Source organism: Mycobacterium sp. 050272 (assembly GCF_039023525.1).
Taxonomy (GTDB): Bacteria; Actinomycetota; Actinomycetes; order Mycobacteriales; family Mycobacteriaceae; genus Mycobacterium.
On record NZ_JBCHKV010000003.1, the window covers coordinates 399,423 to 457,093 of the forward strand.

The 57,671-nt window shown below is 65.2% G+C and carries 51 protein-coding genes and 5 pseudogenes (2 of these 56 cut by a window edge); 32 read left to right on the forward strand and 24 right to left on the reverse strand.

What is annotated here, in order from left to right:
- The 3 genes from AAHS21_RS09640 to AAHS21_RS09650 form a co-directional block, all read left to right on the forward strand.
- Window positions 1–484: the 3' portion of an enoyl-CoA hydratase gene (locus AAHS21_RS09640; RefSeq protein WP_342927437.1), read on the forward strand. It extends 452 nt beyond the left edge of the window; only the last 484 of its 936 coding nucleotides appear in the window; its start codon lies beyond the left edge, outside the window; the stop codon is at window positions 482–484.
- Between the two features lie 137 nt (window positions 485–621).
- A complete protein-coding gene (locus AAHS21_RS09645) occupies window positions 622–1,467 on the forward strand; it encodes an SDR family oxidoreductase (RefSeq protein ID WP_342927438.1) in 846 nt (281 codons plus the stop codon).
- Window positions 1,468–1,476: 9 nt separating this feature from the next.
- Window positions 1,477–2,268, forward strand: coding sequence for an SDR family oxidoreductase (locus tag AAHS21_RS09650; protein WP_342927439.1), 792 nt, complete (start codon window positions 1,477–1,479; stop codon window positions 2,266–2,268).
- A gap of 18 nt (window positions 2,269–2,286) precedes the next feature.
- Here AAHS21_RS09650 and AAHS21_RS09655 read toward each other — a convergent pair whose 3' ends face one another.
- Entirely contained in the window at window positions 2,287–3,864 is a 1,578-nt protein-coding gene (locus AAHS21_RS09655; protein ID WP_342927440.1) for an LCP family protein, read from the reverse strand.
- A gap of 255 nt (window positions 3,865–4,119) precedes the next feature.
- Here AAHS21_RS09655 and AAHS21_RS09660 point away from each other — a divergent pair, with 255 nt between their 5' ends.
- On the forward strand, window positions 4,120–4,770 hold the full coding sequence (locus tag AAHS21_RS09660; protein ID WP_342927441.1) for a DUF2510 domain-containing protein: 651 nt from the start codon (window positions 4,120–4,122) through the stop codon (window positions 4,768–4,770).
- Window positions 4,771–4,792: 22 nt separating this feature from the next.
- Here AAHS21_RS09660 and AAHS21_RS09665 read toward each other — a convergent pair whose 3' ends face one another.
- Window positions 4,793–5,035, reverse strand: coding sequence for a hypothetical protein (locus AAHS21_RS09665; protein ID WP_342927442.1), 243 nt, complete (start codon window positions 5,033–5,035; stop codon window positions 4,793–4,795).
- 86 nt (window positions 5,036–5,121) lie between these two features.
- Between AAHS21_RS09665 and AAHS21_RS09670 the strand changes: the two genes are divergently transcribed.
- The 5 genes and pseudogenes from AAHS21_RS09670 to AAHS21_RS09690 form a co-directional block, all read left to right on the forward strand.
- Window positions 5,122–6,270, forward strand: coding sequence for a TDT family transporter (locus AAHS21_RS09670; RefSeq protein ID WP_342927443.1), 1,149 nt, complete (start codon window positions 5,122–5,124; stop codon window positions 6,268–6,270).
- A 198-nt stretch (window positions 6,271–6,468) separates the two neighbouring features.
- Window positions 6,469–6,639, forward strand: coding sequence for a hypothetical protein (locus tag AAHS21_RS09675; RefSeq protein ID WP_342927444.1), 171 nt, complete (start codon window positions 6,469–6,471; stop codon window positions 6,637–6,639).
- 24 nt (window positions 6,640–6,663) lie between these two features.
- On the forward strand, window positions 6,664–7,539 hold the full coding sequence (locus AAHS21_RS09680; protein ID WP_342927445.1) for an alpha/beta hydrolase: 876 nt from the start codon (window positions 6,664–6,666) through the stop codon (window positions 7,537–7,539).
- Window positions 7,540–7,634: 95 nt separating this feature from the next.
- Complete coding sequence (locus AAHS21_RS09685) at window positions 7,635–8,279, forward strand: S1 family peptidase (protein ID WP_342927446.1); 645 nt, start codon at window positions 7,635–7,637, stop codon at window positions 8,277–8,279.
- A 182-nt stretch (window positions 8,280–8,461) separates the two neighbouring features.
- Window positions 8,462–8,728: pseudogene (locus AAHS21_RS09690) on the forward strand (lipoprotein LpqH); the annotation flags it as partial.
- 56 nt (window positions 8,729–8,784) lie between these two features.
- Here AAHS21_RS09690 and AAHS21_RS09695 read toward each other — a convergent pair.
- Window positions 8,785–9,015 (reverse strand): annotated as a pseudogene (locus AAHS21_RS09695) (WhiB family transcriptional regulator); the annotation flags it as partial.
- Window positions 9,016–9,161: 146 nt separating this feature from the next.
- Between AAHS21_RS09695 and AAHS21_RS09700 the strand changes: the two are divergent.
- The 6 genes from AAHS21_RS09700 (at window position 9,162) to AAHS21_RS09725 (ending at window position 13,321) form a co-directional block, all read left to right on the forward strand.
- On the forward strand, window positions 9,162–9,950 hold the full coding sequence (locus tag AAHS21_RS09700) for a helix-turn-helix transcriptional regulator (protein WP_342927447.1): 789 nt from the start codon (window positions 9,162–9,164) through the stop codon (window positions 9,948–9,950).
- Window positions 9,947–10,753, forward strand: a complete 807-nt coding sequence (locus tag AAHS21_RS09705; RefSeq protein ID WP_342927448.1) for a C40 family peptidase — start codon at window positions 9,947–9,949, stop codon at window positions 10,751–10,753. Before AAHS21_RS09700 ends, AAHS21_RS09705 begins: the two co-directional genes overlap by 4 nt.
- 15 nt (window positions 10,754–10,768) lie before the next feature.
- Complete coding sequence (locus AAHS21_RS09710) at window positions 10,769–11,131, forward strand: DUF4226 domain-containing protein (protein WP_342927449.1); 363 nt, start codon at window positions 10,769–10,771, stop codon at window positions 11,129–11,131.
- A 127-nt stretch (window positions 11,132–11,258) separates the two neighbouring features.
- Complete coding sequence (locus tag AAHS21_RS09715) at window positions 11,259–12,647, forward strand: DUF4226 domain-containing protein (protein WP_342927450.1); 1,389 nt, start codon at window positions 11,259–11,261, stop codon at window positions 12,645–12,647.
- A gap of 48 nt (window positions 12,648–12,695) precedes the next feature.
- The gene (locus tag AAHS21_RS09720; protein WP_342927451.1) at window positions 12,696–13,013 is read left to right on the forward strand and encodes an ESX-1 secretion-associated protein; all 318 of its coding nucleotides are present in this window, start codon (window positions 12,696–12,698) and stop codon (window positions 13,011–13,013) included.
- Complete coding sequence (locus AAHS21_RS09725) at window positions 13,010–13,321, forward strand: DUF2694 family protein (protein ID WP_085222150.1); 312 nt, start codon at window positions 13,010–13,012, stop codon at window positions 13,319–13,321. The genes AAHS21_RS09720 and AAHS21_RS09725 overlap by 4 nt, the downstream gene beginning before the upstream one ends.
- A 10-nt stretch (window positions 13,322–13,331) precedes the next feature.
- Here AAHS21_RS09725 and AAHS21_RS09730 read toward each other — a convergent pair whose 3' ends face one another.
- The gene (locus AAHS21_RS09730) at window positions 13,332–13,475 is read right to left on the reverse strand and encodes a hypothetical protein (protein WP_342927452.1); all 144 of its coding nucleotides are present in this window, start codon (window positions 13,473–13,475) and stop codon (window positions 13,332–13,334) included.
- 82 nt (window positions 13,476–13,557) lie between these two features.
- Between AAHS21_RS09730 and AAHS21_RS09735 the strand changes: the two are divergent.
- The 8 genes and pseudogenes from AAHS21_RS09735 to AAHS21_RS09770 all read left to right on the forward strand — a co-directional run.
- Window positions 13,558–13,896 (forward strand): annotated as a pseudogene (locus AAHS21_RS09735) (hypothetical protein); the annotation flags it as partial.
- Window positions 13,897–13,902: 6 nt separating this feature from the next.
- On the forward strand, window positions 13,903–15,201 hold the full coding sequence (locus AAHS21_RS09740; RefSeq protein ID WP_342927514.1) for a DUF5631 domain-containing protein: 1,299 nt from the start codon (window positions 13,903–13,905) through the stop codon (window positions 15,199–15,201).
- Between the two features lie 146 nt (window positions 15,202–15,347).
- Complete coding sequence (locus AAHS21_RS09745; RefSeq protein WP_342927453.1) at window positions 15,348–15,626, forward strand: hypothetical protein; 279 nt, start codon at window positions 15,348–15,350, stop codon at window positions 15,624–15,626.
- Between the two features lie 194 nt (window positions 15,627–15,820).
- Complete coding sequence (locus AAHS21_RS09750) at window positions 15,821–16,141, forward strand: DUF2710 family protein (RefSeq protein ID WP_342927454.1); 321 nt, start codon at window positions 15,821–15,823, stop codon at window positions 16,139–16,141.
- 51 nt (window positions 16,142–16,192) lie between these two features.
- A complete protein-coding gene (eccB, locus tag AAHS21_RS09755) occupies window positions 16,193–17,689 on the forward strand; it encodes a type VII secretion protein EccB (protein WP_342927455.1) in 1,497 nt (498 codons plus the stop codon).
- Window positions 17,690–17,695: 6 nt separating this feature from the next.
- Window positions 17,696–21,775: a type VII secretion protein EccCa gene (gene eccCa, locus AAHS21_RS09760; RefSeq protein WP_342927456.1), complete on the forward strand. Its 4,080-nt coding sequence runs from the start codon at window positions 17,696–17,698 to the stop codon at window positions 21,773–21,775.
- 183 nt (window positions 21,776–21,958) lie between these two features.
- Window positions 21,959–22,270 (forward strand): PE family protein, encoded by a 312-nt coding sequence (locus tag AAHS21_RS09765; protein WP_342927457.1) that lies wholly within the window; start codon window positions 21,959–21,961, stop codon window positions 22,268–22,270.
- A gap of 9 nt (window positions 22,271–22,279) precedes the next feature.
- Window positions 22,280–23,491 (forward strand): PPE domain-containing protein, encoded by a 1,212-nt coding sequence (locus AAHS21_RS09770; RefSeq protein WP_342927458.1) that lies wholly within the window; start codon window positions 22,280–22,282, stop codon window positions 23,489–23,491.
- 1,126 nt (window positions 23,492–24,617) lie between these two features.
- Here AAHS21_RS09770 and AAHS21_RS09775 read toward each other — a convergent pair.
- Window positions 24,618–25,451 (reverse strand): annotated as a pseudogene (locus tag AAHS21_RS09775) (serine/threonine-protein kinase); the annotation flags it as partial.
- Window positions 25,452–25,528: 77 nt separating this feature from the next.
- On the opposite strand from AAHS21_RS09775, the pseudogene AAHS21_RS09780 reads away from it, so the two are divergent.
- From AAHS21_RS09780 to AAHS21_RS09790, 3 genes and pseudogenes are all read left to right on the forward strand, one after another.
- A pseudogene (locus AAHS21_RS09780) lies at window positions 25,529–26,353 on the forward strand (serine/threonine-protein kinase); the annotation flags it as partial.
- Between the two features lie 1,207 nt (window positions 26,354–27,560).
- Window positions 27,561–29,318: a serine/threonine-protein kinase PknH/PknJ gene (locus tag AAHS21_RS09785; protein ID WP_342927459.1), complete on the forward strand. Its 1,758-nt coding sequence runs from the start codon at window positions 27,561–27,563 to the stop codon at window positions 29,316–29,318.
- Window positions 29,319–29,577: 259 nt separating this feature from the next.
- Window positions 29,578–30,144: a sensor domain-containing protein gene (locus tag AAHS21_RS09790; protein WP_342927460.1), complete on the forward strand. Its 567-nt coding sequence runs from the start codon at window positions 29,578–29,580 to the stop codon at window positions 30,142–30,144.
- A gap of 18 nt (window positions 30,145–30,162) precedes the next feature.
- Here AAHS21_RS09790 and AAHS21_RS09795 read toward each other — a convergent pair whose 3' ends face one another.
- Both AAHS21_RS09795 and AAHS21_RS09800 read right to left on the reverse strand, forming a co-directional pair.
- Window positions 30,163–30,936, reverse strand: coding sequence for a TIGR03084 family metal-binding protein (locus AAHS21_RS09795; protein WP_342927461.1), 774 nt, complete (start codon window positions 30,934–30,936; stop codon window positions 30,163–30,165).
- A 9-nt stretch (window positions 30,937–30,945) separates the two neighbouring features.
- Window positions 30,946–32,283, reverse strand: coding sequence for an MFS transporter (locus AAHS21_RS09800; protein ID WP_342927462.1), 1,338 nt, complete (start codon window positions 32,281–32,283; stop codon window positions 30,946–30,948).
- Window positions 32,284–32,371: 88 nt separating this feature from the next.
- Between AAHS21_RS09800 and AAHS21_RS09805 the strand changes: the two genes are divergently transcribed.
- A complete protein-coding gene (locus AAHS21_RS09805; protein ID WP_342927515.1) occupies window positions 32,372–32,980 on the forward strand; it encodes a YqgE/AlgH family protein in 609 nt (202 codons plus the stop codon).
- On the opposite strand, the gene AAHS21_RS09810 is transcribed toward AAHS21_RS09805, so the two are convergent.
- The 3 genes from AAHS21_RS09810 to AAHS21_RS09820 all read right to left on the reverse strand — a co-directional run bounded on the left by AAHS21_RS09810 (window position 32,977) and on the right by AAHS21_RS09820 (window position 35,580).
- Window positions 32,977–33,981, reverse strand: a complete 1,005-nt coding sequence (locus AAHS21_RS09810) for a bile acid:sodium symporter family protein (protein ID WP_342927463.1) — start codon at window positions 33,979–33,981, stop codon at window positions 32,977–32,979. The two genes, AAHS21_RS09805 and AAHS21_RS09810, sit on opposite strands and share 4 nt — an antisense overlap.
- Window positions 33,982–34,006: 25 nt before the next feature.
- The gene (locus AAHS21_RS09815) at window positions 34,007–34,348 is read right to left on the reverse strand and encodes a hypothetical protein (RefSeq protein WP_342927464.1); all 342 of its coding nucleotides are present in this window, start codon (window positions 34,346–34,348) and stop codon (window positions 34,007–34,009) included.
- 68 nt (window positions 34,349–34,416) lie between these two features.
- Window positions 34,417–35,580: an LpqN/LpqT family lipoprotein gene (locus AAHS21_RS09820; protein ID WP_342927465.1), complete on the reverse strand. Its 1,164-nt coding sequence runs from the start codon at window positions 35,578–35,580 to the stop codon at window positions 34,417–34,419.
- 187 nt (window positions 35,581–35,767) lie between these two features.
- On the opposite strand from AAHS21_RS09820, the gene leuS reads away from it, so the two are divergent.
- Entirely contained in the window at window positions 35,768–38,683 is a 2,916-nt protein-coding gene (gene leuS / locus AAHS21_RS09825) for a leucine--tRNA ligase (RefSeq protein WP_342927466.1), read from the forward strand.
- Window positions 38,684–38,689: 6 nt separating this feature from the next.
- Here the strand turns inward: leuS and AAHS21_RS09830 are convergent, their stop codons facing one another.
- The 14 genes from AAHS21_RS09830 to AAHS21_RS09895 form a co-directional block, all read right to left on the reverse strand.
- Window positions 38,690–39,361, reverse strand: coding sequence for an SDR family oxidoreductase (locus tag AAHS21_RS09830; protein ID WP_342927467.1), 672 nt, complete (start codon window positions 39,359–39,361; stop codon window positions 38,690–38,692).
- Window positions 39,362–39,409: 48 nt separating this feature from the next.
- Complete coding sequence (locus AAHS21_RS09835) at window positions 39,410–39,916, reverse strand: MarR family transcriptional regulator (protein WP_096290746.1); 507 nt, start codon at window positions 39,914–39,916, stop codon at window positions 39,410–39,412.
- A gap of 64 nt (window positions 39,917–39,980) precedes the next feature.
- The gene (locus AAHS21_RS09840; protein ID WP_342927468.1) at window positions 39,981–40,730 is read right to left on the reverse strand and encodes an amino acid ABC transporter ATP-binding protein; all 750 of its coding nucleotides are present in this window, start codon (window positions 40,728–40,730) and stop codon (window positions 39,981–39,983) included.
- Entirely contained in the window at window positions 40,727–42,535 is a 1,809-nt protein-coding gene (locus tag AAHS21_RS09845) for an ABC transporter substrate-binding protein/permease (protein ID WP_342927469.1), read from the reverse strand. The genes AAHS21_RS09840 and AAHS21_RS09845 overlap by 4 nt, the downstream gene beginning before the upstream one ends.
- Before the next feature lie 50 nt (window positions 42,536–42,585).
- On the reverse strand, window positions 42,586–43,326 hold the full coding sequence (locus AAHS21_RS09850) for a GntR family transcriptional regulator (protein ID WP_342927470.1): 741 nt from the start codon (window positions 43,324–43,326) through the stop codon (window positions 42,586–42,588).
- 113 nt (window positions 43,327–43,439) lie between these two features.
- Complete coding sequence (locus tag AAHS21_RS09855) at window positions 43,440–44,246, reverse strand: LLM class F420-dependent oxidoreductase (RefSeq protein WP_342927471.1); 807 nt, start codon at window positions 44,244–44,246, stop codon at window positions 43,440–43,442.
- A gap of 26 nt (window positions 44,247–44,272) precedes the next feature.
- Window positions 44,273–45,187 carry an alpha/beta hydrolase gene (locus AAHS21_RS09860; RefSeq protein ID WP_342927472.1) on the reverse strand — a complete coding sequence of 305 codons (915 nt, stop codon included), beginning with the start codon at window positions 45,185–45,187 and terminating at the stop codon, window positions 44,273–44,275.
- An 11-nt stretch (window positions 45,188–45,198) separates the two neighbouring features.
- Entirely contained in the window at window positions 45,199–46,416 is a 1,218-nt protein-coding gene (locus tag AAHS21_RS09865; protein WP_342927473.1) for a DUF1214 domain-containing protein, read from the reverse strand.
- Between the two features lie 2 nt (window positions 46,417–46,418).
- Complete coding sequence (locus tag AAHS21_RS09870; protein ID WP_342927516.1) at window positions 46,419–47,219, reverse strand: TIM barrel protein; 801 nt, start codon at window positions 47,217–47,219, stop codon at window positions 46,419–46,421.
- A 4-nt stretch (window positions 47,220–47,223) separates the two neighbouring features.
- Entirely contained in the window at window positions 47,224–48,393 is a 1,170-nt protein-coding gene (locus AAHS21_RS09875; protein WP_342927474.1) for a sulfotransferase, read from the reverse strand.
- On the reverse strand, window positions 48,390–49,517 hold the full coding sequence (locus AAHS21_RS09880; protein WP_342927475.1) for an LLM class flavin-dependent oxidoreductase: 1,128 nt from the start codon (window positions 49,515–49,517) through the stop codon (window positions 48,390–48,392). Before AAHS21_RS09880 ends, AAHS21_RS09875 begins: the two co-directional genes overlap by 4 nt.
- Window positions 49,518–49,818: 301 nt before the next feature.
- Window positions 49,819–50,919 carry an inositol-3-phosphate synthase gene (locus AAHS21_RS09885; RefSeq protein WP_342927476.1) on the reverse strand — a complete coding sequence of 367 codons (1,101 nt, stop codon included), beginning with the start codon at window positions 50,917–50,919 and terminating at the stop codon, window positions 49,819–49,821.
- Window positions 50,920–50,970: 51 nt separating this feature from the next.
- Window positions 50,971–51,513 carry a PadR family transcriptional regulator gene (locus tag AAHS21_RS09890; protein WP_096291465.1) on the reverse strand — a complete coding sequence of 181 codons (543 nt, stop codon included), beginning with the start codon at window positions 51,511–51,513 and terminating at the stop codon, window positions 50,971–50,973.
- A 189-nt stretch (window positions 51,514–51,702) separates the two neighbouring features.
- A complete protein-coding gene (locus AAHS21_RS09895; RefSeq protein WP_342927477.1) occupies window positions 51,703–52,578 on the reverse strand; it encodes a DUF1707 domain-containing protein in 876 nt (291 codons plus the stop codon).
- 100 nt (window positions 52,579–52,678) lie between these two features.
- On the opposite strand from AAHS21_RS09895, the gene AAHS21_RS09900 reads away from it, so the two are divergent.
- The 4 genes in view from AAHS21_RS09900 to AAHS21_RS09915 are tightly spaced (at most 55 nt apart) and all read left to right on the forward strand, a layout consistent with a single transcriptional unit that may run on beyond the window.
- Window positions 52,679–53,104: a DUF5318 domain-containing protein gene (locus AAHS21_RS09900; RefSeq protein ID WP_090608281.1), complete on the forward strand. Its 426-nt coding sequence runs from the start codon at window positions 52,679–52,681 to the stop codon at window positions 53,102–53,104.
- Between the two features lie 55 nt (window positions 53,105–53,159).
- Window positions 53,160–55,658, forward strand: coding sequence for a transglycosylase domain-containing protein (locus AAHS21_RS09905; protein ID WP_342927478.1), 2,499 nt, complete (start codon window positions 53,160–53,162; stop codon window positions 55,656–55,658).
- On the forward strand, window positions 55,655–57,319 hold the full coding sequence (locus AAHS21_RS09910; RefSeq protein WP_342927479.1) for a glycosyltransferase family 87 protein: 1,665 nt from the start codon (window positions 55,655–55,657) through the stop codon (window positions 57,317–57,319). The genes AAHS21_RS09905 and AAHS21_RS09910 overlap by 4 nt, the downstream gene beginning before the upstream one ends.
- A protein-coding gene (locus AAHS21_RS09915) for a DJ-1/PfpI family protein (protein ID WP_342927480.1) crosses the window boundary here: on the forward strand, window positions 57,319–57,671 show its 5' portion. It continues 286 nt past the right edge of the window; only the first 353 of its 639 coding nucleotides appear in the window; the start codon lies at window positions 57,319–57,321; the stop codon falls past the right edge of the window. Before AAHS21_RS09910 ends, AAHS21_RS09915 begins: the two co-directional genes overlap by 1 nt.

A 57,671-nucleotide genomic window follows, 5' to 3' on the forward strand; every position in this document is an offset into this window, starting at 1 on the left:
GATGCTGATTTGGGCGTGCGATCTGATCGTCGCGGCCGACAACGCGAAGTTCAGCGACGTGGTTGCCGTACGGCTCGGCATGCCGGGTGTCGAATATTATGCCCATCCTTGGGAATTCGGACCGCGTAAGGCCAAAGAGCTGCTGCTGACTGGTGATTCGATCGACGCCGATGAAGCGCACCGACTGGGTATGGTCTCCAAGGTCTTCCCGGTCGACGAATTGGCGGACAAGACACTGGAATTCGCGCGGCGTATCGCGGAGCGGCCCACGATGGCGTCGCTGCTGATCAAGGATTCGGTCAACGCCGCCTCCGACGCGATGGGCTATACCGAGGCGCTGCGGCACGCGTTCCACGTCCACCTGCTGGGCCACGCGCACTGGGCCGCGTTCAACGAGAACAGGTGGCCGGTCGGCCAGCCGCCGCACGTCGAGGACTGGCGTAACGCGAAGCCGACGAAGCTCGCTCGCCGCGATCAGCCGTAGTAGCCGCCGCCCCCAGCCGGGGCGACAGTCGGTTGGGCACATCAACGTTGCGCCTAACGAGACCCGGGGTAGCGATATTCGCCACGGGTGCTGCATGCTTCTATAGCTAGAACCTGTTCCAGTTTGAGAGGGCCCTCGTGCAGTTATCTTTCGAAGACCGGACGTATGTAATCACCGGCGGCGGCAGTGGAATCGGTAAAGGCGTGGCCGCCGGGCTGGCCGCGGCCGGCGCTTCCGTCATGATCGTCGGCCGCAATGCCGACCGGTTGGCGGGCGCCGTCGAGGAGGTTCAGGCGCTGGCCGACAGCTCCGGCAAAGGCGGTGCGATCCGCTACGAGCCCGCCGACGTCACCAACGAGGAGGAGGTGACCCGTGCAGTCGACGCGGCGACGGCTTGGCACGGCCGGCTCAACGGCGCGGTGCACTGCGCGGGCGGCTCGCTGACCATCGGGCCGATCACCCACACCGACTCGGAGGCTTGGCGAAACACCGTCGACCTCAACGTCAATGGGACCATGTACGTGCTCAAGCACGTGTGTCGTGAATTGGTGCGTGGCGGCGGCGGCTCGTTCGTCGGAATCTCGTCGATCGCGGCCAGCAACACCCACCGATGGTTCGGACCCTACGGCGTCACCAAGTCGGCGATCGACCACATGATGATGTTGGCCGCCGACGAACTCGGGCCGTCCTGGGTGCGGGTCAACAGCGTCCGCCCGGGCTTGATCCGCACGGATCTCGTTGATGCCAGCGTCATTCAGTCCCCGGAGATCAGCGGCGACTACGCGTTGTGCACACCGCTGCCCCGGGTGGGTGAGGTCTCCGACGTCGCCAACCTGGCGCTGTTCTTGCTCAGCGACGCGGCGAACTGGATCACCGGACAGTGCATCAACGTCGACGGCGGCCACATCCTGCGGCGCGGCCCGGACTACTCCTCGATGATGGTGCAGATGTTCGGCGAGGATGCGCTGCGCGGAGTGGTCTAGGAGAAGCAGATGAACAGACTCGAGGGCAAACGCATCCTGGTGACAGGCGCCGCATCGGGGATCGGCCAGGCCACCGCGTTGCGGTTGCTCAGCGAGGGCGCCGACGTGGTAGCCGCCGACATTTCGGCCGACGGTCTGAGCAATACTCAAGCCGGCGCCGAGCAGGCAGGCACAGCGCGGCGGCTCACCACCGTGCCGATCGACGTCGGCAGCGAGGACTCGGTCATCGACGGCGTCTGCTGGGCGGTCGAGAAGCTCGGCGGGCTGGATTCGCTGGTCAACGCGGCGGGCATCCTGCGGGCCTGGCACACCCACCAGACCACCCTCGACCAGTGGAACCAGATCATCACCGTCAACCTGACCGGCACCTTCCTCGTGGTCCGCGAAGCACTGCCGGCACTACTGGCGAACTCGCGCAGCGCGATCGTGAACTTCAGCTCGACATCGGCGTCGTTCGCGCACCCCTATATGGCGGCCTACGCCGCGAGCAAGGGGGGCATCCAGGCCTTCACCCATGCCTTGGCGCTGGAGTATGCCAAGGACGGTCTGCGTGCCGCGTGCGTCGCGCCGGGCAGCATCAAGTCCGGAATCACCGATGCCACCGGCGGATACATCCCGAAAGACGCTGATTGGTCGCTGTTTCCCCGGCTGATGCCGATCCTGCCGACCACGACGGAATCCAGCGGCGCGGGAATGGCCGGACCCGAGGCGGTGGCCGGCGTGATCGCGATGCTGGTCTCCGACGACGGAGCCTGGATCACGGGCACCGAGATTCGGATGGACGGCGGCACGCACGCCTGAACGTGCCGGGGACCGCCGCTAGTTAACGCACGGCACGCCGCCACCGTCGATCGGCTTGCCCTGATCGGGGGTCGGATAGGTACTGGTGCCGTAACCGTAATTCCAGCTGCTCTTGCTCGACGTCGTGGTGGACGACGACGAGGACGACGAGTACGAATCGTCCATCGATTCGTCCGGCGTCGGCATCGTGAAGCTGGCATCGACGATCACCCGGACGTGTCCGGGTTCGACGCCGGCGTCGGGCTGCTTGGGGGCATCCAGGCTGAGCAGGTTCGCCAGGTTCTGCGCATCGGCCTGGGCGCCGGCGCCGTACTGGATGGATGTCTTGCTCGGATCGAACCAGTTGCGGTCGCGGACCGTGCCCGCGGTGTAGCCGTACTTCTTCAGTGTGCGGGACACCTGGCTGGCGAGACCGCTTGTGCTGCTTGCGTTGACCACGTCGACGACGGTCGACGGATTGGGTTTGGCGGCCGTCGTCGGGGACGAGCTTGTCGGGATGTCGCCGCCGATCGCCGAGGCGACCTCGGCCTTGATCGCCACCGGGTCGACGATGTTCACGTCCTGGCCGCCGATGTTGTCGTATCGGACCACCGGCAGCGTCCGGAACACCACCTGGTTCGCCGCTGCGCTGCCGGCGATTTCGCCGATGCGGCGGAACATGTCCTCGTCCCAGCCCGCCGACAGCACGACGTCTTTGCGGGCCACGGCCATCAGGCTCTTCATTTTGTCCAGGTTGGTGAAGGTGCCGGAATCCTGTAGCTCTCGCATGACCGACAAGATGAAGGCCTGCTGGCGGTGGGTACGGTCCAGGTCGCCGTTGTCCAGGCCATGACGTTGCCGGACGAAGGCCAGCGCCTCGGAGGCATCCAGCCGTTGCGGCCCGGCGGGGAAGTCTGCGCCGGAGTAGGAGTCGTAGACGGCATGGTTGAGGCAGACGTTCACGCCGCCCAAGCTTTGCGCCAGATCGTAGAAGCCGGCCAGGTTGACCTCGGCGAAGTAGTCGATCGGAACCCCGGTCAGGTTACGTACCGCGCGCAATGTCGCTGCCCGGGCGGCTTCGCGACCCTTGGTCTCCAGCTCCTTCTGGCTGCTCACCCCCTGGTTAGCCAGCTTTTGAGCGACGTACTGCTTGGTGAGGCCGTACGCCTCCTTGATCTTGATGTGGTTGTACCCGGGCACGCCGTTGAACGGCACCCAGTCGTCGCGGGGGATCGAGAACGCGACCACCTTGTTGTCGGAGCTGACGTGCACGAGGATCAGCGTGTTGGTGTTGTAGCCGCCATCATCTGAATCGCCCGCGTGCAGCTGCTTGAGGATCGAATTGGGAAGGTCGTTGCCGTCCTGGTCTTTTCGCGAGTCCAGACCGATCAGCAGGATGTTCATGTTGTCGCCGCTGGATCGCGGATCGTCGGGACTCAGCGCTTGTGAAACGGTGATGCCACCCAACGCCCCGTGCGCCACGTAGTAGCCGGCGCCGGTCATCAGCACCGCCGCGGTGGACACCAGCGTCATGAACGCCCGCGTCACCCCTCTGCGCAGAGGTGACGGTTGGCGAACCGCCCGATGGCGGCGATGTGCTCCGCCGGAGCGTGCCATCAGAAACCTTGACCCTTCACCCGGACACCACTGAATACCGCGTCAGCGGTTTGCGGTGATGAGGCGAAAGCATGAGGTCAAGTATGCGGTAGCTTGCTGTGAAGCCCCCAATTTTGATCGCGCCCAGCGGCTCACTGTGGTCCTTCTCACGCTGGCGAAACGCCCAAATCGCCGATGGCGATCTTCGCGCTACCAGCATGTTTTGGCTAAGATGCGCCGAGCTCAGGGGGTCCGTAACCGTCTCAGGAGGAAAATATGGCCGACGAGATCGATGCCGACTCGTCACCGGACGGAGACCCACGCGCGGGCAAGGTCGATGCTGCGGCACCGGAACGCGGCCTGAGACAGAGCTGGCAGAAAATCCCACCAGGTCTTCGGACGGTGCTACCCCTGACTTTGCTGGTGTCCGTCGTGATCGTCGGCTTTTACAACTGGGTGCGGCCTTCGCGGGACGATTGGTCGCATCTGCCGGACCGACTTGTGTGCCAGATGCAGTCGGTGACCAGACCGCCACCCGCGCTCGTCGTGGACTCGGTCGGCGTGAGTCATCCCCGTGCCGACGTTCTGCAACTCGTGGTGCACTTTGCCCAACCACTGCCGGAGGCGCCGAGCTATCAATTGACCTACCGCCTCGCCAACAACGGCACTCCGTTCGCCGTGCTGACCCAGCGACCGGGCAGCGACGACTTAGCGATCAGCAACACCCGATCCGACGGTGCCGACATCCGGACGGATCTTGGCACGCACGCCAGAAGGACGGCACCCGACACCGTCGAAATGACACTGAATCTAACGAAATTCGGTATTCAGAAGGACTTCGTGAGCCCAACGCTCACGGTTTCGTCGCAGCTCGACGCGCGCGGCGGCGAACCGATGGCGTACGCGTTGCAGGTTTGCCACGGATAGCGAAAGCTGTTGCAGCACAAGGCTAGCGAACCTTTTCGAGGTCCTCGCCGGAACGGTAGAACACCCGGATATTGGACCCGGTCACCATTTCTGCCAGGTACACGCCGACCGGTTCTACTTCGTAGTAATAGTGAACGTAGCCATGTTTGTCCAAAGTGGTGGCACAGGTCAGGCCTGGCGCCCCGCACCGTTGCTTGGTGGGCAGCGCGAGTACACCGATGACCAGCATGACGATGATTCCGATCAAGATTGGAGCCTTGTTCACGGTGTGCCTCGTTTGCACGGAATACATCACCCGATGGAGTGTAAGCGCAACATCGCCTCATCCTGGGGAAGTAGGGTCTGTCAGCTATGACGAGTGCAACCTCTGACCACCCGCCGTCGTCGCATGCCCGGGTCGAGGTGCTCGGCAATATCGGTCCCAATTGGTTTGCCTCGGTAATGGGAACGGGGATCGTGGCTATCGGCGGTGCCACGCTGCCGTTTCACGTCGTGGGTTTGCGCGCTTTCGCGGAGGCGGTGTGGGTCATTGCCGCGGTACTGCTGGTGGCGTTGATCGTCGTGGTGGGTGGTCACTGGCTGCGTCACCCCACGGTGGCGCGCGGCCACGCCCGCAATCCGCAGATGGCCCACTTCTACGGGGCCGCGCCCATGGCGCTGATGACCGTCGGCGGGGGAGCGATGGTGGTCGGCAGAGACCTGATCGGCGAACGCGTCGCCGTCGACCTGGACTGGGTGCTGTGGACCGCGGGGACCCTCGGCGGTCTGTTCACCGCGGTCACCATCCCGTTTCTGATGTTCACCCAGCACGATGTCGAACCGGATGCGGCGTTCGGTGGCTGGCTGATGCCCGTGGTCCCGCCGATGGTGACCGCGGCGATGGGGGCGCTGTTGCTGCCGCACATGGCTGCGGGCACCGGACGTCAAACCATGCTCTATTTCTGCTATGCGATGTTCGGGCTGTCGCTGCTGGCCTCGCTGAACATCATTGCGATGATCTGGAGCCGGCTGGTCCTGTACGGCACCTCGGGCACCGCGCGGGTGCCGACGCTGTGGATCGTGTTGGGTCCGCTTGGCCAATCCATCACGGCGGCAGGGCTTCTCGGGGGTGTCGCCGGGTTGGCCGTCGAGCACGACGTCGCCGAGGACCTGAATGCGTTCGCGATTCTGTACGGGGTTCCGGTGTGGGGCTTCGCGGTGTTGTGGATCGCGCTGGCCACCTCGCTCACCGTGCGTACCCTGCGACGCGGAATGCCGTTCGCCCTGACGTGGTGGAGCCTGACCTTCCCGGTCGGCACTTTCGTGACCGGGACGTCGCAGCTTGCGGCTCACACACACCTGCCGGCCTTCAAGGTGGCGGCCGCCATCGGCTACGGCGGCCTGCTCTTCACCTGGTTGTTGGTGGCGATCCGCACCGCCCGGGGCAGCGTGCGCGGCAACCTGCTCAAACTGCCGCCGAGCACCGCGCCGGTCAAGGCTCACAAGGAACAGGTGTCCTGAACGTCGATCCGCGACTGCGGCATCCGCGCGATGCCACGGTCAACAACTACGGGTTATCGCCGAAGGATTTCACCCAAGCGCGCACCGTTTTGATACACCCGCCTGGCGGGTAGGCAACTTATTCCGGCTCGGGCAGTGAACATGTCGGATCCGCCGGTACCGGCAGAAACTCGGCTCATTGAGAAACGGAGGACACCCATGCGCGCTGAAGAAGGCGACGAATCAGTCGACGATTACGCCCGGGAAGGCAAGCAGACGCACGATCGCATCAAGGATGCGCAGCGAACGGGAAGCCCGTTGGGACGGATCGCACAGCGGGTCGCCAAGTTCTTTCGCGGCGAACACGATTCCCCAGCCGGCCACGACTGATCGGGGCCGTCTTACGATCTCCTGATGACGACGGCGCCTGAACAGTTCTCCACCTCAGGGATAGGTGGCGTTCGCATCGTCGCCGATCGCCAGGGCGACCCACTTTCGCGGGCCGTAGTTTTCTTGCACGGTGGAGGGCAGACCCGGCGCTCCTGGGGTCGTGCGGCTGCCGCGGTCGCCAAGCGTGGCTGGCAGGCGGTCACGATCGATTTGCGAGGTCATGGCGAGTCCGACTGGTCCAGCGAAGGCGACTACCGCGTCGTCAGCTTTGCCGCCGACGTCCAAGAGGTGCTGCGGGGGCTGCCGCCCAAACCCGTATTGGTGGGCGCCTCCCTCGGCGGCTTCACCTCGATGCTGCTGGCCGGCGAGATCTCGCCCGGCATCGCCAGTGCCGTCGTACTCGTCGACATCGTTCCCAACATGGAGCAATCCGGGGCGAATCGCATCCACAACTTCATGTCCGACCGGGTGGAATCCGGGTTCGCCTCATTGGAAGAAGTCGCCGATGCGATCGCCGAATACAACCCGCACCGGCCGAGGCCGACGGACCTCGAGGGGCTGACCACCAACCTGCGCCGTCGTGGGGATCGTTGGTATTGGCATTGGGATCCCCAATTCATCAGTGGCACTGCGGCTTTCCCGCCCTTCGAGGTCACTGACGCCGATCGCATGCACGCCGCCGTCGAGGCGATCCTGAGCAGTGGCGTGCCCATGCTGCTGGTTCGCGGCCAGGTCAGCGATCTGGTCAGCCAGGAGCGGGCCGACGAATTTCTCGCGCGCTTTCCTGAGGTCGAGTTCACCGACGTGCACGGTGCCGGGCACATGGTCGCCGGCGATCGCAACGACGTTTTCGCCGGAGCTGTTCTGGATTTCCTGTCCCGCCACGTCGACGTCGGATAACGTCGCGGCTTTGCCCAGCGGTGTCGTCGCCGCTCTCTGACCAGGAACAAGCCGTATCCGGCTGGTAGCATCCTGGCCCGACAAAGGAGAGCGGCGTGGGTACAGCGCGGTTGCGGGGGTTGGGTTTGTTCGCTGCCATGATGATGGCGGCGACGGTGTTCGCGAATACGGCCGCGGCCGAGGAGCCGCCGATGCCGGGTGTGCAGCTCGAGGATGAAAGCAGCAGGTGCACAGCAGGTTTCGCCGCGCAAGGCAATGACGGCAGCTACTACTTGCTGACCAGCGGCCACTGCGACGCGCACGACGGCTCGGTATGGACCTACGGCCCGAGTATCCCGCTCGGGGCGATCACCGTCAGCGAGAAAGAAGGCGACAAGCGCGACGCCGCCATCATCCGCCTCAACCCGGCTGTGGGTGTGCCGACCGGCGGTGTCGGCGGACTGACTATTCGAGATGTGTTGAGCAGCAACCAACTTAAGCTGGGTGCACCGTTTTGCAAGTTGGGTGCGGTCACCGGAGAGACCTGTGGAACCATCACCCAGATCGACGGCGATGTGGTCGAAGCCAGCGTGTACAGCCTGGGTGGCGACAGCGGCAGTCCCGGTTACGTGAAGAACGACGACGGGACCGTGAGTGCGGTGGGTATCTTGATGTCCTCACCGGATGGTGACGACAACACCACATACTTCACCTTGGTGCAGCCGCTTTTGGGCAAGTGGGGAATCCGCATTCTGCCCTGACGAGTACCGGGTTTCGACCTGCTCGGTATTGGGTACTAGCCGGTCCGGCATCTTGCGTACGGACCCGCGACGCCCGGTATGGTCCCTACGTGTTGTCAGAGGCGAACGTGGTTAGCGGCACCAGCAACACGAGGGAGTGGTCGGTGAAACGTGAGATCGTGATCGGCGCGGCCGGCGTGGCCATGGTGGTCGCAAGCTGTGTCGGCTGTTCGAGCAACAAGTCCAGCACCGGCGCATCGAGTTCGGCGGCGGCACCGGCCGGCCCCCAGGTCATCGTGGACGGCCAGAAGCAAAACGTCACTGGGCAGGTCACTTGCACGCCGGCTGGCGACAACATCAACATCGGTATCGGTGATGCTTCCGCCGGCGTGGGTGCGGTCATCAGCAACGCCAACCCGCCCATCGTCCATGCGGTCGGGTTGGGCAATGTCAACGGCATCGCGTTCGGTTATTCCGATGCCGCGCCGAACCAGGCCAGCAATGCCGGGGCAGCCGTGGACGGCAAGTACTGGCCGCCGGGAAGCTTGACGCCCGCCCACACGCCGTACTCCTCGCGGTGTGCGATGGCGTACTGCGCGCACCGACGCTGCTGTGCCAACGGGCAGCGCCGCAGACATTGAATGCGGGCTTCGGTGGCGGATCGCTCGTAGGCACGCGCCTTGGCCGCGCCGTCACCGCTGTCGTCATCGGGGTAGCCGAACCACAGTTCCGGATCGGTTGCGCAGGGGTGGCCCATGTCAGTCTCCTCGGCTAAGGGGTGAAACGTATACGAAAGCGTATACACACCAGACCCATCGGCGCAAGAGAAACGTGATAAAAGCGTATATACATAGAGATAGCGCACCGGCTGTGTAATATCCGGCCTATGGCCGGAGCCAGCGGGTGAGCCGTGAATCGGCAGGTGCGGCCATCCGGGCATTGCGTGAGTCGCGTGACTGGTCCCTAGCGGAGCTGGCGGCCGCGACCGGCGTGAGCATCATGGGATTGAGCTACCTGGAGCGCGGCGCCCGCAAGGCCCATAAAAGCACTGTTCAGAAGGTCGAGAATGGTCTGGGTCTGCCGCCAGGCACCTACTCACGGCTGTTGGTGGCCGCCGATCCCGATGCCGAGTTAGCCCGGTTGATCGCCGCGCAGCCCCCCGACACGATGTCGCCGCCGCGGGCCGGGACGGTGGTTGTCGACCGCCACAGCGACACCGAAGTGCTGGAAGGATATGCCGAAGCCCAGCTCGATGCGCTCAAATCCGTCATCGATCGGCTGCCGGCGACGACATCAAACGAATATGAGACGTATATTCTCTCTGTGATCGCGCAGTGCGTGAAGGCCGAGATGCTCGCCGCCAGCTCCTGGCGGGTGGCGGTGAACGCCGGCGCGGACTCGACCGACCGGCTGATGGAGCATCTTCGAGCGCTCGAGGAAACGCGCAGCGCGCTGCTCAGGCGGATGCCGACCAGTTTGAGCGCGCGGTTCGACCAGGCTTGTGCGCAGTCGTCGCTGCCGGACGCGATCATCGCAGCGCTGCTCGGGGTGAGCAGTGACGAGATGTGGGACATCCGCAACCGCGGGGTGATACCGGCGGGGGTACTCCCCCGCGTCCGTGCTTTCGCCGACGCGGTGCGATCGACAAGCGACGACAGCGTTGATCAGGGCAACGGCGAGGGGGACCGATGACCGGAAGCGATATCGAGGCGTTGAGCCGGGCCCACCAGTTGTTCGCGGGCAGCACCCGACAGCCGGAGCTGGTTGCGCCTTCCCACATGGTGCCGACATCGCTAGTGAAAACTCTTGTGGGACAAGATAATTACCGAGCTCGGGCGAATCGGGGCCACGAAGTGCGGCTCGCGGCGGCGCGCACCGACGCCGCAGCCGCGGGCGTCATCGCCGCCGCCCACCGCGACCGGGCCGAAGCCCGGGAGCTGACCAAGAACATCCTCGACGAGGCCCGCGCAGACGCCGCCGTCACCCCGATGGCGCCGATGGCCCAGCGGGACGCAATTCGTCGTCGAGCCGCACGCCTTCGCGCCCAGCGGGCACACGTGTTGACCGCCCGGCTACGCGCCCGACGGCATTCGGCGGCCTTGCGGGCACTGCGCTACCGAATGCTGCACCACCGCGGACTGCGGCTGCCTTCGCCGAGCAGCCGTGCCGGAATTGCGGTGCGCGCGGCGCTATCTCGACTGGGCCGCCCGTATGTGTGGGGCGCGACCGGACCTGATCAGTTTGACTGTTCGGGACTGGTGCAGTGGGCATACGCGCGGGCGGGAATTCATCTGGACCGCACCACGTATCAGCAGATCAACGACGGAATCCCGGTGCCGCGTTCGCAAGTCAGGCCCGGGGATCTCGTCTTCCCGCACACCGGGCACGTGCAGATGGCGATCGGGAACAATCTCGTCGTCGAGGCTCCCTATTCAGGTGCCTCGGTTCGGATCAGCCGGTTGGGTGAGTACGTCGCGATTCGTCGGCCGATATGAGATTAGGTTGAGCCTATGTCGGAACAAACTGGCCCTTCGCTAACCGCCATTCAGGCGCGGCAGTCGGCGATGGCAACCCGGCACGACTCGGTCGCCGAGGCAGACCGTGCGCTGGTGGACGTGCTTGCCAGCGCGCACGATGCGATGCGGGAGAGCATCAGGCGGCTGGATGCGATCAGCGACGAGATCGAGCGTGCCGTTCCGCAGCAGCGGAGCCTGGGCATTGACACGCCCATGGGGGCGAGGGAGTTTCAGAAGTTCCTGGTCGCCAAGCAACGTGAGATCGCGGCTGTGGTGGCGGACGCGCGCGAGCTTGATCGGGCGAAAACTGCTGTACTGCAACGCCTGCGGGGAGAATACGGCGTACCCACAGGATAGCCCCCGGCCGTTCATACACAGCCGCATCGCGGTGAATTGTCGACAGCTCAGGGCCTCAGTACTGTCACCCGGCATGGAGGGGACGCGACACCGCCCGCGTTGGGCCGCAGCGTCGTCCGGCTAGGCGATGTCGACGTATGACGAACTGCTTGGCACGGTCCGAGTCGTGCGCGACCGCACCGGCGATCCGAACGCGTGGCAGGCGGGGTTGACCCCAACGGAGCTGAGCGCGGTGATTACCCCCACCAAACGACCAGAACAACTCGACACGATTCTGGCCAAGATCCGCCGACAGCATCCGGGCCTGTTCGGGTCCACTGCGGCACCGCCCGCGGCAGCGCCGCAGCGGACTGAGGGAGCCGCCGCCGAAGCCATCGCGGGCGCTGAAGCCGCTCTGGCACACCAGAATTCGGCCAGCTCCCAACTGGATTTGCAAGTGATCTCGGCCATCATGAACGCCCACCTGAAGACGGTCGAAGGAGCTGAAGCGCTGAGTGCCTTGCAACGCGAGACCGAGGCCGCGGTGCAAACCCGATCGGACTTGGACACCCCAGCGGGCGCACGTGACTTTCAGCGTTTCCTGATCGGCAAGCTCAGGGATATCCGCGCGGTGGTGCTGACCGCCAGCCTCGACGACACGTCGAAGTCAGCACTGATGGCGGCGTGGACCTCGCTCTACGACGCCTCGAAGAGCGTGCCGAGCGGTGCAGGTGAAACCCGGCCGGCTTCGGTTGCCTCGCCGGCACGGGCAGCCGATCCTGTCGACGCCGGAGATGATCCGCTACTGGATTCGCTGCTGGCCGATGACCCTGGCCTGTTGACCGGGGAGTCGGGGCCAGGGACGGCCGAGAGTTCGCCGGCGCCTGCGATGCCGTCGGCGACGCCGGGCATTCCCAATCTGGGACTCGGCTCGGCGCCGGGGCCAGGTTCGATGGGTGGTTGGGGGACGCCGGGCGGGATGCCGCTGCCCTGGCGTCAGGAGGGCAGCGAATCCGATCGGGCCGCGGCGGGCCTGGACGAAGACCCCGACGCGGACTCGGCGGATCACCAATCGGACGAGGCTGATGAACGCACAGACGATGAGCACGGTGAGGATGTGTCGACCCCCGAATCACCGGGCGCGGGCCCGACGACGGTGACCCTGCCCGACGGTGACACGGTCACGGCGGCCAGCCCGCGGCTGGCGGCGGCCATCGAGGCTGCGGTGGGCGGTGCGTCGATCCCGGAGGCATTCCATCAGCAGGGCATCACCATTCCCGCACCCGGAACTGCGGTCGCCAATCCAATCGATCCGGTGCAGGTCGTTCCCGGAGATGTCGGAATTTTCACCGATCGCCATGCGCTGGCCCTCGGCCACACCAAGGCCCTCCTCGATGGCCAGATTCAGCACATCGCCACCGTAAGCGGCCCGAGCTTTCTAGGCTGGGAGCATCCGCCGGCCGCGACAGCGACGTCGCCAGCCAGGACCGACGCACCGACACCGACCCGGCCGGCGGCCTCGCCGACCACAGGATAATAGTGAACTCGCCGGACCGGCCGGCGGCGCAGAAACAGGAGAAAGCGGATGGCAGATCGAATCCATGTGGTGCCGGCGCACTTACGTGAAGCGGCTGCGCATCACCAAGAGACCTCCGACTACTTACGCACTGTGCCGTCGTCGCACGCCGCCATCCAGGAGAGCCTGGACTCGCTCGGGCCCATCTTCGGTGAGCTTCGCGACGCCGGACGTGAACTGCTCGAACTGCGACGCCAGTGCTATGAGCAACAGGCCGACGATCACGCCGAGATGGCGCACAATCTGGCTGTGACGGCCCGGACCTGGGATCAGCATGAACAAGATGCGGCCGCTGAGCTCGGCCGCATCGTCGACGGCGGTCGATGACCGACGCCAATCCCGCGTTCGACACCGTTCACCCGAGTGGGCACATTCTGGTCCGCTCGTGCCGCGGCGGGTACATGCACAGCGTTGCGCTGAGCGAAGAGGCGATGGATACCGACGCTGCGACGTTGGCGCAGGGCATCCTGTTGACCGCGGATGTGTCCTGGCTGAAGGCGTTGCTGGAGGTTCGTCACGAGATCGTGGCGGCCGGGCACACCCCGTCCGCGGAGGTCCCGACCCCGAACGATCTCGATGCGGCGATCGAGAAGCTGTTGGCGCACAAGCTGCGCCGCCGCGACGGCGCCGACTGACCGTCCGCGTTCAGATCAGCCAGGTTTTGGCGGCGTCGGGATCGGGAGCGATATCGGTCGGTGGCTCGATGGGGTTGGCGCCAAACAACTCTCGGGCGCGGGCGAGCAGGGTGCGCACCTCATCGAGTTGCTGCTGCAGCGCAGAATCAACCATGGCCATACGCTACCGAGCCCCTCACACCCGCACAATTCACCTTTGGTAAAGAGCGTTGGGCATATGTCGGTAGTCTGACCCGGTGGCGATCTTCGGTCGAAAGACGGCGCGCCAGCGCCTCCGGAGAGCTACCCGGGAATCATTGTCGATGCCGGCCTTCAGCTCTCCTGTCGATTGCACCCCGTGGGTGATCGGTGGGCTTTGGCCTGCCGAACTGTCGACGGCGACGGACGAAACCGCCACTCTCGCAGAGTATCTCGAGAAAGATCTGCAGCGGATCACCGCGAGCGCCAACAAGCAGTTGGGGATGGTCAAGCGGGCGGGACTCACCGATGTGGGCCGGCAGGCGGCAGAAGCCCGCGTTATCGACGAAGCGCGTGCCCGCGCCGTGCGACGCGTCGAATCGACGATTCGCCAGCTGGAGTTGATGAAGGCGCAGACGCGCGCGCGACGTCAAACCGCGCAGGTCGCGCGACGTTTCAGTACGGCCGAACTGGAAAAGACGCAAGTCATCCCGGCGGTGCCGGCGGCCGAACCCGATGTCGGCGTCTCGGCGACCGCCGAAACCGCAGTCATCCCGGTGGTGCCGGTGACGCAGCCCGAAATCAGGCCCCGGACGCTCGATCAGACGCAGGTCATACCGGTCATCCCCGCCGAGCCCGCGGTACCTGTTGAGGAACCGCTGACCGAGGTTTCCGCCGATGACGACGACGACGCTTCGGGTGGCCGGCATCGAGCTCCGTCCCAGGAGCCCACGGTGGATGTCGCGGTTCCGCTGTGGCGGGAAGTCTCGGCGGCGGCAGTCGACGCGGAATCCGAGACCGCGCTACTGGAGAAGTTGGTGCCGCCGGCAGAACCTGCCGTCGCCGAGCATGAATCCGCACCCGAGCCGGAACCGGAGCCTGAGGTCGTCAGCGAACCCGAGCCGGAACTCGAGGCCGTCGCCGAGCCTGAACCCGCGCCGGAGCCTGAGGTCGTCAGCCAGCCGGAACCAGAACCGGAGCCGGAGTTTGTCAGCGAGCCGGAGCCGGCGGCCGAGCCCGAGCCCCAGCCCGCGCCAGCATCTGCGGCTCCCGTCGCCGCCGAATCCGATGCGGAACGATTGCACCGGCTGCTCGCCTTCGTGGTCCGCCAAGAGCCGGGGCTGAACTGGGCAGTCGGCGATCTGGTAGACGGCACCACGCTGCTGGCCACCGACCTCGCGCACGGTTGGATTCCGCCGGGCATCGCGCTGCCGGTGGGCGTGCGGCTGCTCGCACCCGGCCGCCACCGGGGCAAAGCTGCCGCGCTGCTCGGTGAGGCGACCCGGACCGCGACCTACACCCCCGGCGATCGCGTCGGCCGGGCGACGGACTTTCCGCCGACGGAATCTTCGGTGCAGTCGCGCGAACTGCCGCCCGTCGAAGATCTGGGATGGGAGCTGGGTCGAGTCACGCACTGGCGCGACGGACTTCCCCGGTTGGTTCACACCTTGGCGAAAGCCGCCACCTCGGGAACCGGTGTCGTGGAAGAGGAAGCCGATCTGCTGCGGGTACATCTCGACACCGCCCGCTACCAGCTGCTGAGCCAGTACCCGGACGTCGTGCCCGCACTGTTGCTCAACTGTCTGCTGTTGGCTGCCACCGAAAGCAGCGTCGCCGGCGACATGACCTCGGCGAACTATCACCTGGCATGGTTCCAGAAGCTCGATGAACCCCCGGCCAGCCAGTGGAGCGCCGAGTCCTGACCCCCGCGCGTCGCCGCTGTCGCGCGGGTACGTCGTGGCAAGAGGAAGACAGGTAGCCGACTACGCATGCGCTCAACGCCGGTGACTCCATAGATTTCGATTGACGGCCGGACCCACCGGCCGCAAACCCCGCTCAGGTGATCGAAATGCTAGCCATCCCGAAAGCAGCGGCGCCGCATCGTGATACCACTGCACCCACCCAAACGCGGCGCAGCGCTACCCCGGATTCCGTCCTGAACACGGAACGCCAGGTCATGTTCGCCACGGCCGCTGCCGTCGCCGGCCCGCGTCCCTGGTTCACCACACTCTGGCAACGACTGGTCCTGGGCGTCAGTGTCGAGCATGAGCCACGCCGCCACTATCCGCCACGGACGATGAGCTACTTCGAGCAAGCGGCGACAGCCCGAGCGATGGACTGGCTGTGAACGAACTTCTGATGGTCGTTGAAGGCATCGTCCTGATCGTGATCAGCGTTGGAGTACACCACCTCTCCGCCTGGCTGGAGCGCTGGGATTACGAACGCCACTGCGAGGATTGACGGACGCTCCTTCATTCGCGTCCGCCGAGGCACTCGTCAGATTGTGAATTGACGCTGGTTGGAGGGCTCGATGATACTGACATGGTGGCGGGGTCGGGCGGTCGCACGAATCTGAGCGACAAGGATCTCGTCGAAGCGGTTCTGCGTGAGCTGAGCGAGGCAGCCGACAAGTGGGAAGCCCTTGTCGCGCAAGCTGAGACGGTCACGTACAGCGTGGACTTGGGGGATATTCGCGCCGTGACGAACTCCGACGGCAGGTTGGTCGAGTTGTCGCTGCATCCTGGCGTGATGGCCGGTTACGGTCACGCAGAATTGGCGGACAGGTTGAACCTCGCGATCAAGGCGATGCGCGAGGAGGCCGAAGCCGAGAATCGGGCCAGGTACGGCGGCGAACTGCATTGATGTCGGTGTCGATGCAGCGGTCCTGCATCGACCGCCTGAAGGAGAATGACCGTGCCACTTAATCTGTCCAACCGGGATCAGAATTCGGGGCACCTGTTCTACAACCGGCGGCTGCGCGCCGCGATCACCCGGTTCTCGGTCCGGATGAAGCACGACGACCGCAAACAGCAAGCGGCCGTGGCGCTGTCGATCGTGCTCGTTCTGATCGGTGTCGGGTGGATGGCGCTGCTTCATGTCATGAAGCCTTCGGGGCTGGTCGGCCAGGCGTCGATCATCGGCGACCGCGACACCGGTGCGGTCTACGCGAAGATCAACGGCCGGCTCTACCCCGCGCTCAACTTGACCTCGGCCCGGCTGGCGGTCGGCAGTGCCGGCGCCCCGACGTGGGTCAGAGCCAGCGAGATCGCCAAGTACCCGACGGGCCCGATCATCGGCATTCCCGGGGCGCCCGACAGCTTGCCGATCACGTCGAGCGCTGAATCGGCATGGTCGGTCTGTGACGCCGCAGCCGCCCGCGGCAGCGGAACCGCGCCAGTGGTGACCGCCATCGCCGGGCAGCTCTCCCCCATCGGCCGGTCGGAGCCGATGCGCCCGAAGCAGGCCATCCTGGCAACGCACAAGGGTGCAACGTACGTGATCTGGCACGGGCAGCGGTCCCGCATCGATCCGGCGGACCGGTCGGTGACATTTAACCTCGGTCTCGATCCTGGTGTGACATACCCGATCGAAATCTCTAACGCCCTGTTCGACGCGATGCCGTCAACGGAACCCATTGTGCTGCCGGTTATTCCGGGCCGCGGCACGCCGTCGCGATGGCTGCCCGGTTCCATTGTGGGCAGGGTCCTGGAAACCCGCGACGCAAGCGGCACCGTCAATGGCTTCTATGTGCTGCTGCCCGACGGCGTCCAGAAGATCACCAGCTTCGTCGCCGACCTGTTGCGGACCGCGGATTCGGAAGGGTCGACGACACCCACCCTGGTCGCTCCCGACAAGCTGATTCAGATCCCGGTGGTCGACGTGCTCGATGTCGACTACTACCCCTCTGAGAAGCTGGATTTTGTTGATACATCCGCAAATCCGGCGACGTGTGTGGGCTGGGAGAAGCAATCGGGCGACCCGCAGGCCCGGATCACGATCTTCAGTGGCCGCGGAATGCCGGTTTCGATCGGTATGGATTCCCGGGTGGTTAGCCTCGTTCGCGACGATCGAGACCCCAATTCTGCTGAGGCACAACAGACCTTGATGCTACCGGGTGCGGCGAACTTCGTGACGACAACCAGCGGTGTCGCGACGGCCGACAGCCGCGAGAGTTTGTATTGGATTTCACCGCAGGGTGTTCGGTACGGCATCCAATCCGACCACGCCACATTGCAGGCGCTGGGGCTGGATCCAAAGCTGGCGGTGCAAGCGCCGTGGCCGATCGTGCGCACCTTCGCGCCGGGGCCCGCGATCGGTCGTGACGCTGCGCTGGTGGCGCGCGACGCCGTCTCGGGAGGTGGTGCCGTGGCGCCGATTCCCGATCTCAACGAGCAAGCAGGCGGGGGTTAGACAACGATGTCCAAACGAGGTTTCGTCCGCGGCCGCCGTAAGCCCGCGCCGAGTGTTCCACCGGTGCGTATTGCCGTCGCCGCACCCCTGGCATTGCCCGAGCGTGAGCCCCGCAACATCCTGCTGATGATCGCGGTTCCCGCGTTGCTCGTCGGGATCATCGGCACGCTGGTGGTGATGTACGCGTCGGGGATTCGATCCCTGCAGTCGGGCTTCTTCCCGATGATCGGTCTGGTTGGGTTCGGCACGCTGATGTTCAGCGGGCGGTTGGGACGCGGCCGCCGAATCAGTTGGGGTGAACAAGAAAAGCAACGCCGGGCCTACCTGCGTCAGCTCGACGAGGACCGCGACGAAGTGCAACGCGCCGCTCAGGATCAGCGACGCAGCCAGTTGTTCGTACATGGCGATCCGCAGAAGCTCGACACCGTGATCGGTGGGCCGCGGATGTGGGAGCGGCGCCCCGCGGACCCGGACTTCCTCGACGTCCGGCTGGGGATCGGGATTCAGCAAGCCAGCGAATCCGCGGTGTCACTGCAGTGGCCCGACGTTCCGATCGGTGAAGAACTCGAACCCGTAACCGGTGGTGCGCTAAGGGATTTCATTCTCGAGCAGAGCAAGATCCGCGGAATCGGCAAGGTGCTGAGCCTGCGGTCCAAACCCGGCTTCAGCTTCGTCGGCGATGATCCGGGCGAACTGCACAGCCTGGCCCGTTCGATGCTTTGCTCGCTGGCCGTCTATCACAGCCCCAGCGATCTCAAAGTCATGGTGGTCACCCGCCACCCCGAGTTGTGGTCATGGCTGGTGTGGCTGCCGCACAACCAGCACGACGAGATGTTCGACGCCTGCGGACTGCGGCGATTGATCTTCACCTCTCCGACCGAACTGGAAGAGGCGCTCGACGCCGAGCTGCACCGCAAGGGCCGCGGACCGTGGACACCGCCGGTCGGCATGAGTCCGACATCCATGCCATCGCCGATCGAGTCCAGCCCCGGTCTGGCGCTGGGACCGCACTGGGTGATTGTCGACGACAATGTCGGCACCCCCGAGCAATGGGAGGGCGTAACCGGGCAGAAGGGCATGGCCGGTATCACGGTGTTGCGGTTGGCCACCCGGGCCGGTCTCGGCGTCGGATTCAGCGACGACAGTGAGCGTTTCGCGCTGCGGGAAGGCAGGCTGATCCATCGCGGCACGTTTTACGCCGTCGCGGACATGCTCGCCGAAAGCACCGCCAACCGGTACGCGCGGGCACTTGCCCGCTGGTCCCCGATGAGCGCCGGAGACCTGTCGGAAACCGACAGCCAAGGCGGTGAATTGTTGCGCGCGCTGGGCATCAGCGACCCCCGCGAACTCGACGTCGACCGACTCTGGGGCGAGAGCCGCGGTCGCGGCGACCACAAATGGGCGATGATGCCCGTGGGTGTCAAGCAAGGCGGTGAGCTGCAACAGATTATCCTGCGCGCCAAAGACTTTGGCGGTTTCGGGTTTCACTCGGTGGTGATCGGGACATCCGGTTCCGGCAAATCGGAATACTTCCTGTCGCTATGCACCGGGATCGCGTTGACGCACTCCCCCGAGACGTTCATCGTGATTTTCGTCGACATGAAGTTCGAATCCGCGGCCCAGGATTTACAGGGGTTCCCCCACGTCGCGGGTTCGCTGTCCAACCTGGGCAAGGACGACCGTCATCTGGCCGAGCGCATGCGCAAGGCCGTCAACGGTGAGATCGCGCGGCGCTACCGCCTTTTCAACCAAGCCGGTGCCCGCGACGCCAACGAGTACGAGGAAATGCGCCTCGCCGGCCGCGACCTGGAGCCCGTACCGATTCTGCTGGTGATCATCGACGAATACCTCGAATTGTTCATTCATCATCCGGAATGGATCGATCTGGTCATCCACATCGGGCAAGAGGGCCGCGGCTGTAATGTCTTCTTCACCCTCGGCGGCCAGCGGCTGGATCTGTCGTCGCTCAGTAAGGTTAAGAGCAACATCGCTTTTCGGGTGGCCCTGCGTGCGGAGACCGCGGAGGACTCCCGCGACGTGATCGGTAGCGACGCGGCCCTGCATCTGCCGTCCAAGGAGAACGGCTACGCCCTGCTCAAGGTGGGGCCACGCGACCTCGAGCAGTTCCGGTGCTTCTATGTGTCCGCCCCATTCGTGGTACCAAAGCGGGCGGTGAACGTGAATAAGACTGTGGCGATGAGCTTTTCGCAGCCACGTGCGCTCACCTGGGCCTACCAGCCGCTCAGTGAAGCCGACAGCGAAGCGTTGGCCGTCGCGGACGAGCCCGAGGAGCCCGACGAATTCCTGTTCCACTCCGACGGGTTCCGGAAGAAGAAGCTGGTCGATGTGATCCGCGAGTCGCTGATGTCGCACAGCGCGCGTCCGCCTCACCAAATATGGCTGCCGCCTTTGGAAGTCAGTGAGACGATGGACGTGCTGGTGGCGAGCTGGCGGCGCAAGCCGTGGTACGTCGACTACGGCGACAACCCCGGTCTGGTGTTCCCGGTCGGCGTCGTCGACATCCCCGAAGACCACGCGCAGCGGGTGCACGCGATCGACGCCGAGATGGACAACATCATGGTGGTGGCGACCGCCCAGCGCGGCAAATCGACCACGCTGATGTCCCTGATCACCTCCGCCGCATTGATGTATCGGCCTGAGCGGGTGACGTTCTTCTGCATCGGGGCTTCGCTGTACCCCGTGGAGGAGCTGCCGCACGTGGCATCGGTCGTCAGCCAAACAGACAAGGAAGGCGTCTCGAGGACGGTCGCGTCGATCGAGGGCTTGATCCTCGCGCGCGAGGCAGCGTTCAAGCAGTACCAGATCGACATCTCCGAGTTCCGGGAACGGCGATTCGGCACCGAGCGGGAAGGCGGCACTGATCCGGCCGATAAGTTCGGCGACGTCTTCCTTGTCGTCGACAACTTCAGCGACCTGTATGACAAGGACGCCGCGATGGGAGACCGCGTGGTGTCGATCGCACGCCAGGGCCTCTCGTACGGGGTCCACGTCGCGACGACCGCCACGGCGTGGCTGGTAGGGCAAAAGCAGGCGCTGGTCAACGTGTCGAATGCGCGCATACAGCTGCGGCTGAGCAACCCGGATGAAACCCAGATGGGCGAGGGCCTCGAGCGCCGAAAGGCCGCCCGCAACACGCTGGATCGACCCGGGTTCGGCGTCACCCGCGAGGGCCACGAGTTGCTGGTCGGCGTACCGGAGATCGTCTCAGCCACCGGTGAACGGGTGCCGACCCGGCAACTTGGTGCGGTCATTGCCGAGGTGACCGGCGTCGGCAGGCTGGAGAAGCTGGCGCGGTTGCCCGAACAGATTCAGCTCGCCCAGATCATCGCGGCGTTCGCGGAGACCGATGTGGCGGCCGACCCGTTCAATGTTCCCTTCGCCATCGGCGAAAGTGCTTTGCAGCCAACGTATTTACCGACGCGAACGGTGCCCAGCATGCTGGTGCTGGGCCGCCAGTTGTGCGGCAAGACGACGACCCTGGCTGCCTTCGGTCAGGCGGTCATGAGCCGGTTTAGTCCCGAGCAGGCGCAGATCACGATCATCGACCCGAAGACGTCGCTGATCGGCAAAATTCGGGGACCACACGTACGGGCGTACGCCTACACCGCCGACGACATCGACACCGTCATAGAGGAGTTGGCGGCGCTGATGCGCGACCGGCTTCCTCCCTCCGGTCTGAGTCAAGAAGAGTTGCTGAGCCGCAGCACGTGGGAGGGCCCGCACCATTTCCTTTTGATCGACGACGAGCAGGAACTGCGCCCACACGGAGCGATCGGCAAGGCGGGTGCCAGCGCTCCCTTGTGGGGGCTGATCGAGCGCAGCCGCGAGATAGGCCTGCACGTGATTGCGTCGCGCTTGCCCGGAAACTGGGCCGGGGTCTCGGTGACGAATCCATTCCTGCAGAAGATGACGAGTTCGCGAGCGCCGACCCTATTCATGGACAACGACCCGGCGACGGTAAAGGTGTTCGCCAGGGTCAGCGCCCAGCAGCTACCGCCGGGGCGCGGCCTGCTCGTCACCACCGATGGGGTGATCGAAGGTGTCCTGGTAGGAACACCGGAATAGCCCGAATCCACCGGATCGGCCAGGGGTGCCGAAAAGGTGAATCGACAGCTGCAGAAGACCCCCATAGAATCGGTCCATTCCGCGATGTTTCGACGGACACAACTTGCCTGGTGGGGAGCCAGCCAAAAGGGGGTATACCCCTCACGGTTGAAACCGGGCATTCGCAAATACGGAGGGTCACAAATGAGCGGTCTGTTTGACATGGTGCCGGGTGCAGTCGACTTGTCGGCTGCCACCGAAGGAGCACTCAGCCAGGAGATGGCGGCTACCACGTCGGCCGGCTCGGCAGCGCTGGTTGGTGTGCTGCCGATGGCCCCGGACGCCGATTCCATCGAATTCGCCGCCGCCCTGAACGCAGCCGGTGCGGCCTATCTGGCGACCGCGGCCGAGCACGCCGGGCAACGCGCCGCCTTCGCGGGCGCGCAGGGTCTTGCGTCCGCCACTGGCGTCGGCACCGATGTGGCCAACGCGGCCGCGAGTGCCATCTCCCCTTAAGCAGCCAGTATGGCCGACCCCAGGTTCAACGGTCCACCCGAGATCGTCGCTCAGATCTTCGAGGCGGGCAATCCGGCATCGGTCCTCGCCAATAATGCGGTGTGGGTCACCGAGACCACAAACAACGGAGTCGCGGCAGGTCTTTCCAGCGCCAACGCGGTGGCCACCGCGGCGCATTGGCAGGGCGTGGGCGCGATCGCCTCGATGATGACCTCGACCGGTCTCAACGCCGGCTTGCAAACGCTGATGGGCTGGACCGCCGAGAAGATCGGCGTCACGACGGCCGCGGTCGAGGCATTCATGCTCGCACGGTCCACGGTCGTCCCGTCCGTCGTGTCGACGACCAACCGGTTCGAGTGGGTCGTGCTGGCCCATACCAACTGGTTCGGGCAGAACACCATGCCCATGGGTGAGCGGGACGCGGAGTACTACGGGCACCACTGGCCGACCAACTCGGCCATCGGTTGGGCGTACTCCAGCACGCTGGCCACACTCGTCGCGGCGTTGGCCGTTCCACCACCCCTGGCACCGATGGGCGCCTCACCGGCAGCGCCGGCGGCGGCCGCGTCGGCCGTGGCGCAGGCGGCGGCGCAGAGTGGGATGAATGGCGCGATGCAGGCAGGGAGTCAGGCGACGCAGGGTGCGGGCCAGGCGGCGGCGGCGCCCGCCGAGGGCGGGAGCCAGCTCAGTTCAATGATGCAGCAGCCGCTGCAGATGATCTCCGGCCTGACCGGCCAGCTGCAAGAGGTCGTCAAGGCGCCGATGGATGCGTTCCAGGGGATGGCCAGCATGCCGCAAGGGCTGATGCAGTCGCTGACGGGCGCGTTCTCCTCGGCCGGCGCGGGGAATGCCGGAGCAGCCGGGGCCGCCGCCCAGCCGGCCATGCTGGCCGGAGCGACTAGTCCGCTTGGCGGCGCGGCCGGAGGTGGCGGCGTGGGTGGTGGCGGCGGTTTCCCGGGTGCCGGTATGACCAGCTACACCCGCCCCACCAGCAGCTTCGAGCCCGAAACCGGCGGGCGGCCGACCAGCTTGCGCGCCGGAGTGCTGAATGCGTCCGAGCTGCGCCCGCCTACCTCGCCGACCAGCAGCGGCATGGGTGGCTCGCCGATGCCGATGTCTCCGGCCGGGATGCTCGGGCACGGCAAGGAAGGCCAGGCCGACAAGGACGTCACCCGTGCTCGTGTCGTCGTGGGCGGCGGCGAACCGCCCGACGAGACCTGACGACCTGTCGGGCGGTTCGGAAACCCCTGCCAATAAGCAGTCACGCTCAACGGGCTGGCCCTGCTCGCACCCAGACAGGGGGATCCTTGCTGACGTCCCAGATGCTATTGATGAAGGCTTTCACGTCGTCAGGACGGCGGGACATCCAGAACCCGGTGCCGGTCACCAATACTTGCATGGTCAACGGATCGAAACTGTAGTTCATGTCTGTAAAGCGAACGGGCGTCGGCGTTGTCGGCATGGTGGGCAGGGGGCTGCCGTCCGGCTGATGTGGACAATTGGCAATCGACGGATCCGCAAAACACTGCCGTGTGCGGATGTCTGTGGCGGTATTGATGCTTTCACGACCCGCATCACTTAGGACGACCGAGAGCCGGACCGTAGGTGCTGGCGCATCGGCAGACAGCTTGTCAAGCAGTACCGGTATGGGGGGTGAGGTGATGTCTACAAATCGGTTGGACGACGAAATTTGAAGAACGCCAGGAAAAACGACGATCGAATCTGCACCGTTTGTTGGCACACCCCAGACCGAGACAGCCTTCAGCGACTCATTCTGCACGCCGGGTAGGCCTAGCGGCACGGTGACGGTGGTGATGTCGAGCCGCCACGAGTCCGACTTCTTGTGCATCCAGACACTTGCTTGGGAGGGAGTGTCGCCGAACTGGGCCGCGATGATGGCCCGGTCGGCCGTGGCGCTTTCCGAAACGCCGCCAGATGGTCCGCTAGTAACGGTGGGGCTGGTAATCGGTGCAGCCGCAAGCTCACGCCTTAGCACCGCGGCCGTAAGAAATTGAGTGGATGTCGGCTGACGAGCACCGACTTCCAACGCTGTCGTTGCTTGGCCGCTCGCGAGGGCTTTCAAATATTGCTGCGCCACGACGCGGGCATCTTGATGCACAGCCTCTGCATGCTGACCGCTGCTGGGCGAGTTGATCTTTGGTAGTGCTACGGCCGCGATGACTACTGCAGCTACCAATAGTGCGCACGTGGTTACCGCTACGACGCGTCGTCGGCGCCGCCACGAGCCATCCCCTTCTCTTCCCCCAGCGGTCAGCGGATTCCGCACAGCCACCGGCGCCGGCAATGTCAAGTCGTTATTGCTGAGATGGAATCCCGTCTGACGTGAGATCCGCTCACTCAACGCGTTGGCAAAATCCACACATCGGGCGAACCGGTCGCGCGGATTCTTTGCTAGTGCCAAGGCCAGGACCTCGTCTAGGGAGGCGAGCTCGGGTCGGATCGTGCTAATCCGCGGCGGCGGTTTGGTCAAGTGTGAATTAATGGTCGCGACCGGATTATCGTTCGGGTAAAGCGTTGAGCCGGTGAGCAGGTGGTAAGCGGTTGCGGCAAGCGCATATTGGTCTGCCCGCCCGTCGATGGGGTGGCCCATTAGTTGCTCGGGAGCCGAGTAGGCCGCCGTTCCGACGGTCATGTTTGTCTGCGTAAGCCCGCTGATTTCATCGCGATTGCGGGCAATGCCGAAGTCGGTCAGCAAGACTCGTTGCTTGCCACCTTGTGGGCGGGTCAGCAGAATATTGCCCGGCTTGACGTCGCGGTGCAGCAATCCTTTCTGGTGGGCGTAGTCGAGGGCGCTACCAATGCCGGCTACGATCGCGACTACATCGACGACAGGCATCCCGGATGGGAACGCTTCGCTTAGCAGCTGGCGGGTGTCCATCCCGTCGACGTAGCGCATCGCGATCCACAAATGCCCATCGAATTCGCCCCGGTCATACACGCCCACAATGTGTGGATGCCACAGCGAGGAGGCTAGATCGGCCTCACGGACGAACCGCTCCCGATAGTCGGGTTGATCCGTCAACTGCGCGTTGAGGATCTTAAGGGCATCCTGGCGCGGCAACCTGGGGTGCGCGGCCAGATACACTTCGCCCATCGCGCCGGCCCCCAACAACGAAAAGACGGTATAGCCGGCGAACGAACTACCGCTGATCAACGGCATGGGTGAATACTAGCGACCCGCGTTGCCATTTTGGCGGGAACGCCGCAGGTCAAGAGCCGTCCTTGTAATATGCGCCCATGCCGCCGGAGCTGGGGGAGGATTTCGCGGGATTCACTGTCCTGCGGCTCCTCGGCAGCGGCGGTATGGGGGATGTGTATCTGGTCAAGCACCCTAGGTTGCCCCGCCTGGAGGCGCTGAAAGTGTTGCGTGCCGATATCTCTGCCGATGGAGATTTCCGGGAGCGGTTTGTCCGCGAAGCCGATCTGGCCTCCTCGTTGTGGCATCCGAACCTCGTCGCAGTCCACGACCGCGGCGAGTACGACGGTCAATTGTGGATGTCGATGGATTACGTCGATGGTGCAGATTGTGGCCGCCTGCTCGCTGGGCAATACGGATCGGGCATGCCAGCTGGATGGGTGAGCGCGATTGTCACCGCGATCGCCGATGCGCTTGATGACGCCCATCGGCACGGCCTGCTACATCGTGATATCAAGCCGTCCAACATCATGATCACCAACCCGGATGATCGGAGCGTAACCCGCACACTCTTGACCGATTTCGGGGTTGCCCGCAACGTAGATGATGTAACGGGATTGACCGTCACCAGCATGACGGTCGGAACGGTTGCCTATTCAGCACCAGAACAGTTGATGGGTAACACAATCGATGGGCGGGCTGACCAATACGCGCTGGCAGCGACCGCGCACCACCTGTTCACCGGCGTGTCATTGTTCCCCAACCCCAATGCGGTTGCCGTGATTAGTGCACATCTCACCGCGCCGCCGCCCCGAATCGGCTTGCTGCGCCCTGAATTAGCTGCACTTGACGAGGTGCTGCAGCGCGCGTTGGCGAAAGATCCGCGTCGAAGGTTCGCTTCGTGTACCAAATTCGCCGAAGCGCTGCGAGAGACAATTCCCGGCCGCGCCGACGACCTCACGCCGAGAGGGGCTGCTGGGTTCTCTATCGGGTCACTCAGGCGGGCTCCCCGGAGGAACAGTTTGGTCCCCGGAGGGTTGGCACAGGCCGCCAAACACCGCCTCTCAATGGTTGTTTCACTCCTGACAGCTGCGGCTCTCGTCACGTTGGTCGCGACGTTCGCCGCCAACAAAACTGCCAACGAGGCTGGCCACGCGGAGGCGGGATACCCCGACACTCCGCAGATGGTTGCAGAACGTTACCTCCAGGCCTTGGCGGTCGGCGACGCCCGCACCGCATTGTCTCTCAGCGCTGCCCGGCCGGTCGACGAGCGATTGCTCACCGATCAGGCCCTGCATCGCCAGCTTGCTGCCACGCCGATCAACAACATCGCAGTCCAGAACGAGCCGGGTACGGACCCGGGCCACGCCGGTGACGCGCAGCGGCTCGTCATATCCGCCAATTTCGGTCCAATCCCGTCGCGGACGGTGATTGGGCTGCACAAAGTGCAGGGCCATTGGAAGCTGGACACGACCACAGTCTCGATTGCTATCGGCGACCCGGGCTCTGCTAATGAGTCGCTGAAAGCAGTTGCGATAGACGGTGTTCCGACAGAGGGTACAAGCCCTGTCGAGGTTTTTCCTGGACTCCCGCTGATGTCTTCGGCGAACAAGTTCGTCGACATCCGTGGCGAAACTCAGCCGATGCTCTTAGAGGCGCTCACGGACGGAGCAACCCGCCCGGCAGTTCAACCGATCGTGACCGTCAATGATGCGGGTCGGCAAGCAGTCCAAGCCGCCCTTGAGGTCCGCACCCGCTACTGCTACAGCGGCGGTCGTGTCGCGCCTCCAGAGTGCTGCCCTTGTCTCACACATTCGGTGGACGGCCGGCCATACAGGCCTGAGACGATTCAGGTGGTGCGGCGGGAGGATTCCGTGAATATGAATTACGAGCTCGACCCGAGCCGGATGCTGGTCCACGTCACGGGCATCGTGCAGTACACGTTCAGCGCTGAAGCGACCACTGGGCCCCCAGGCCCTGCGGATTTCCCCATGAATCAGACAGTGAATAGCCTCGTCGACATGAGCAAAGACCCGCCTGTGTACGTCGGAAAAGCATGATCGCGCCGCGCGTAATCGACGAGCACACAGTGGATTCAGCCGTTGACCTTTGTGTTCAACGGGCCCGCGCGCCATGGTGACCATTGGTTCGTTGGTTGCCGGTTATCGCATCGAACGCGTACTTGGCGCCGGCGGCATGGGCGTCGTGTATTTGGCCCGCGATCCGGATCTGCCGCGCAGCGACGCGCTCAAGATCCTATCGCCCGAGCTGTCGCGCGACCCTGATTTCCGTGCTCGATTTCAGCGTGAGGCCGACGTTGCCTCGATGTTGGACCACCCCAACATCGTTGCGATCCGCCGACGGGGTGAGTTTGAGGGCCAGTTGTGGATCGCGATGCAGTACATCGATGGCATTGACGCCGATGCCGCGCTTAACGCGGGTGGGATGACCCCGGCACGCGCCATCCACATCGTGCGCGAGGTGGGCAAGGCGCTCGACTACGCCCACGACCACAATGTGGTCCATCGCGATATCAAACCGGCGAATATCTTATTGTCGACCCATACGACCGCTCGGCATGAACGGGTTCTTTTGGCAGACTTTGGTATTGCCCGAGCGCTCGATAGCACTGGCGGATTGACGAGCGCAGGCGTGGTGCTGGCGACGGTGTCCTATGCTGCGCCTGAAGTTCTCTCGGGCCACCCGTTTGACGGGCGAGCGGACCTGTATTCGCTGGGCTGCACCTTGTTTCGCATGCTTACCGGCAGGACTCCTTTCCCGGCCGACAATGGGATGGCAGCGGTGATGATGGCGCATCTCATGCAGCCGCCGCCGAGAGTCACCGATTTGAACCCGCAGCTTCCGCCACAGCTGGACCAGGTGATCGCCAGAGCGATGGCCAAAGACCCGGGTCACCGCTTCCAGTCCGCGGAGGAACTCGCAGAGGCGACCAGCCGCGCCCTAGACGCCGCGACAACACCTCTCTGGGTACCGCGAAGCCCGGTACCCAGAGAGCACGCAAGTCCCTATACAAGCATCAGTTCTGGTGTCAGTGCCAGCCCTTGGCGGCGGGGTGGTCCGCGCGGCGATATCACCCCTGCCCAGCGATCAGCCCAATATCCACCGCCGCGGTCCCCAAGACTGCCCCCACTCCTTCCGAAGTCTCGTTACCGCATCCGGTTAATGGGCGCCGCGACCGCTGTCCTGGTGGCTGTCGCGGTCGCGGTCATCGCGATAACGGTTAGTCGGCCTGCCCATAATGTCTCTGCGACAACCACTTCCAGTGCTGCGTCCTCATCGCAGGTCCCGGCGCCGACCATACCGGCGTCATTGCTGAGCGGACTGTTACTCTCCGCCGACGAGGCCAGGGCCATCACGTCGGGACCAGCCGTGTGGCCTGGCGCTGTGTCCGACAAGCTATTCAATGACTCGGCGAGCATGTCCGACGGGGATTGTGTCAGCGCATGGTTACCTGCTGAGGTCGGTGTTTACACCGGCACCAGCTGGGATGGCGTTGCGGCGCAAAAGCTTCGGCCGGTAGATGTAGACATTTGGCAGCAGGGCATCGTCCAGGCGGTCGTAGGACTCTCAACGACCGCGTTTGCACAGAAATTTTTCGCCGCCCAGAACGATGCTTGGATGACCTGCAGCGGGCGGTCATTCACCGTCACTCCCCCGAATGTATCGCCACAGCACTGGACCTTCGGAAAGGCGGACATTGTCGACGGCACGCTCGGAATCTCGTTGAAAATGGCCGGCGGTGGCAGCTGTCAGCGAGGTTTGGCGGTCCGCCGCAACGTCGTGATAGACGTGCTTATTTGCGGAAACGACGTGGCCAACTTGGCTGGGACCATCGTGAGCAAGATTGCAGACAAGATTGGCCAGCCTTGAAGCGCGCCGACGGATTCGCTTTCGATGATTCGAGCTGATGCGTGCGCGTCCCGGGCACAATAAATATTGAGCACATAGATGGGGGACCGTACCTATGGGACGCTGGACCTTGGCAGGCGCAGCCGCGGTCGCGATAGTTGTTGTGGGCGGCTGCACCGCCACACTCGAAGGACATCCAGTCAGTGGCACACCCTCGATCGGTCCCGCATCATCGCCATCTACCGGATCTAAGGCGCCAGCTCATGTGCAAGATGCAAATGTGGCGCAACTGTTGCTTAGTCTCGACGAAATCCGCGACATAATGGGCGGCCCGAAGATGGTCGTCGAAAAGACTGTCACGCAACCGGCTGGCCTTGAGGGCGGGACCTTCAAGCCACCGGAATGCATAGGTGCTTATTTCAACGGGATGGCCGCGTCCTACGACGGCAGCGGCATGCGGGCATTCATTGAGCAGGAGACGGATGAACCTCAGCCTCTAAAGCCCGAACATGGCGTCGATCAGGGAGTTTTATCGTTCGCCGATTCGCTCGCCGCCCAAGCATTCGTGGCTAAGTCCGCGGATCAATGGCGCAAATGCAACGGACTCCAGTTCACCGCCGTTTTCTCGGATGGGGCAAGGCGTCCAACGTGGAGGTTCGGCGAGACAAGCGACACAGGCGGAATGATCACCTTGCCTCGGCATGTCGAGGGAACCAAATTCTGGGATTGCTCCCGCGTCATGGCGAGTAAAGCCAACATAGTCATCGACAACCAGATTTGTGATTACGACCTTGGCGATAAGCCGGCAACAATAACTAAGGCGATCATGGACAAGATCCCTAGCTAGCGGCGCCTGCCCTCTCGGCTACCGACCGGGCCCGGGCGGGCCGGCGAATGCCTGCGCGATTTCCAGCCACCGCTGTGCGTCGGGCCCGTGTGCGGTGATGTCGAGAGCGCTCAGCGGCCGGCGCTGCGTGACCAGGAAGCAGAAGTCCTCGGCCGCACCGGTGACTCGTTGGGCCGCATCGGCCGGACCCCAGGACCAGACGTCGCCGCCGGGCGCACGCAGCTCGACCAGGAACGGCTCGGCCGGCGGAGCCAGCTCGTTCACCGCGAACGCGTAATCGCGGGTGCGCACCCCCAGATGGGCGATCGAGCGCAGTCGCGCGGTGGGCGCCCGCTTGACGCCGAGCGCATCGGCGACGTCCAGTCCGTGCGCCCAGGTCTCCATCAACCGTGCGGTGGCCATCGACGCCGGGCTCATCGGCGGCCCGAACCACGGCAGCTTCCGGCTCTCGTCGACGGTGAGCAGCGCGTCGTGCAGTCGGCCCCGGGTGGCTCGCCAATCGCTGAGCAGTTGCGCCGGTGGCGTGGCCGCCAGCTCCTCGGCGCCCGCGTCGACAAAGCCGAGGGGGTTTTGCATCGCGCCGGCCAGCACCTCGGCGAACCCCGCCTCGTCGGTGACCGACAGCAGCGCGACCCGGTCGGTCCACAACAGGTGAGCGATCTGGTGTGCGACGCTCCAGCCCGGCGACGGCGTCGGGTCGGCCCAGCGCGCCGCGGCCAGCGGCGCCACCAGCGCGTCGAGATCGTCGCTTTCGGCACGCAGATCGGCCACCATCGGCCCAGCATCAGCCATCTTGACCTCCTAGCGACTGGTCGCCGGCTGACCGCGCCGGCCGACGACACTGTGTACGACGAGCCCGGCCAGGTAGATCGCCGAACCGAACAGCACGAACGTCGGTGCGTGCCCGTCGGCGGGGATCAACATCGCAGCCACCGTGATCGAGACGATGAACGACACCCAGAACAGCGCATCCTGCACCGCGAACACGTGGCCGCGCAGCGCGTCGTCGACATCCATCTGCATCGCCGAGTCGGCGCACAGCTTGATCATTTGGCCGGTGATGCCGAGGAAGAAGCTGCAGCCCACCATGACCGGCAGTGTCAGCCCCACTCCGGCCAGTTGGACCAGCGCGGCGGCGGCCAAGGCGCCGTTCGCGGCCGTGTAGCGTCCCCAGCGCCGCACCGCCGGTGGGGTCAGCACAGTGGCGACGAACGAACCAAGCCCCGACGCGGCGAAGAACACCAGCGCGATCCCCAGCCCGCCGACCGCGGGGTTCTTCGTGTGGTGCGCCAGCAGCAGGATCACCAACGAGTTGATCCCGACCACCATTCGATGCGACGCCAATCCGGACAACGCGGCAGCGACCGTCGGCGTAGACACCACCGTGCGCGCACCGTGCAACCATCCGGTGATCACCGCGTAGATCACCGATCCGTGAATCGCCCGCTTGGTGTCGTCCGGTCCCAGCACCCGTGGGCCGAACCGCAGGGACAGCAGCAGTGCGCCGCACACCGGAATCAACGCCATGAAGATGATGACGGATGCGCCCCGATCGCTGCCGCCGACAAACCATCGCGGTACCAGCATGAAGTTGGCGCCGAAGAAGGCCGCGATGGCGCCGGAGGCGGTGGCGAGCGAGTTCATCGTCACCACCTGCTCGCGCGGCACCACGTGCGGCAGCGACGCCGACAAACCCGAGGCCACGAACCGGGAAAAGCCGTTGAACAACAACGCACCGAGCAGCAGCGGCATCTCGCCGGCACGGACCGCGAGAATTGTGCCGATCACCAGGATCAGGACCATCCGGCACACATTGGCGCCGACCAGCACCCAGCGTCGGTCCCATCGGTCCATCAGCGCCCCGGCGAACGGTCCCAGTAGCGAATAGGGCAAGAACAGCACCGCGAATGCGAACGCGATCGACAGCGGATCGGCCGCCCGGTCCGGATTGAACAGCAGCGCGCCGGCCACCGTCGCCTGGAAAAGCCCATCACCGAACTGGCTCGCCATGCGCACCTGAATCACCCGCCGGAAATCCGGCATGGCGCGTACCGACTGCCAGAGTTCGACGGGTGCACGCGAGCGCATCCGGGTTTGGAACACAGAACCGACTTCCACCATTGGGCTGGACAAAGACATCGCATGCGACGCCGCAGTACTAACACTACAAATATTTACGCTCGGCGTTTGTTTGTGCCGAGCGATGCTACGGGAGTGCGATGATGGACTGATGCCCCAGCCGGAAGATCCCGAAGACTACATCGCACCCGCTGCTCAGCGGGTGCGTGCGGGTACTTTGCTGCTGGCCAATACCGATCTCCTCGAACCGACGTTTCGGCGCAGTGTCATTTACATCGTCGAGCACAACGACGGCGGCACGCTGGGCGTGGTTCTCAACCGGTCCAGCGAGACCGCTGTCTACAACGTGTTGCCGCAGTGGGCCAAACTCGCCGCCAAGCCGAAGACGATGTTCATCGGGGGGCCGGTGAAGCGCGATGCCGCCCTGTGTCTGGCGGCGCTGAGGATCGGGGCGGACCCGCAAGGGGTGCCGGGTTTGCGACATGTCGCGGGACGGATCGTGATGGTCGACCTGGACGCCGAGCCCGATCTGATCGCCCCGCTGGTCGAGGGTGTCCGGATTTACGCCGGATACTCGGGCTGGACCATCGGTCAGCTCGAGGGCGAGATCGAGCGCGATGACTGGATTGTGTTGTCCGCGTTGCCGTCTGACGTTCTCGTCGGGGCGAAGGAAGACCTGTGGGGCCAGGTGTTGCGCCGGCAGCCGTTGCCCCTGTCGTTGCTGGCCACCCACCCGATCGACGTCAGCCGAAACTAGCGCTCCTCCCCCACCTGCGACGGTGCCGGCGTTTGGTCGGCTTCCCGCGCAAGCCTGGCGGCGATCACCGCGCACACCACCAGCTGGATCTGGTGGAAGATCATCAGCGGCAACATCGTCAGGCCCACGATGTTGCCGGGGAAAAACACCAGCGCCATCGGCAGCCCGGACGCCAGGCTCTTCTTCGAGCCACAGAACAGCAGCACGATCGCATCGGCGCGGTCCAGTCGCGCGATTCGGCCGGTCAGTGTCGTGGCGACGAGCACGATGGCGAGCAGTCCCGTCGCGACCAAGGCCACCAGGATCAAGCGCCAGACGTCGACACTGAACCAGATGCCCTCGACCACGCCCATCGAGAAGGCGGTGTAGACGACCAGCAGGATGGATCCGCGGTCGACGACCTTGAGCACCGCCGCATAGCGGCGGATCAATCCCGCGATCCAGGGCCGTGCCAGCTGGCCGGCGCCAAACGGCAATAACAGCTGCATGACGATGTCGCGGATTGAACTGGCGTCCACGTGGACCGCGCCGCTGGTGTTCATCAGCAACACCACCAGCAGCGGGGTCAGCACGATGCCGAGGATGTTCGACAGCGACGCGCTGACGATTGCGGCCGAAACGTGGCCCCGCGCAATTGAAGTGAACGCGATCGACGACTGCACGGTCGACGGGACCAGGCACAGGAACAGCAGGCCGTTGTAGAGGTCCATCGTCAGGACCGAGGGCACCAACGCCCGAGCGGCCAGCCCCAGCAGCGGGAACAGCACGAACGTCGTGGCCAGCACCAGCAGGTGCAGACGCCATTGCCGCACGCCGTGCCAGGCCTGCTGCGGCGACAGTCGGGCGCCGTATAGGAAGAACAGCAGCGCGATCGCGGACTCGGCGGCCAGCGACGCCACCTTCGCGGCATCGCCGTGGGCGGGGAAGAGGGAGGCGATCGCGACGGTGGTGGCCAGAGCCAGCAGAAACAGATCGAAGATCGCCGACAAGCGCCTCAGCATGCCGGCCTATCGTCGGGGCATTTCGTCAGTGGCAGGACTGTGTGCAGAAGCTGCACTCGCCGGCGCAGCTGGGTGCGGTGGCCTCCTGGCGCAGCGCGAAGCGCGCGCTCTGCCACGAGCCGGCGGCCAGCGTGCCGAGGGCGCCGGCCACGCAGACGATCAGCACCACGAACGCGGTGTGCGCCGAGGCGGCCAGTGCCACCACACCGCCGGCGGTCAGCATCACCGCGGCCGCCAACTGCGTCGGCGCCATGGCGCGCAATGCCAGTTGCGTGCCGTCGACGGCGTGGTTGTGAGACAGCGACCACGCTCCGAACCCGGCGGAAGCTACCGCCGCACACACGCACACCACCCCAGCGATCAGCATTGCCTCACAATACGAGGCCGGTCACCGATCCGCGCGCCGGGCTCCACAACCCTTGTGTCGGCGCCGAATTAGCGCGAGCCGAGGTTGCTGAAGTTCGGCAGCGGCGGAAGCCCGGGTACGAGGGACAACAGATTGGGCGCGGGCTGCGGGGAGGGTGCCAGGTTGGGCGCCGCCAGCTGTGCGGGAAGCCGGGCCGGCACACCAATGGGAGCCTGGACCGGAGCTTGCGCGGGAACGGCGACCGGAGCCTGTGCGGGAACGGCGACCGGGGCTTGCGCGGGAGCGGCGGCGGGGGCTTGCGCCGGAACGGCGGCCGCCTGCGCCGGAAGCGCAACGGGCGCGGCAGTCGGGGCGGCGGGGGCAGGTGCGGCGGACCCGGGCGCGGCCACCCTGAATCCGTTGATGATCGCGTCGGTGGCGGGCGCGTCACCGACCGCGACGGCCCGGTCGGTGGTCACCGACAGCGACACCAGGTAGGTGTCGTGGCCCGAGGTGGCGAGAACGTGACGGCGCGAGGTGTTCAGCGTCATATCGCCCTCGCGGTAGGTGCCTTCGATCACCGACGACGGGAACCCGTCGAAGTCGGCCATCGAGGCGTTGGTCGACTGCCAGGCCAGCAGCTTCTGGCTGTCGACGTAGCCGTGCGAGATGGCTTCTCGGGGATCGAAGTTACCGACCAGCTTGTAGACCACGACTTGGGCGTTTGATGTGTAGACGCTGCTGCCCTGCCGGTCGGCGATCACCGCGAATGCGTCGGGCACATTGGGGTCGGGTACCTGGGTCCAGCGCGGAGGCACCGGCAGCGTGATGTCGAGCGCCTTGAAACCCTGCGGCTTTTGCGGCTCGAGCTTGACGCCCTTGGATTGGAAGTAGTCGCGCAGCGTCCCGGAGGACGCCGGCGCGATGGCCGGCTGGGCCGGCGCGACCGCGGCGGCGTTAGGCGTCGCGGCCGGAGCCGCGATGCTGTTAGGTGCCATGGGCGCGGAGGCCAGGCTCGGCGGCGCGAACGGGTTCGCCGACGGCGGGGTGGGGACGAACCGGTTGCTGTTAGCCGTGCCGGGAGCAGGTGCCGGCGGGTAGTACTGGTTCGCCGGCACCGGCACGATGGGTCCCGGGGGAACAGGCACCAGAGGATCGGCCGAAGCCGTCGCACCTGAGAACAGGGCGAACCCGATCACACCGGCGGCAAAACCGCCTGCGACTACGCGCCAGGGGGCGGCGATCTGCGTCATCTCTGTCGGTCCTTCCGAATGGCCGGTCTACCGGCATCCGTCGTATAGAGGCCGACTGTAACCAGAGGTCAAAGGCGCTGGACAGGGCCGAAATAGAGCTGGGATGAACCTCTGATCTGTGCGCAACGCAACCTTTATCAACCTGTGGCCGGCGGGCCCGGCAAGTCGGTCCTTATACGCTGTTCACGTGACCCAACCGCCGACCACCTCGTCGCCGAGCATCCCCGCGGGTGCCCAGACGGAGTCCGACGCGCCGCCATTCCGTTACACCGCGGAGCTGGCCGGCAGTATTGAGGGCACCTGGCAGGACAACTGGACGCGGCTCGGGACATTCAATGTGCCCAACCCGGTGGGGTCGCTGGCGCCGACCGACGGCACCCCGGTGCCCGACGACAAATTGTTCGTGCAGGACATGTTCCCCTATCCGTCAGGGGACGGGCTGCACGTCGGACACCCCTTGGGCTACATCGCCACCGACGTCTACGCACGCTATTTCCGGATGATCGGCCGTAATGTCCTGCACGCCTTAGGTTTTGATGCGTTTGGGCTGCCCGCTGAGCAATATGCGGTGCAAACCGGTACCCATCCGCGCACCAGAACCGAGGCCAACATCGTCAACTTCCGCCGGCAGCTGGGCCGGTTGGGCCTCGGGCACGACAGTCGGCGATCCTTTTCGACCACCGACGTCGAGTTCTACAAGTGGACGCAATGGATCTTCTTGCAGATCTACAACGCGTGGTTCGACACCGCGGTCGCCAAGGCCCGTCCGATCGCCGAGCTGATCGCCGAATTCGATTCCGGTGCGCGTCGTCTCGACGACGGCCGGGACTGGGCGACCTTGTCGGCGGGGGAGCGTGCCGACGTGATCGACAGCTACCGGCTGGTGTACCGGGCCGACTCGATGGTGAACTGGTGCCCCGGCCTGGGTACGGTGCTGGCCAACGAAGAGGTCACCTCCGACGGCCGCAGCGACCGCGGCAACTTCCCGGTGTTCCGGAAACGGTTGCGGCAGTGGATGATGCGGATTACCGCGTACTCAGACCGCCTGCTCGACGACCTGGAAGTGCTGGACTGGCCCGATCAGGTCAAGTCCATGCAGCGCAACTGGATCGGCCGTTCCACCGGCGCGGAGGCATTGTTCGCGGCGACCATTCTCAATGGCGACCGCAAGGGTTCCGACGTCGACATCGATGTGTTCACCACGCGGCCCGACACCTTGTTCGGCGCAACCTATCTGGTGCTGGCTCCTGAGCACGACCTGGTGGACGAACTCGTCGCCGCCGCCTGGCCGGACGGCGTGGACCCCGGCTGGACGTACGGCGCCGCCACGCCCGCGGAAGCCGTCGCAGCCTACCGCCGTGCGATCGCCGCGAAGTCGGACCTCGAGCGCCAGGAGAGCAAGGAGAAGACCGGCGTCTTCCTGGGCAGCTTTGCGACCAATCCGGCCAACGGGAAGCCGGTGCCGGTGTTCATCGCCGACTACGTACTGGTGGGCTACGGCACCGGGGCCATCATGGCGGTGCCGGGCCACGATCAACGGGACTGGGATTTTGCCAGCGCATTCCGCCTGCCGATCGTGGAAGTCATTGCCGGTGGCGATATTTCAGAATCGGCATATGCGGGCGACGGCGAGCTGGTGAATTCCGGCTACCTCGACGGAATGGATGTCGCGGCGGCCAAGGAAGCCATCACCGCCCGGCTGGAGTCCGAGGGTCGCGGCCGGGCGCGAATCGAATTCAAGTTGCGGGACTGGCTTTTCGCCCGACAGCGGTATTGGGGCGAACCGTTCCCCATCGTGTACGACGACGAGGGACGCCCGCACGCGCTGAACGAGGCCGCGCTTCCGGTGGAGCTGCCCGACATCCCGGACTATTCGCCGGTGCTGTTCGACCCCGACGACGCCGACAGCGAGCCGTCTCCGCCGCTGGGCAAAGCCACCGACTGGGTGCACGTCGAGCTCGACTTGGGCGACGGTCTCAAGCCTTACAGTCGCGACACCAATGTGATGCCGCAGTGGGCCGGCAGTTCCTGGTACGAGTTGCGCTACACCGATCCGCATAACTCAGAACGGTTCTGCGCCAAGGAGAATGAGGCGTATTGGATGGGTCCGCGGCCGGCCGAGCACGGCGCGCAGGACCCCGGCGGCGTCGACTTGTATGTCGGGGGAGCAGAGCATGCGGTGCTGCACCTGCTTTACGCCAGGTTCTGGCATAAGGTCCTCTACGACCTGGGTCACGTCAGTTCGCGAGAGCCATACCGCCGGTTGGTCAATCAGGGTTACATACAAGCGTTTGCCTACACCGATTCGCGCGGCTCATACGTCGCGGCCGACGAGGTGATCGAGCGGGACAACAAGTTCTTTTACCCGGGGCCGGACGGCGAGATCGAGGTCTTTCAGGAATTCGGCAAAATCGGCAAGAGCCTGAAGAATTCGATCTCACCGGACACCATCTGTGACGAGTATGGTGCTGACACGCTGCGGGTGTATGAGATGTCGATGGGCCCGCTGGAGGCTTCCCGGCCGTGGGCGACCAAGGACGTGATCGGTGCGCACCGTTTCTTGCAGCGGGTCTGGCGGTTGGTGGTCGACGAGAACACCGGCGAATCCCGGGTGGCCGACGAACAGCAGCTGAACACCGAGACCCTGCGCGCGCTGCATCGGACCATCGAGGGTGTCGCGGAAGACTATGCGGCCCTGCGGAATAACACGGCCGCGGCCAAGCTGATCGAGTACACCAATCACCTCACCAAGGAGCACCGCGGCGCGGTGCCCCGCGCTGCGGTCGAACCGCTGGTGCTGATGCTGGCACCGCTGGCCCCGCACTTGGCCGAGGAGTTGTGGTCGCGGCTGGGGCACACCACGTCGCTGGCGCACGGCCCCTTCCCGGAAGCCGACCCGGCTTACCTGGTGGACGACACCGTCGAGTACCCGGTACAGGTCAACGGCAAAGTGCGCGGACGGGTGGTGGTGGCCGCCAACGCCGATGACGCCACTCTGAAAGCCGCCGCACTGGGGGATGAAAAGGTCCAGGCGTTCTTGGCCGGTGCCACCCCCCGCAAGGTGATCGTGGTCGCCGGCCGGTTGGTCAACCTGGTCGTCTGACGCCGATTACCGTCGGCCCGGCCGCAGCACCACCTCATGGACGTGGCCGTCGCGTGGCGTGGCCACCGTTTGAGCGACGGCGGCGGCGACGGTTTCGGGCTGCAAGAATTTATCGGCGTCGTACTCACCGCCCTCGAACGCGACCAGTTCGCGTTGCATCTCGGTGTCGGTGCGGCCGGGAAATATCGTGGTGACCCGCAGGTCTGGTTCATCGATGCGCAGCGAGTCGGCGAACGCGCGTAATGCGAACTTGCTGGCCGAATAGGACGCCATACCTGGTGAAACCGCGCGTCCCGCTCCGGAGTTGATGAACACCACCTGGCCACGAGCACTGCGCAGGGCAGGCAACAGCTCCAGCGTAAGAGCCACCGCCCCAAAGACATTCACGCTGAAGGTGGCGCGCCATTCGTCGACATGCGACTCGGCGACCCGGCCCGGGACGGACACCCCCGCGTTGTGCACCAGCACGTCGAGCGCATCCACGATTTCGCATGCGGCCGCGATCTCATCGATGTCGGTCAAGTCCAGCGGGAAGGTCGTGGCGCCCAGCCGCTCCGCGACGGCGTCGAGCCGGGTGGAGGGCCGGCCGGCCAGCAGCAACGTATGCGTCGGGGCCAGCGCGGTGGCGATGGCCGAACCGATACCTCCGCCGGCGCCAGTAATGAGTGCAGTTGGCATGCAGCTTAGTCTACGGAAGGCGCCAATGCCGTTGGAGAACAGGTACTTTCAGGCGCGTTTGCGTGCGGGAGGCTCTCCGCCGGCAGGACCCGACGTCGGCTCACCCGAGGCCAGGCGCTCCAGCGGTGCCAGCGCCTTGGTCAGCATGTTCAGATCGGATTCGTTGAGCTGGCTGAGCAGCGCGGCCAGGGCCGCGTGCCGATTAGCGAGCGACTCGGCGTGAACGGCCCGGCCGCGCGGCGTGATGTCGACCAGCACGGCCCGCAGGTCGGACGGGTCGCGCGAGCGCTTCACCAATCCGATCTTCTCCAGCCGGCGGATCGCCACTGTCGTGGTGGGCGTCCGTACCCGTTCGTGTGCGGCCAGATCCGTCATCCGGATCGGGCCTTGATCGAGCAAGGTCACCAGGATCGACAGCTGCGCCAAGGTCAAATCGCCCGCCACCACACCACTGGGGTCGCCGCGGCGCAGTATCGAAAACAGTTTGGACAGCGCGCGGTGCAAGCCTTCCGCAAGCTCGGTCACCTCGGCCGCGGTGGAGTCGCTGTCCGCCATAAGTCGGCAGTCTAGCCCGATATGGGGGTCGTACAAGGTAGCTACGGCGACTATTTTTAGCCCGTCAAAGCACTTGGGACAGGAATCGCTGCAGTCTTTCGGTCTTAGCCGCTTCGAATATCTGCTCTGGTGGCCCGGATTCCACCACCTTGCCGCGATCCATGAACACCACAATGTCTGACGCCGACCGGGCGAAATCCATTTCGTGCGTGACTACAATCATCGTCATACCGCCGGCGCCGAGGTCGGCGATGAGCTGCAAGGCCCCCTTGACCATCTCCGGATCAAGCGCGGACGTCGCCTCGTCGAAGAACATCACCTGCGGCCCCATGGCCAATGCCCGGGCGATCGCAACCCGTTGCTGTTGTCCCCCGGACAGCATGCCGGGGCGGGCACCGGCCTTGTGCTTCAGGCCAACTCGCTCCAGCTGAGTCAACGCGAGTTCCTTGGCCTCGTCCGCGGACAGCCCGCGTAACTTGCGCGGGCCCAGCGCCACGTTCTTGAGAATGCTCAGATGCGGGAACAGGTTGTAATGCTGGAACACCATGCCGATGCGCTGACGCAGTTCGTCGGGATCGTCGTGCAGCACCGAGCGTCCGTCGAGCAGGATGTCGCCCTCGTCGGGTTCGTAGAGTCGATTAAGCGCGCGCAGCAGAGTCGACTTACCCGAACCCGACGGTCCCACGACAGCCACCGTGTTGCCCGCGGGGGCTTCGAAGCTGACGCCGCGCAGAACCTTGTTGCCGCCGAGGGTCTTGTGAATGTCCCTGGCTTCCAACGAGACTGAGGCGTGGCCTGCGGTGGCGTCGGTCATGTCATTCCTGGGCCGAGGGTGGAGCTGACCATGGCGGCGGACTCTTCTGACTCGCCGCTGGAGCCGCCGCGGCGCAGCCGCGCGTCGATGTAATTCACCAAATGCGTTAACGGAACAGTCAATAACAAATAGAAGAGGCCAGCGGCCACCAACGGCGACAAGTTGCCGGTCTGCGCATTGAGGTCGCGGCCCACTTGAAACAGCTCTCGCTCCTGTGCCACCAGACCCAGGAAGTACACCAGCGCCGAGCCCTTCAGCAACGCGATGGCCTGATTGACCAGCGCGGGCAACACCCGCCGGACGCCTTGCGGCACCACGACCAGCCGCATCGCGGCCGGATAGCTGAATCCCAGTGCCCGCGCGGCCTCCAGCTGGCCGGAGTCGACGCTCTGGATTCCTGAGCGCAAAATCTCGCCGATGTAGGCGGCCGCCATCAATCCCAGCGCGGCGATACCCAACGGATACGGGTTGTTGTTCGTCAGCCCACCCACGAGCGGTCCGATCCCCATCCCGATGATCAAGATGATTACCACTTCGGGAAGACCGCGGAAGATATCGGTATAGATCCGTGCCGGCCAGCGCAGCCACCATGAGTTCGACATGCCCGCCATGGCCAGCACCATGCCGAGCACCAGCCCGATCGCCAGCGCGCTGTTAGTCAGGATCAACGTGTTGGGCAGCCCCGTCATAAGCAAAGCGGGAACCGCTTGTTTGTACAGATCCCAGTCCAGGAACTGGTCGCGCAGTTGCGCCAGTACGGATTTCGGGGCTGGCGGGTGCATCGACTTGTGGTGGTTGCTTGCCGCTATCGCGGCGAAGTCCGGCAGGTGCGGAGCCGGGGCAGCGCGGGATCCGGGTTTCCAGCCAGGTGGCAAAGGGCGCGGAACCCATTCCGAGTAGAGCTTCGACCACGTGCCGTCGGCGATGACGGCGTCGAGCGCGGAGTTCAGCGCGGAGATCAGCGCCGGGTTGTCGTTGGCAACCGGGTACGCGACGAAGTCGCCGGGGCTGAATTCGTTGGCCACGACCACTGCCGGATCGCCGGGGTGCATCACGTTGGCGGCCAGCGCTGCCGGCGCTACCCAGGCATCGATTTGGCGGGTCTTGAGACTGGCGTACACAGTGGCGAAGCCGGGGTACTTCACCGGCTGCAGGTGCAGGTTGTCGACGACGTACGACTCCTCGACGGTGCCCTGGACGACGCCGATTCGTTGCCCCGCGGCGAGATCACTGAAGCTTTTGATCGGCGATCCGGGGGGCACGATCAGCGCGTAGTAGCCGAAGTCGTAGCCGTTGGTAAACCCGACAGTGCGCCGCCGGGCGGCGGTGGCTTTCACCGATGACGAGCCCACGTCGAAGCGCCGCGACGCCACTTCGGCCAGCAGTGCGGAGAAATCGGTGCTGGCGAAACGGACTTGCAGGCCCAGCTTTTTGGCCATCGCTGCCAGCAGCTGATTGTCGAATCCGCTAAAGGTGCCGTTGGCGTCAACACAGACCGAGGGCGGGGCATCCGACAACGTGCCGACGTTGAGAACGCCGGGTGAATTCAGGCCCAGCGAATTGACGTTGATCTCGCTGAGCGGTTCCACGGAGGCGGTCGTGTGGTCGTCGTCGCGTCCGACGCCGCCGATGGTGGTCAGGTCTTTCGGTAAGGCGGACGCGCTCTCGGGTCCGCCCGGCGCGCACTGGTTTCGGTCGGCGAACGCGGGTCCGGCCAGCACCAGGCCGACCACGATCAAAATTGTCGCGGTTAGTCCGAACAGCTTGGCTCCGCGCTTCGCGCGCGGGCCTTCGCACGAGTTCATCACCGCCACCGTATCGACCGGGCGGCAACTCGTCGCGGCGAGAGTCGATTTTAGAGTGCCATCGACGGCTCGGCGCAGACCGCCTCCGTCTTCGGCAGAACCGAAAGCGGCGCCGAAACAACCCGGCGAACGTCGTCGGGTGCGGCGAAAACCCTGCGCCGGAACAGTTCGGCCAGCATGGTTTGCGCCATCAGGTAGGCGCGGCCGACGCATGCCGCCCGCGCGGCGTCCGGATCACGGCGGCGGATCGCGGCCGTTTCGTCCTCGTAGTAGGGCAGTACGTCGTCGCGATTGTTGTGGTAGCTCAACCAGAACGCGTGCGGGATGAGGTCTTGCGAGGCCCGGATAGTGGCGTGTAGTCGCGGCCCGGCGTATTCGTCGTTGACGGCGCGCCGGTACTCCGCGGTGAGTTCGGAAAAGACCCGGGAGTCTTTCGCGATGCGCATCGCGCGCATCAGCGCATCGAGCTCGCCCAGGATCCGCGGCGTCGGGTTGCTCGCAGCTCGAGCTGAGGCGATGCCGTTGAGCATGCCGTCAAGCTCGTGATGCTCGAGGACGGTGGATTCGTCGAATCGCTCGACGAACGCACCCCGGTGATAGCGGGTCGAAACGACGCCATCGTGCTCGAGCTGGATCAGGGCCTCTTGAATCGGCACGCGACTGACTCCCAAGCCGAGCGCGATCTCGTTGCGGTCGACGCGGTCGCCGCTGCGCAGCTTGCCCGTCAGCACCAGGTTCAGGATGTGGTTGACAACCTGATCCTTTTCTTTGACCCCATATTTCTTCGGCATGAGTCTCTTTCAAGTCTGTTGCAGTTCCGCACCAGCGATCAGCGGTGGAAAGCTTCTCATGTATTTGCGCATTCATAAAGGTGTTTGGCGGATGAATTGGAGGCGAACCCCAACTAACGCGCGTCGCGCCAGCGGCACAATGCCTCGGCCGCGGCAAGGTCGTAATCGGGACCGTTGACGCCGACCGTCAGCAGCGTGACCCCCAACGCGGTAAGCCCCTCGGCGTTGGCGATCAACCCGTCGACCCCTTCGCCGCGGCGCACGCCGCTGTTGTCCTCCACGCCGGCCGACCGCTCGATCGTGGCCGGGTCGCGGCCTACCGCGGCGCAATGCTCTTCCAGCACGGCCGCGGCCGCCGGGTAGGTGTCGACCGTGGTGAAGCCGTGCCAGATGTCGGCATACTTGGCAACCAGTCGCAGGGTCTTTCGCGGACCCTTGCCGCCGATCAGTATCGGGATGTCGCGGGTGGGCGCGGGATTGAGTTTGGCCAGCCGCGACGTGATCCGGGGGAAGGCTGCGGCCAGGTCGTCGAGGCGGCTGGCCGCGGTACCGAATTCGTAGCCGTACTCGTCGTAGTCCTTTTCCTTCCAACCGGATCCGATACCCAGGATCAACCGGCCCTCGGAAATGTGGTCGACGGTGCGCGCCATGTCGGCCAGCAGCTCCGGATTGCGATACGAGTTGCACGTCACCAGCGCGCCGAATTCGATGCGTGACGTTTGCTCGGCCCAGGCCGCCAGCACCGTCCAGCATTCGAAATGCGCGCCGTCGGGATCACCGTAGAGCGGGAAGAAGTGGTCCCAGGTGAATGCGACGTCGACACCCATGTCCTCGCAGCGCCGCACGGCGTCGCGGATGTGGCGGTATTCGGGCGCGTGCTGCGGCTGCAGTTGTACACCGATGCGAACGGGATGGGTCATACGACCACCGTAGGAGTCGCAGCCTCTCAGTGTGCGTGGAGGACCCCGGTCAACAGTTCGATCAGTGCGCGGGGCTGATCGCTTTGCACGGAATGTCCGGAGTTTTCGACAACGTGAGCCTGACGGAAATGCGTTGCGCGGTTGGCGAGTTCGGCCGCGTCCTCGTCGGTGACGAAGGGTGATGAGCCGCCGCGCACCAGGGTGACGGGTGCGGTCAGCGCGTCGACGTCGTTCCATAGATCACCGAAGTCGGGAACTTTGCGAATGGTGTCGTAGCGCCACGCCCAGTTCCCGTTGTCGAGGCGTCGGGAATTGTGGAAGACACCGCGGCGCAGTGCCTTGACCTCGCGGTGTGGTGCCGCGGCGATCGTCAGGTCGAGCATGGCCTGGAAGCTGGGGAACTCGCGCTCGCCCTGTACCAGGGCGACGGTGCCCTGCTGCTCGGTGGTCAGCTCGGCGTAGCGGTGCAATGCCGACGGGGTGACGTCGACGAGAACGAGTTCGCGCACCAGTTCTGGCGCGATCGCGCCGACCCGGATCCCCGTCAGCCCGCCCAGCGACATGCCCACGATCAGTTCGGCATCGGGTGCGAAGTCGCGCAGTACCGGCGCCACGGCATCGGCGTTGTGCTGCGGCGAGTAGTCGCCGTCTTCGCGCCAGCCGGAATGGCCGTGGCCGGGCAGGTCGACCGCCAGCGCCGGCACCCCGAGCCCGACGATGACGGTGTCCCAGGTGTGGGCGTTCTGTCCGCCACCGTGCAGAAAGACGATCCGTGGCGCAGTGCCGCCCCAGCGCAGCGCGCTGATGGAGCCGTTCGGCGTGTCGGCCTCGATCCGTTCCACGTCCGGCAGCGGACCGCTGACGCCGGCCTGCTCGGCGTTCTCGGACAGCAGCGAGAATTCGGACAGCCCGGCCAGTTCGTCTTCGGAGATCTCGGTCACGATCTTTGAGATTAGAGGAAGTAACGGCGCCGAATGCCGTGGAATCGCTCCCACATCGCGGCGCTGCGCTGCGCGATGCCCACGGTCGCGGTGTCCGGCGGGAGCACGCGCGCGATGTTTTCGTGTTTGACGACTCTGGTCTCCAGCACGGCGGGCTCGCCCTCGAGCATGTGGCGATAGGTCAGGTTCCCGCGCTCGAAGCCCTGGGTGTCCAGCCAGTTGTGGACATTCGGATCACGATGCGCCATGACCAGTCGGATGCGTCCGTCGCCATCGATTGCGGTGCGACTCGGGGTGTAGCTCACCGGGCGGTAGAGGTAGTCCATGCTGTTGAAGAAGACGCCCATGTTGGTGAACATCCACAGTCCGTCGTGGGCGTCGAATTCGACGATCAGCGCCTCGTCGGGCGCGAGCTCCCAGTACATGTTGGCGGCGGCGCGGCCGCGCTTGCCGTCCGCTTCAGGTGTGCCGGCTTTGGTGAGGGCGGGAAACACGTTGGGATGCTCGGCGTCGACGCCGCCATAGGTGAACGGGAACTCGGGCCAGTCCGACATCAGACCGGTGACGAATTCGCCGGCCCATTCCATCGCCTCGATCATGGCCCGAGGGCTGGGCAGCGGTTTGGGGTCGGCCATGTCGACCCGTTCGATCCGCAGCTGGGCGGGCAGCTCATCCCAGGCGTCGAATCCCTGGCGGATGAACAGCTTTCGCGATTGCCCGGTGGTGGGTAGCCAGTTGGGGCCGCGCTCGGGCCCACCGATGTAGATCTCGAATTCACCGTTGTCCCCGACCTGGAGTTGACGACCGAACAGGTTGGACTCGGGCGTGTCACCGAACGGCTCGTGCAGCACGCCGGGCCCGGGGAGCCGCTCACCCTGCACGGTGACGTTGAAAAACGGTGCAGTTCCGCGATTTCCGTGTAACCGGTAGGTCGAGTGTCCGTCGATCCACGCCTGCTGGTAGGTGAAATCGGCACAGTCGCCGCCGAGCTTGCGGGTTGGACCACAGAACGCGTGCAGCACCGGGTAGCCGGTGTCGCGGGTCTCGAGCGACAGGTCGAAGGCCTGGCCCAGGTTCTGCGTCAGGAAGCGGAACGCGTCCACCCGGTGCGCCCCCGACGTGGCGTTGGCGTCTTTGAAGACCTGCTCGCCTGCTCGCGCCAGCTGCGCGCAGAACTCAACCCACGCCGAGCGCAGCGCCGCGTCGTCCACACCGTCGCCGAAAGCCATTGTCAGGAACCCAATCTGCTTAACATTGCCCCGACCACGGCGCAGGCGCGGCGGGCGGATGCGAGACGGCCTTCCTGCTCGATTCGCGGTCCGATCAGTTCCAGGTCGAACCCGTTCGAGTAGCCGTTCGCCAGCGCGTTGGCGACGAATCCTTCGATCGGGATCGCGCCGTCGCCGGGGACCGCCCGGCCCGGTAGCGCACGATCGCCGAGTACATAGTCGCTGAGCTGGATGAGCTCGGTTCGCGGCAGGGCCCGCTGCACCATCGCGTCGAAATCGCCCTCAGCCCAGCAGTGAAACACGTCGATGCAGACGCCCAGTCCACTCATCTCGGCCAGCGTAACGGTATCGCGCAGGGTATGGGCCAGATGCAGGTCGGCATACAGGCTGGAGGCGTTCTCGACGGCCAACGCCACACCGGCCTGCTGTGCGTGCGTGACGCAGGGGGCGATCATCGTGCGGAACCGGTCGGCGGCCCGGTTCCACGTGAGCGTATCCCGGCCCCCGGTGAGCAGGTAGATCGTTCGCGCCCCGACGCCGGCCGCGGCGTCGATCACCGGCGCCAGCGCATCCTGCGCGGCCCGCGGGTCGGACGTCAAGCGGCCGCCGGCGAACAGATGATAGATCGCCTCGACGGAATAGTCGTTGCGCTGCAGCAGCTTTGGAAATTCGGGGTCGAGTATTTGGCTGTCCAGGACGCTGAGCCGGGATACGCCCAGCGCCGCCCAGTGGGTCTCCAGCTCGGCCAACTCGGCACCGTAGAACGTGACATTGTGTACGGACAGCCGCGGATGGGCCGGCATTGCGTCAGCCACGATTCTCGATCTCGACGCCGAATCGCTCACGGAATGGCCGGAATTCCGCATGCAGCGCATCGAGATCTTCGCCGATGTCTTTCAACAGCGCAGTGGAGTAGCGGAACTTGCCGTAGCGGTCGCCGCGATTGTTGGCCAGGTAGTCGCGCATCGCCGACTCGGCCTCCGGCGTGACCCGACGGCCGGCGAATGCGTAGTAACGTCGCACCGTCGCCACCTGATCGGCGATGAAGTCGGTGTAGCGGATGTGCTGGATGCGCGGATCGTCCACCATCGGATTGGTCATCGTGTTGGCGACGCCGGCGCGGGTCAACTCCAGATGCATCTTCGCCAGGGCGTGCAGGTCGACCGGGCCGACCATGCCTTCGGCGATGTCGGCCATCATCATGGTGCGCGACGCCGCGACCTGCACCGGGTCGCGGTGCAGCCAGACCAGGGTGGCGTCGGGGTACGCCTCGAACATCTCCTGGAGCCGGAACCCGTGAAAGCCCTTGAGCACCCAGTACTTTCGCGGACGGTTGTACTGCAGCTGTTGCAGCATCGCCTTGTGCAGCCGGTACTGCGCGCTCGCATCGGTGGCCAGCCCGCCGACCAGCGACTGCATCGGAACCCGCCACCACGCCGTCGGCGTCATGACCCGGAAGTCGAAGGCCCAGGTGCGCTCGTCCTCGGGCAGGCCGTCGCCCAGCATGTCGTTGTACGGGTGGCTGTGCAGCCACTTGGGCATCTTCGCGTTGATCTCGCGCCAGTCGGCGTCGGCCCGCGCACGCCGCGGGTCGTCGTCGGCCGCCAGCCCCGGTGGTGGCGACGGGTACATCACCTCCCAGAAGCGCAGCGCCCGCCCGTGTGGATCGACGGACATCAGAGCGTGCATCAACGTTGTCCCCGAACGTGGTTCGCCGGTGACGAACATCGGCGCCTCGATCACTTCGTCGCCGATCGGGTAGCGGTTGCGGTCGTCGATGAATTCCAGCCGCGACGTCAGCAGCCAGCGACATACCTGCGCGGCCGCGGCGGCGCCAGCGGCGTCCATGCCGAGGCTGTTGAGATGATCGACGGCCACGGCGAAGCGTTCCGGCAACGTCCGGTCGCCGTAGTCGTGCAGTCCGGTCTCGGCCTGCGCGGCACGCAGCAGCTCGACAGCGACCAGGTGTGCGCTCACGACAAATCTCCGCACAGCTGCAGCAGTTCATCCTCTGCGGCAAGGACATTCGCGGCCGACGCGGCGGCATACGTCAGGCCGGCCATGGCGCCGTAGTCGAGGATCTTGGGCACCCGCAGTCCCGCGTCCACATAGGTCTTGATGATCTTCGCGACCTCGCGTGCAGTGCCATGCGGCACGACGGCGAGCAGCATCTCGGGTTGCGCGGTGTCCAGGAACGTCAGTATCCGTTCGCGGGTGAGCACCGCGGGATCGATGTCCTGGAAGCCGCGCCAACTCGGGCCCATCGGGTGTTCAAATCCGAAGCCGCGCAATGTCTCTGCCGATACCTGTAGCAAGAATGCCTTGACCAGCGGCGCCTGCAGGATCTCGGCAAGAGCGTCTTCGTCTTCGCCAATGAGGCACACCTGCATGAAGCCCGGCGTGATCGCCATCGGATCGCGGCCGGCGCGCTCGGCGGATCTTCTTACCGCCGAAAGCATCTCGGCGTAATGCTCGGGGGTCCACGCCCCGGCGGGCCACCAACCGTCGGCGTGACGGCCGGCGATGTCGAGCATGCGCGGGCCGCTCGCGCCGATCCAGATCTGGGGGAACCGTCCTTGATACGGCTCGGTGTCCAACCGCGCGTGGTGCAACGTGTAGAACCGCCCCTCGAAGTCGACCGGGCCGTTGCTCTCCCAGAGCAGCCTGATGACCGTCAGGGCTTCCTCGAAACGGCCGACGGGGCGGGAGAAGTCGAAGCCGTACGGCAACGTGTTCTCACTCTCGCCACTGCCCAGGCCGAGGATGAAGCGCCCCTTCGAGAGATGGTCGATGGTCAGCGCGGTCTGGGCGAGCAACGAAGGGTGGCGCCGCACGGTGTCGACTACCGCGCTCACCAGCGGAACGCGCTCGGTCAGCACCGCGGCCGCCGCCGCTACCGACAGGCCGTCGAGATGGCGATGCGGCGACGGCGACGCGGTGGCGAGGTCGGTGAACTCTGGCGTCCAGATCGAGTCCGGCCAAAAGCTGACCATGTGATCGGGCAGCCAGATCGAGTGGTAGCGCCCGCCGTCGAGCTCGGCGAGCCGGGACATATCTAGGGGCAGGGTGGTACGCAGGAACGCGGCGGGCTGAACTTTCATCCGTGACTACGCCTGACTCATCGAGGGGTGCTCCGCGTAATGCTAAGCGACTGCACAGCAAATTGTTGACGGAGTGTGCAATCCCGGCTTCGAGGGTGCGGCCAGGGCGCGGATATAGGGATATTTCAGCCGTGAGCGCACCCTGAAAACCGCCAGCGCAACACTCACGCACAAAAAAGAGTGTGCGGTGAGGTCGCAGTTTCGTTGTGAGACGCGACCTCACCGCACACCCGATGAGTGAATCGAACCGCCCGGTGCGTTCGATTCCGCAGTGCGCCGCAGGGCGGCGCACCAGTTTGAACTAGTCGGCGCCGATGATGAACTCTTCGAGCTGGGCCCGCGCGACATCGTCGGGGAGCTGCTTCGGGGGGCTCTTCATCAGGTAGGCCGATGCCGGCACGACCGGTCCGCCGATGCCACGGTCCTTGGCGATCTTCGCTGCCCGCACCGCGTCGATGATGACGCCGGCCGAGTTCGGTGAGTCCCACACCTCGAGCTTGTACTCCAGGTTCAGCGGCACATCACCGAACGCACGGCCCTCCAGCCGCACGTAGGCCCACTTGCGGTCGTCGAGCCAGCCGACGTGATCGGACGGGCCGATGTGCACGTCCTTGGTCTTGAACTCGCGCTGCAGGTTTGAGGTCACGGCCTGCGTCTTGGAGATCTTCTTGGACTCCAGCCGCTCACGCTCGAGCATGTTGAGGAAGTCCATGTTGCCGCCGACGTTGAGCTGCATGGTGCGGTCCAATTGCACACCGCGGTCCTCGAACAGCTTGGCCATCACGCGGTGCGTGATCGTCGCGCCGACCTGGCTCTTGATGTCGTCACCGACGATCGGGACACCGGCGTCGGTGAACTTCTTGGCCCACACCGGGTCGGAGGCGATGAACACCGGCAGCGCGTTGACGAATGCCACACCGGCGTCGATCGCGCACTGCGCGTAGAACTTGTCGGCCTCCTCGGAGCCCACCGGCAGGTAGGACACCAGGACGTCGACCTTGGCCTCCTTGAGCACCTGGACCACGTCGACGGCCTCGGCGTCGGACACCTCGATGGTGTCGGCGTAGTACTTGCCGATGCCGTCGAGTGTCGGGCCGCGCTGCACCGTCACATTGGTCGGCGGCACGTCGGCGATCTTGATCGTGTTGTTCTCCGACGCGAAGATCGCCTCCGACAGGTCGAAGCCGACCTTCTTGGCGTCCACGTCGAACGCGGCCACGAACTTCACGTCGCGGACGTGGTAGCGGCCGAACGTCACGTGCATCAGACCGGGCACGGTGCTGTTCGGGTCGGCGTCGTAGTAGTACTGGACGCCCTGAACCAGCGACGACGCGCAGTTACCGACGCCGACAATGGCGACTCGAACCTCCGTCGACGCCTGGGGCGCGCTGTGCTCACTCATAGGGCGTTCTCCTTACCTTCAATTACCTATGTCTCGAATGGCCGTGGGTTGTTATGCCTGCTCGGTGAGCCCGGGTGCCGCGCGCTCGGCGGCGATGAGCTCGTTGAGCCACTTGACCTCGCGCTCGCTGGACTCGAGCCCGAGTTGGTGGAGCTGACGGGTGTAGCGGTCGAGTGAGTTGCTGGCCCGCGCAACGGCTTCACGCAGACCCTCCCGGCGTTCCTCGACTTGACGGCGGCGACCTTCGAGGATCCGCATCCGGGCCTCTGCCGGAGTGCGGTTGAAGAAGGCCAGGTGTACCCCGAAGCCGTCGTCGGTGTAGTTGTGCGGACCGGTATCGGCCACCAACTCGCCGAAACGCTGCCGACCCTTCTCGGTCAGCTCGTAGACCCGACGGGCCCGCCGGACCGGAGTCCCGGCCGGCGCCGCGTTCTCGGCGATCAGCCCATCCGCCTGCATGCGCCGTAGCGCCGGATAGAGCGAACCGTACGAAAATGCACGGAACGCACCGAGTAGGCCGGTCAGCCGCTTCCGCAGCTCATAGCCATGCATCGGCGATTCGATCAGGAGCCCAAGGATCGCGAGCTCGAGCATCGAGTCACCTCCTTTGCATAACTGGTTACGTCCTGCCGACGCGTCGCGTAATAGTATCGCCTCGATATATTTGCCACAACACTACCGGGTGTTGGCATGCAGTTTGTCCCCCGGACAGGCACGGAAACCTCGGCGTCGAGTGCAAGCGCGCAAACACGCTCAACGCCGTCAGCGCGCGCCTCGGCCGATTCAGCTGGAGGGGTAGTTCACCCGCTTGACGGTGCCATCACCGGCGAAATCAATCGAACCGCTGCCGTAGTCGCTGGAGACGTACACCGACAGCGTGAGCGAACCGGGCGCGGTCGGATCCTTGGCCGGTTCGACGATCAGGTACGTCGACTTGACCTCGGCCGCCTTGATGCCCAGCGTCTCGGGGGCGCCGCGCATGATGCCGACCGCCGTCTTGACGTCGAACTTGGCCAGGTCGGCCGCGACGGCCTTGGCGTCGGTCCTGGGGGAGACGGTCGGGTCGTCCCAGCCGCCGCGGTAGTCGTAGTCCAGCACCCGGCGGTCGTCGGCCGGATCCGGGCGATAGAAGCTGGCATAGGTGGGATAGACGAGAAGCCGGTAGCCGACCGTGTCCCCGAATTTCTTGCGGGCCTGTTCCAGCAGACCGGTGAGCCCGCCGAGGGATTGCAGTTGTTTGGGTGGGGTCAACACCACGGCCGCGACGCCGTCGGGCTTGGCGCCCGGGTCGGAGGTGAAGTCCAGGGGTGAGCTGGTGTTCCCGTACAGCCCCCAGCCCAGGCCCATGCCGAACAACACCGACACGACCAACGCGGCGATCGCGATGCCGCGCGAGCGGACGGCCGGTGAGGTGGTGGACTTTGCCGCGCGCAGCCGCGCCGGGGTGCTGCCCTGCAGATCCTGCACCAGAAGCTTCAGGTCGCCGAGTGTCACCGCGTTGGTGGCCTTGCTGACGCGCTCGCGATGTTCTTCGCCGGACAGCTCGCCGTCGGCCAGGGCGTTGTCGAGCACCGTGCAGGTGTCTTGCCGGTCGGTGTCTTTGGCGCGGGTCGCGGTGGTCACGCCGCCGCCGAGTGGTGCGCCCAGCCATTTCGCCATGCGGATGATCGTAGAAGTCACCTGTTGTTACCGCGGCGCAGCGGTGCTGACAGCCGCGGTTGCGTATCGGCGGTGCCGACGGCGACGTACTCTGGTGAACGTGCGACTGCAGCGACAAGTGGTGGACTATGCGCTTCGGCGCCGCTCACTGCTGGCCGAGGTGTACTCGGGCCGCACGGGTGTGACCGAGGTCTGCGACGCGAATCCCTATTTGCTGCGCGCCGCGAAGTTTCACGGCAAAACCAGCCAGGTGATGTGCCCGATCTGCCGAAAGGAACAGCTCACGCTGGTGTCCTGGGTGTTCGGTGATCACCTGGGCGCGGTGTCGGGTTCGGCTCGCACCGCAGAGGAGCTGGTCTTGCTGGCGATGAAGTTCACGGAGTTCTCGGTTCACGTGGTCGAGGTGTGCCGAACCTGCAGCTGGAACCACCTAGTCAAGTCGTATGTGCTCGGCGCGGAACGACCTCCCAAGGGAACCCGCGGTCCGCGGACGGCACGCAACGGCGCCAGCGCGGCCATTGAATAACGAAGGGCGCCACGATCAGTCGCCCGACGACCCGAGCAGGTCCGCGACTGAGCGTATGAGCAAGGAACCCAGCGCCGATCGTCCCGACGAGTCCGATCGTTCGGCGCATCGCGGCGATGGCGGGACCCGTCGCCGCGTTCCCCCCGACGATCGGCAGACGACGATCCTGCCGGCGGTCGCCGACGACCGGGCTCCCCGCCGGTCCGACCCGATCGACGAGGTCAAAGCCGCGCTGGGTGGTCCTGGATCCAGGTCCGCGCCCCGCAATCCGATCGAAGAAGTGAAGGCCGCCCTGGACGGCCGGTCGTCGAACCCGGCGAGGCGCGACCGCCCGATGTCGGGTCGGCCGCCGGAAGGCCCTCCGCCGCCGCCGCCACCGCGACGGCCCGGCGACGCCGGCGGCCCCGATGTGCCGAGCCACCGGGCGACGGCGCCGAGTTGGGCCGAGCAGATCAACTGGCGCTGGGTGCGCCGCGCTGCCTACCTCAGCGCAGCGGTGCTGATCCTGTTGCCGATCGTCACCTTCACGATGGCGTACTTCATCGTCGACATTCCCAAGCCGGGCAACATCCGCACCAACCAGGTCTCGACGATCCTGGCCAGCGACGGCTCGGAGATTGCGAAAATCGTTCCGCCCGAGGGCAATCGTGTCGACGTCAACATCAACCAGGTGCCGGTGCACGTGCGCCAGGCCGTCATCGCCGCCGAGGACCGTAACTTCTATTCGAACCCGGGGTTCGACTTCACCGGCTTCGCGCGCGCGGTGGAGAACAACCTGTTCGGCAGCGGCGGCCTGCAGGGCGGGTCGACGATCACGCAGCAATACGTGAAGAACGCACTCGTCGGCTCCGCGCAGCACGGGTTCGCGGGCCTGCTGCGAAAGGCCAAGGAACTCGTCATCGCCACCAAGATGTCGGGGGAGTGGTCCAAAGACGAAGTGCTGCAGGCCTACCTGAACATCATCTACTTCGGGCGCGGCGCCTACGGAATCTCGGCGGCGTCCAAGGCTTACTTCGACAAACCCGTTGACCAGCTGACCGTTTCCGAGGGAGCGCTGTTGGCGGCGCTGATTCGCCGGCCGTCCTCGCTCGACCCGGCCGTGGATCCCAAGGGTGCCGAGGCCCGCTGGAACTGGGTCCTCGACGGCATGGTGGAAACCAAGGCGTTATCGCCGAGCGATCGTGCGGCACAGCAATTCCCCCAAACCGTCCCGCCCGATCAAGCGCGCGCACAGAACCAGACCACCGGTCCCAACGGCCTGATCGAACGTCAGGTCACCAAAGAGTTGATGGAGCTGTTCAACATCGACGAGCAGACCCTGAACACTCAGGGATTGCAGGTCACCACCACGATCGATCCCAAGGCTCAGCAGGCCGCGGAGAAGGCCGTCTCGAAATACCTTGACGGACAAGACCCCGACATGCGCTCGGCGGTGGTGTCCATCGACCCGCACACCGGCGCGATCCGCGCCTACTACGGCGGCTCGGACGCCAACGGCTTCGACTTCGCGCAGGCCGGGCTGCAGACCGGATCGTCGTTCAAGGTGTTCGCGCTGGTGGCCGCCCTCCAGCAGGGCATCGGGTTGGGCTACCAAGTCGACAGCTCACCGCTGACGGTCGACGGCATCAAGATCACCAATGTCGACGGCGAGAACTGCGGCACGTGCAATATCGCCGAGGCGCTGAAGATGTCGTTGAACACCGCCTACTACCGGCTGATGCTCAAACTCAAGAACGGACCGGCCGCCGTCGCCGACGCCGCACACGAGGCCGGCATCGCCAAGAGCTTCCCGGGCGTCCCGCACACGTTGTCCGAGGACGGCAAGGGTGGTCCGCCGAACAACGGAATTGTGCTGGGCCAATATCAAACTCGACCGGTCGACATGGCCTCGGCGTACGCCACGCTGGCCGCGTCCGGCGTGTACCACCCGCCGCACCTGGTGCAAAAGGTCGTCAATGCCGAGGGCCAAGTGCTTTTCGACGCCGGAACCTCCGACAAGGGCGCCGACCAGCGCATCGACAAGGCGGTCGCGGACAACACCACCGCGGCGATGCAACCGATCGCCTCCTATTCGCGCGGTCACGCCCTGTCGGGCGGCCGGGCGTCGGCGGCCAAGACCGGCACGGTGCAGCTGGGCGACACCCAGGCCAACAAGGACGCGTGGATGGTCGGATACACCCCGTCCCTGTCGACGGCGGTGTGGGTCGGGACCGTCCAGGACAATGTGCCGCTGGTAACGGCTTCGGGCGCAGAGGTTTACGGCTCGGGGCTGCCGTCTGACATCTGGAAGTCGACGATGGACGGTGCGCTGAAGGGCACCCCCAACGAGACCTTCCCCAAACCGACCGAGATCGGCGGCTATGCGGGGGTTCCGGCCCCGCCGCCTCCGCCGCCGCCCCAGGTGACCGTCATCCAGCCCACGATCGAGGTCGCCCCGGGCATCACCATTCCGGTGGGCCCGCCGACGACGATCACCGGGGCGCCGCCACCACCACCGGGACAGGCACCACCGCCCGAACCGGCTCCGCCGCCATTCGGTCAACCGCCACCGTGACCGGCGCTCAGCAGGAGAGCGCCACCATTTCTCCTCGCCCGCTGGCCGATGATCGGCGCAGCGCGGACAATCGCGATTGCCCCAGCCGCACAGACTCTTTGGGCGCCGCCATGGCCGATGCGATCGGCGGCCCGGTGGGGCGGCATGCGCTGATCGGCCGGGCTCGGCTGATGACGCCGGTGCGGGTGATGTTCGTGTTCGCTCTGGTGTTCCTGGCGCTGGGCTGGTCGACTAAGGCGGCGTGCCTGCAGAGTTCCGGCACCGGAACCGGTGATCAGCGCGTGGCCAACTGGGACAATCAGCGCGCCTATTACGAGTTGTGTTACTCGGATACGGTGCCGCTGTACGGCGCGGAGTTGTTGAACCAGGGCAAGTTTCCGTACAAGTCGAGCTGGATCGAAACCGATTCGAGCGGTGCACCGCAGACCCGCTATGACGGCAAGCCCGCGGTGCGCTACATGGAGTATCCGGTGCTGACCGGGGTCTACCAGTACGTGTCGATGGCGCTGGCCAAGACCTACACCGCATTGAGCAAGCTGGCCCCGCTTCCGGTGATCGCCGAGGTGGTGGTGTTCTTCGACATCGCCGCGTTCGGGTTGGCCCTGGCCTGGCTCGCGACAGTGTGGGCCACCGCGGGCCTGTCTGGCCGCCGCATCTGGGATGCGGCTCTGGTGGCCGCCTCGCCGCTGCTGATCTTCCAGATCTTCACTAATTTCGACGCGCTCGCAACGGGATTCGCGATGAGCGGGCTGCTCGCCTGGGCGCGACGTAAACCGGTGCTGGCCGGTGTGCTGATCGGGTTGGGCGCCGCGGCAAAGTTGTATCCGCTGTTGTTCTTGGGACCGATGCTGGTGCTGGCTGTTCGTACCGGCCGTGTTCGTGCGCTGGTTCGTACGGTGTTGGCCACCGTGCTCACCTGGACGCTGGTGAATCTGCCCGTGCTGGTGCTCTTTCCGCGCGGTTGGTCGGAGTTCTTCCGGCTCAACGCCCGCCGCGGCGACGACATGGACTCGGTGTACAACGTCGTCAAGTCGTTCACCGGCTGGCCAGGCTTCGATCCGAAGCTGGGCTTCTGGGAGCCGCCCGCGGTGCTCAACGCCGTGGTCGCCGTCTCGTTCGTCGTATGTTGTGCCGCAATCACTTACATCGCGCTCACCGCTCCGCAACGGCCACGCCTGGTGCAGTTGCTGTTTCTCGTCGTGGCCGCGTTCCTGCTGACCAATAAGGTGTGGAGCCCGCAGTTCTCGCTGTGGTTGGTGCCGCTTGCGGTGCTGGCGTTGCCACATCGCCGGGTGCTGCTGACCTGGATGACGATCGACGCGGTGGTGTGGGCGCCGCGGATGTACTACCTGTACGGAAACCCGAATCGTTCGCTGCCGGAGCAGTTTTTCACCACGACGGTGTTGCTGCGTGACATCGCCGTTGTTGTGTTGTGCGCGTTGGTGATCCGCCAGATCTACCACCCCGACGAGGATTTGGTGCGATGGAACGGGCGGGTGGACGACCCGGCCGGCGGGCCGTTCGACCGCGCTCCCGATGCACCGCCCGGCTGGTTGCCGGACTGGCTGCGTCCGCGCCGGGCGCGACGGCCCGTCGTATCGGCGCCCACGCTCGACACCGATACCGAACTCGAGACGACAACCGGTCAAAGGCAGGCGTGATGCTGGTCGCAATCCCGTTGTTCCCACGCTTCACCGCACTCGACGCCGTCGGACCGTATGAAGTGCTGCAACGCATTCCGTCGATCGACGTGACGTTCGTCGGGCACCGGCGCGGCGAGGTGCGCACGGAGAATGGCATGCTCGGCGTCGCTTGCGACGCGACCTTCGATGAGATCGACGCGCCCGATGTCGTCGTCGTGCCCGGCGGCATCGGGACCCGCAAGCTGGTCCACGACGAAACCATCTCCGGGTGGTTGCGGGCGGTGCATCCGAGAACAATCTTCACGACCTCGGTGTGTACGGGTGCGTTGCTGCTCGCCGGCGCCGGACTGCTCGACGGGCTGACCGCGAC

Bases quoted from the DNA above. Each gene is read 5' to 3' on its own strand.
- AAHS21_RS09650 (WP_342927439.1), top strand. From the start codon at position 1,477: ATGAACAGACTCGAGGGCAAACGCATCCTGGTGACAGGCGCCGCATCG.
- AAHS21_RS09655 (WP_342927440.1), bottom strand. From the start codon at position 3,864: ATGGCACGCTCCGGCGGAGCACATCGCCGCCATCGGGCGGTTCGCCAA.
- AAHS21_RS09660 (WP_342927441.1), top strand. From the start codon at position 4,120: ATGGCCGACGAGATCGATGCCGACTCGTCACCGGACGGAGACCCACGC.
- AAHS21_RS09670 (WP_342927443.1), top strand. From the start codon at position 5,122: ATGACGAGTGCAACCTCTGACCACCCGCCGTCGTCGCATGCCCGGGTC.
- AAHS21_RS09675 (WP_342927444.1), top strand. From the start codon at position 6,469: ATGCGCGCTGAAGAAGGCGACGAATCAGTCGACGATTACGCCCGGGAA.
- AAHS21_RS09680 (WP_342927445.1), top strand. From the start codon at position 6,664: ATGACGACGGCGCCTGAACAGTTCTCCACCTCAGGGATAGGTGGCGTT.
- AAHS21_RS09705 (WP_342927448.1), top strand. From the start codon at position 9,947: ATGACCGGAAGCGATATCGAGGCGTTGAGCCGGGCCCACCAGTTGTTC.
- AAHS21_RS09710 (WP_342927449.1), top strand. From the start codon at position 10,769: ATGTCGGAACAAACTGGCCCTTCGCTAACCGCCATTCAGGCGCGGCAG.
- AAHS21_RS09715 (WP_342927450.1), top strand. From the start codon at position 11,259: ATGTCGACGTATGACGAACTGCTTGGCACGGTCCGAGTCGTGCGCGAC.
- AAHS21_RS09720 (WP_342927451.1), top strand. From the start codon at position 12,696: ATGGCAGATCGAATCCATGTGGTGCCGGCGCACTTACGTGAAGCGGCT.
- AAHS21_RS09725 (WP_085222150.1), top strand. From the start codon at position 13,010: ATGACCGACGCCAATCCCGCGTTCGACACCGTTCACCCGAGTGGGCAC.
- AAHS21_RS09730 (WP_342927452.1), bottom strand. From the start codon at position 13,475: ATGGTTGATTCTGCGCTGCAGCAGCAACTCGATGAGGTGCGCACCCTG.
- AAHS21_RS09740 (WP_342927514.1), top strand. From the start codon at position 13,903: ATGAAGGCGCAGACGCGCGCGCGACGTCAAACCGCGCAGGTCGCGCGA.
- AAHS21_RS09745 (WP_342927453.1), top strand. From the start codon at position 15,348: ATGCTAGCCATCCCGAAAGCAGCGGCGCCGCATCGTGATACCACTGCA.
- AAHS21_RS09750 (WP_342927454.1), top strand. From the start codon at position 15,821: ATGGTGGCGGGGTCGGGCGGTCGCACGAATCTGAGCGACAAGGATCTC.
- eccCa (WP_342927456.1), top strand. From the start codon at position 17,696: ATGTCCAAACGAGGTTTCGTCCGCGGCCGCCGTAAGCCCGCGCCGAGT.
- AAHS21_RS09765 (WP_342927457.1), top strand. From the start codon at position 21,959: ATGAGCGGTCTGTTTGACATGGTGCCGGGTGCAGTCGACTTGTCGGCT.
- AAHS21_RS09770 (WP_342927458.1), top strand. From the start codon at position 22,280: ATGGCCGACCCCAGGTTCAACGGTCCACCCGAGATCGTCGCTCAGATC.
- AAHS21_RS09785 (WP_342927459.1), top strand. From the start codon at position 27,561: ATGGTGACCATTGGTTCGTTGGTTGCCGGTTATCGCATCGAACGCGTA.
- AAHS21_RS09795 (WP_342927461.1), bottom strand. From the start codon at position 30,936: ATGGCTGATGCTGGGCCGATGGTGGCCGATCTGCGTGCCGAAAGCGAC.
- AAHS21_RS09800 (WP_342927462.1), bottom strand. From the start codon at position 32,283: ATGTCTTTGTCCAGCCCAATGGTGGAAGTCGGTTCTGTGTTCCAAACC.
- AAHS21_RS09810 (WP_342927463.1), bottom strand. From the start codon at position 33,981: ATGCTGAGGCGCTTGTCGGCGATCTTCGATCTGTTTCTGCTGGCTCTG.
- AAHS21_RS09815 (WP_342927464.1), bottom strand. From the start codon at position 34,348: ATGCTGATCGCTGGGGTGGTGTGCGTGTGTGCGGCGGTAGCTTCCGCC.
- AAHS21_RS09820 (WP_342927465.1), bottom strand. From the start codon at position 35,580: ATGACGCAGATCGCCGCCCCCTGGCGCGTAGTCGCAGGCGGTTTTGCC.
- AAHS21_RS09830 (WP_342927467.1), bottom strand. From the start codon at position 39,361: ATGCCAACTGCACTCATTACTGGCGCCGGCGGAGGTATCGGTTCGGCC.
- AAHS21_RS09835 (WP_096290746.1), bottom strand. From the start codon at position 39,916: ATGGCGGACAGCGACTCCACCGCGGCCGAGGTGACCGAGCTTGCGGAA.
- AAHS21_RS09840 (WP_342927468.1), bottom strand. From the start codon at position 40,730: ATGACCGACGCCACCGCAGGCCACGCCTCAGTCTCGTTGGAAGCCAGG.
- AAHS21_RS09845 (WP_342927469.1), bottom strand. From the start codon at position 42,535: ATGAACTCGTGCGAAGGCCCGCGCGCGAAGCGCGGAGCCAAGCTGTTC.
- AAHS21_RS09850 (WP_342927470.1), bottom strand. From the start codon at position 43,326: ATGCCGAAGAAATATGGGGTCAAAGAAAAGGATCAGGTTGTCAACCAC.
- AAHS21_RS09855 (WP_342927471.1), bottom strand. From the start codon at position 44,246: ATGACCCATCCCGTTCGCATCGGTGTACAACTGCAGCCGCAGCACGCG.
- AAHS21_RS09865 (WP_342927473.1), bottom strand. From the start codon at position 46,416: ATGGCTTTCGGCGACGGTGTGGACGACGCGGCGCTGCGCTCGGCGTGG.
- AAHS21_RS09870 (WP_342927516.1), bottom strand. From the start codon at position 47,219: ATGCCGGCCCATCCGCGGCTGTCCGTACACAATGTCACGTTCTACGGT.
- AAHS21_RS09880 (WP_342927475.1), bottom strand. From the start codon at position 49,517: ATGAAAGTTCAGCCCGCCGCGTTCCTGCGTACCACCCTGCCCCTAGAT.
- AAHS21_RS09885 (WP_342927476.1), bottom strand. From the start codon at position 50,919: ATGAGTGAGCACAGCGCGCCCCAGGCGTCGACGGAGGTTCGAGTCGCC.
- AAHS21_RS09890 (WP_096291465.1), bottom strand. From the start codon at position 51,513: ATGCTCGAGCTCGCGATCCTTGGGCTCCTGATCGAATCGCCGATGCAT.
- AAHS21_RS09895 (WP_342927477.1), bottom strand. From the start codon at position 52,578: ATGGCGAAATGGCTGGGCGCACCACTCGGCGGCGGCGTGACCACCGCG.
- AAHS21_RS09905 (WP_342927478.1), top strand. From the start codon at position 53,160: ATGAGCAAGGAACCCAGCGCCGATCGTCCCGACGAGTCCGATCGTTCG.